Consider the following 57671-nt stretch of genomic DNA (forward strand, 5'->3'; position numbering starts at 1 on the left):
CGCGGACCGCTCGGCGCTCGAGACGATCCGCGACGAGGTCCCCGGCGTGGCGTATTCATGCCGCCAGGGATTCTGCGGCACCTGTCGAACCAGGGTTCTCAGTGGCACCCCTGATCATCGGGACAACCGGCTCACCCCGCAGGAGCAGCAGAACGAGATGCTGATCTGCATCTCGCGTGCCGATGGCGGACGCGTCGTCGTCGATCTGTGAACCGCTAGAACGCGTAGGGACCGAATCGTCCCCACGCGACGAACACTGCGAGAAGAGCAAGCACCACCGGCACGATCGCCCCGCGGTAGTCCTTCAGCCGGGCATGGGCGACGGCCGCTCCGACCAGGACAATCGCCAGGCATACGGCGGACACCGGCACGAGGATCGTGGCGACATCGAACAAGGCCGGCAGAACCAGCCCGAGCGCCCCGAGGATCTCCGCCACAGCGAGGCCCTTGATCGCGACCGGACTGAATGCCTCCAACGCATGCAACCCCGAAGCGACCAGCTTCTCCTTCGGCTGCAGCTTCATGATTCCGACACCAAGGAACACAGCCGCGAGCACACCCGAGGCGATCCACAGGACACCATTCATGGTGATACTCCATCACGCGTCCGACGACCGAGTCCGATTGAGGTAGACAACTACTCGTGCGGGACCACACCCAGGCACCGATGATGGGCAGACCTGACCAACGTCCCGGGAGCGATCTCATGCCTCTGCATGCACACGACATCGACGACGTGCTCGACATCCTCGGCGGAATCGTCGCGGACACAACTCGGGACCGTGATCGCCGGGGCTACTTTGCTGCGATGTACCGCCAGGTCACCCTCGAAGTCCGCAACGGCATTGCGGTGGGACTTTTCGACGACGGCCCGCGGATGAGTGCCTTCGACGCCGCGTTCGCGAACCGCTATCTCACCGCCTACGAATCGAATCCGGCTCCGACGCGATCCTGGCGGGTGAGTTTCGACGCGATCGACAACTCTCCGATGATCGTTCTGCAGAATCTTCTGCTCTGCATCAATGCGCACATCAATCTCGATCTCGCGGTGGTGACCGGCACCCTGTTCCGCGGCGCAGAGCTCGCGGACTTCCGCGACGACTACGATCGGCTCAACGACATTCTCGCCGACCTGATCCCGAAGGTCCGCGACACGATCGGGGACTTCTCGCCACTGCTGGACATGTTGGGTCCGTTCGACGACGGGCTCGATCCGATCCTCGACTTCAGTATCGAAAAAGCCCGCGACAGTGCATGGTCGGCCGCGACACTCATCTCGTTGCAGAACGCGGACGCCCGAGAACTCCTGCTCCGTCACATCGACAAAGGCACCTCGCGCCTCGGCCGGCTGATCGCCCGACCCGTCGAGCCGGCAGCGACCTGGCTTCGGCTGATCCGGCGGACCGAGAGCAGGAACGTGCCCGCGATCATCACCGCGCTCGACGGGATCGTGCAATCCACCCCGATCTGAATCCGGATGGCCTGCCTACGAAGAGGTTTCGCGTAGCTGCCGCCGCAAGATCTTTCCGGTGGCGGCCTTGGGCACCTCGTACGCGGCAAGTCGTTCCTGGGTGAAAGCGATCAATTCGTCGGTGGTGACCGAGACATCGGCACGCAGGCTGACGAAGGCTTTCACGGTCTCCCATCGATACGAATCCGGCACTCCCACAACGGCAGCCCGTTCGACGCCCGTGATCCGAGGACGGCAATTCTCTTGGGCGCCCAGATAAATCAGTTGCGCTCGGATTCATCGTCGCGTTGCATTGCTGATGCCCACACCGATTCCGGGCCCACACCGATCTTCCGAAGGAGGACCCCCATGAAGCTGGCTGAAGCACTGGCCCGTCGCACCGATACGAGTCGGCGTATCGAACAGCTGCGTGCCCGCATCGCCGACAACGCGCGATTCCAGGAGGGTGAGCCACCCTCGGAGAACGCCGCAGACCTTCTGGCCGAGGCCGAGACCGCCCTGGGCGACCTCGAGTTGTTGATTCGAAAGATCAACGCCACCAACTCGGCGACGCCCTTGGGAGACGGCACCATCACCGACGCGCTGGCGCGGCGTGACGTACTGCGCCTGCGTCATGCGCTGATCACCGGTTCGGCGAACGCGGCGGCGGGCAAGAACCAGCAGTCCTACCGGCAACTCCGTTCGGAACTGATGTATGTGTCGGCGCTGACGGTTCGCCCCATGCGAGAGCGGGCAGACAAGCTGGCCAGAGAGCTCCGCGAGGTCGATCTGCAGATCCAGCAGGCCAACTGGACGACGGAACTGATCGACTAGAACCGTTCGACCGGTGCCGAACACCGAATGCAGCAGGTACCCGATGGCAAGGCGAGCACACACCGCGCGACGGCGGATCCGTCGCTTCCGGCGGTGCCGCGGGCGGCGCCGAGGGTTCGATTCCCTCATACACATCGCATGCCCAGCACACCGCACAGGTGAATGTGCAAGGCGCACAATGTATCACCACGTGCTGATTGCCATCGGGGAGGGCAGGGCAAGGGGATCTGCATTCAGGTAAGCGTCGGCGGGCTATCCTTCGACGGAGCGAAGGGAAGAGCATTGAACCTCGAAGATTTCCGACAGACCATTCAGAGTTCTGGGCCCGATGACTGGCGCGTGATCAAGCACCAGGGGCCGAGTTACCAGAACTGGTTCGACGGTTCTCTCACCTCTGACGGCTACCACATCGAGGTCAACAGCCACTACGCAACCGCCTCGTACAAGCCCGATATCGACATCACCATCGCCTGGGGCATGGGCCTGGATTTCGAGCACGTGGGTGACGCGAGCCACGCCCGCCGGTTCGAGTGGTCAAAGGTCTTCTCCGATAAAACAGTCAGGCTCTGTTTCGCCGACTTCTTCTGGCGTGGTGCACTCGTCGACCGGTTCAACTACGTGGTCGCCGACGGCGGCAAAGCCGTGCTGCCCTGGGCCCTGGAGATCCGCGGCCTCGCGACCACCAAACACGAATACGACACCGCCAAACTCATCCACCACCTGGGCGATCACGTCGAGGGTTTCGAGGAGTACTTCCGCCGGGTCGGTTTCACCATCGAGGGCTGCTAGCCCAACGTCTCGGCGAAACCCATCACGTCGATGATCAGGTCGGCGTCGGCCCGCATCGCCCGGATTCGGTCGGCGTTGACCTGATCCGGGCCGGTGGCCCACGCGGTCGCCGCATCTGCGTCCATGCCGAATCTGATGTGCCGGCCGATGATCCGCTCGATCCGGACCTCGGGCGGCGCCTCGACGAACCAGACCTCGTCGAGGATCGACCGAACCTGCGACCAAGGCTGATCGGCATCAAGCAGATAGTTGCCTTCGGTGATGACCACGGACAACTCTGCCGGCACGGGGATGGAGCCGGCGACCGCCTCCTCCATCCCGCGGACGTAATCAGGCGCGTACACAACGCCTTCCCGCCGATCGCGAAGGCGTCGCAGGAGGTGCACGTAACCGTCTGCGTCGAACGTGTCGATCGCACCTTTGCGGCCGGCCCGGCCCAGTCGCGCCAATTCGCGATTGGCCAGGTGAAAACCATCCATCGGCACCACAATCGCCGCCCCGTCCAGACGGTCCGCAAGAGCTGCGGACACCGTGCTCTTCCCGCTCCCCGGCTCCCCCACGATGCCGATGAGGACCCGATCGCCGCCCCGTCGCCGCCGATCTATCCGGTGAACCAGTTCCTCGATGTCCGCGACCGCGTGCACAGTCCTCCCGGCCCCGCTCTTTATCGGCGCCGGGCCAGCACCGGCAGCGCGTCATCTCGCCGCAGCGAGAAGAAGTACGGCGGCGCATCACGTTGATCCATCAGCCCGATGACGACGTCGTCGTTCACCTTCCGGAACACGTCATTGATGGGATGTGCGTCGTAGACCATCGTCGCCGAACCGACACCGCCGTACACGGTTGTTCGCAGCCGGGCCTTGGGCTTCCTGGTCCCCATCACCGGACGCGATGCCGCCACCAACCGGGCCACCGCACCCCCCTTCAGCGGCGGCAATGGCACCCGCATCAGCAGATTGAACGGCAGCCTGCGCGGATCGAGTGCCCACAGCGCCCGCCCGTCCGACGTCGGGAACAACAGCGGATGGACCGTTTCCGCGTCGACGAACTGCTTACCCCACCAACCGCTGGCGGCGAGCATCCCGTCCATTCGATGACCGGTCCGCAGCTCGGCCCGCTGCTCGGCAACGATCTTCTCTGCGATCGACATTCCGCCAATCTATCCAGTGCCCGGCGTATCCGGTACCCGGCCTACCGCCCGGCTTTCCCGGTCTGCTGCGACAGACCGGCAGGTAGGCTGGTTGATGTCCGGTTTGCGAACCCGAAAGGACGATCATGGAGATAGTTCTGGTCATTGCCGTCATCGCTGTTGTCGCCGGCATGATCGCGCTGTCGAGAAACCAGGGCTCCACGCGCCGCCGCCTCGAAGAGACCTCCCTGGCCGACGCGAAAGCCGATGCCCGCCAAGCCATCGAGCGGCTCGGCGGTCAGGTCTACAGCCTCATCGGTTCCAATGAACCGGCGAAATCGGCGATGTCCGACGCGTCCGAACGGTTCACCGCGGCCGGTTCGCAGATCGAACAGGCCACCACACCCAAACAGGCGCAGCTCGCGAAACAAACGGCGCTGGAGGGGCTCTACTACGTCCGCGCCGCGCGTCTGGCGATGGACATGGATCCCGGACCCGAGATCGCCACCCTCGACGGCCAGAAATCGTCCGGCGCCGTCACCGAGGACCGCGACATCGACTTCGAGGGACGCCAGGTCTCAGCATCGCCGAACCCGTCCGACAAGACACCCAACTATTACCCCGGCGGTCGCGTCGCCGGTCGTCCGGTGCCGGCGGGCTGGTACTCCGAACCGTGGTGGAAGCCGGCCCTGGTCGCCGGCGCCTGGGGTATCGGGTCGGTCCTCCTGTTCAACGCCATGTTCACCGGCATGGCCGGCGTCGGCTACGACAGCGCCTCATTCGAGAACGGGTACGGCGACGGCTACCAGGACGGTGTCGACGCCGGCCAGGGCGGGGACCAAGGCGGTGACTTCGGCGGCGATCAGGGCGGCGGAGACTACGGCGGCGGAGACTACGGCGGCGGAGACTACGGTGGCGGAGATTTCGGTGGCGGCGACTTCGGCGGCGGCGACTTCGGCGGGTTCTAGCGTCGGGGCACTATCCGAAGATCGACGTCAGCGCCGGAGCCACATCGTGGTGATCGCGGATCAGGCGGCATCGTCCTCGCCCGATGGTCGCGAGGTCCCGGCCCAGGTCGACGTCGTCCTCACCTGAGGTGTCGAGCAGGACATCCAACCGCGGCAGGCGTGAGGCGATCCCGCGCGGGTCAGGACCCGCATTGTGAACGCAGTCGCTCAGCAGCAGCACCCGCGCGTCGGCCGGTGGTACCCCGGCCAGTTCCCGCGCCGCAACCTCGAGTGCAAAGGCCACATTGGTCAACCCCTGCGTCGGCAACGTCAGCAACTGATCGAGTACCGTCTCGGCGCTGACCCGCTCGCCCAATCGGACCAGGATCGCGGCATCGGACCAAAAGGCCACCACCGCTACGTCATCACGGGCGAGTTCGCCCACCATCGCACCGACCGTGGCCGCCGCGGTACGTACCTGTTCGCCCTTGGTGGAGCCCGAGATGTCGACAACGAGAACGATCGAGCGCCGATTGCGGACCCGTTCCCGGACGAGGATGTCGTCGTCGGTGGGTAGAGGGTTACCCGCGATCGCCACCAGCGTCGCATCCAGGTCGATCTCGTCGGTGCCGCCGCGCCAGCGCATCGTCGTCAGCGTGCCGGTACTGGCCCGCCGTGCCCGGCGCTGTCTCATCGGCTGCGCCAGCGCCAATCGGCGAGCGATCTGTTTGGCGCGCCGCCGGCCGATCTCGTCGACAACGGGCGCCGACTCCGGCTCCACGAGATCCCCCTCGTCGTCGGTGGCACCCGGCGCCGACGATCCCGGCAACTGCATCGGCTTGCCCGGATCTGACCCCTTGGGAATCAACATGAAGCCGCCGCCACCGGCCGAGGGCTTCAACAGCGACGGTTCCTCGTCGAGAACCTTCGGTTTGCGGCGCAACGGCCGCATGTGCGCGCGATCCCGGCCGTGATCACTTTTCGACCGACGCGAGAGCGGGCTGTCGGCCGAGACTGCTCTTCAACCCGGTTCGGCGGCCGCCGGAAGCAGGACGAAGTGGTCCTGCCAGATCTCCTGCAACACCGCTTCGGGTGTCTCGAAAGCGGTGTCGTCCAGGTGAATGCGCCCCGACAACGCGACCAGCATGGCGTCGAGCATCACGTTTGTGTAGTCCTCGGGCAATCCCCGGGGCGGATCGATCGAGTCGACCTCCGGAAGCGTGACTCCCCGCATCTGAGCCAATTCCGACGCCAGCAGCGCAACGTCGATCGCACCGCGGACGCTGCTTCCCTGCCGGATGTCTTCGCGCTCACGGGTGGCCCTGGTGACCGCAACCGCATCGGCCGTCACTCGTGCCGAGTCGATCCCGGTTCGGCGTTTCACGATCTCGCGCTCGGCCGCGGCATCCTGGTAGGTCACCACCAAGCGGCACATCCGGTCGTGCACGGACGTCGACAACCGCGTGGTCCCGATGTTGTCGTACGGGTTCATCGACGCCACCACCCGGAAGGTGGGTAGCGCGGTCACGCTGCCCACCCGGGGAATGGTGATGACCCGTTCCGCCATGGCCGTGAGCAAGGTGTTGAGCGTGTCCTCGGGGGCCCGATTGAACTCTTCGATGTACAGGAATCCGCCGGTGCGCATCGCCTCGATGAGCGGGCCCTCGACGAAGTTGTCCGCCGAGTAGTCCTCGCGCAGCACACGCGCGGGATTGTGATGTCCCACAAGCCGACTCGGAGTCAGATCCGCGTTGCCTTCGACGAACACCAGCGGGATGTCCCACTCGGCGGTGATGGTGCCCAGCAACGTCGATTTCGAGGTTCCCGGGGGACCTTCCAACATCAGGTCGCGGCCGGCCGACACCGCGGCCAGAAGCAAGTCGACCTCTCGCTGCCGACCGACCACGCGGTCGGCGATCCTGGCCCGGATCTGAGCAGTTGCGGCCACATCTACGAGAGCTCTGGTCATGCCAACAATCTAGCCAACAACAAGCGGCGTACGCAGCGGACCGGCATCGCATTGCGCCGGGGTAAGTGACACTATGGCGCACAGCCATACCAATCGGGGGAATGTCATGGATCACGTCACGTTAGACAAGGGCGGTCGGCCCGCCATCACCAGTGCACGCAAACTCGCCGCTTCCGCACACAAACTGTTCATCGCGAAGGGTTTCGAACAAACCAGCGTCGAAGACATCGCCAGCGCTGTCGGGGTCAGTCGTCGAACGTTCTTCCGCTACTTCCCCACCAAGGCCGACGTTGTCTGGTTTGAATGTGATGCCGAGATAGGCCGCCTGAACACCTACCTCGCCGCGGATGAAGGAATCCTCCCCCCGCGGGAGGTCGTCGAGACCGCGATCATCGGGGCGCTGTCCTATCGTCCGGCCGACGAGGCGTGGGCCCGGCACCGTGCGCAGCTCGTTCTCACGGTGCCGGCAGTCCACACCCAGGCCGCCTTGCGCTACCGCAGAATCCACGAGTTCGTGATCGAGTTTCTGGCGCGGCGCGGCATCGTGCCCGAGGACGAAATGTTCGCCCTCACCTTTGCACACGGAACAACCGCCGCCATCATGGCCGCGCACGAACTCTGGATAGCGCATCCGGAAACCACGCTCGCACAATGCCTTCGATGCACGATCCGGCTGCTCGTTCCGGTAGATCCGTCAACAGACCGAACGGTTGCCCCGAGCTTTCCGCCTACCGCGGCGTCAGTCGGGTGAGCGTGCCGACAAAGCTCGTCGCATAGAGCGACGTGGCATCCCAGCCCGGTCCCGCCCCGAACTCGACGGCGGACACCAGCGGCACACCGTCGGCGATCACACACGAGGTGCTTGTGTCGGGGTCGATGCGAACCACGGATCCGGCTGCGTTGAGCGCCAGGTAAACAGCGCCATCCGGACCGACAGTCAGGTCGTCGGCGAGGTTGACCCACCCGATGCCCGGCAGCTCGATGGTCTGCACCGGCTTGCCCGACCGGACGTCGATGGCGACCACCGTGGTGACACTGCTCAATAGCGTTGATGTCCACAACAATTCACGGGTGCTATCCCAGGCGAGACCGTTGGTCGAGGTGACCGATGGGGCGAGGGTCTTTTTCGAGCCGGTGTCCGGATCGATCACGGTCAACGTGGTGGAGGCACCCAGATCGCGGCTGACGACCAGCCGGCCATCCGGCAGTACGGCCAAACCGTTGGGCATGGTCAATCCCTCGACCACGGTGTCCACCTCTCCGGTAGCCGGGTCCAGTGCCTCGATCGTTCCGTCCGCGGTGTCGAACAGCCCTGCTGTGGCGGAGTTTCCGGTGGTGAAGTAACTGACTTCGTCGGTGGCGACGATTCCACCGGGGCTTGTCATGTCGGGCGCCACGACGGATTTGTTGCCGGCCGCACCGAGCTGGTGGATCGCACCCGGCCCGACAAAGCTGCCTTCGGAGAGCAACAGGTTGCCCCGGCCGTCGAAGCCCAGGTTCTCCAGCTGCCCGTAGCCGGAGGCGACAACGGTCTTCGACCACGTGCCACACGAATCCGAGACGGTCGAAGGGCTTCGGACCGACGGCAACGTGTCCGCTGTCGCTGTCGGCGCGACGAAGAACACGCTCCCCACAGCGATCGCGACGGCGGTGACCGTCGGTCCCAGCTGTGACGCCATCGGCTTTGACCTCATCGGTGGAATCATGCCCACGATCGGGCACGCGCGACACCCGTTCGTGACCGGGATCACACACTTTGCATTGCTGATGGGCTGACCTGCCACGGGCCTGCGCACCCCCCGGCGACCCCCCGCTTTTGATCACGGATAGATAACGGATAGTCGAACATCCTCGGGTAGCGTCGGCGCGGACTCGACGGGCGAAGGCCCACACAAAGGAGGTTCGACGCCTTGGGTAAGCACTCGGCACCGAGAAGAAAGTTGCGCTCACCGTACGCTTTGGCCGCACTCGTCCCCGTCGGACTGGTCAGTGCCGTAGCCGCTGCGCACGCAGGTCAGCAACTGACCACGGAACCGACCAAGCAGGTCGCCGAGCCCGCACCCGAGAGCGCGCAGACCCCCGCACCCACCACCCCGGCTGCGACACCCGCGATCACACCCGTCGTCGCGCCCGTCACCGCCGAACCGGCACCGGCGCCTGCCCCGGCACCCGAGGTGCTCCCCGAGAGCGTGACCAGCGGCCAGATTCCCCGGATCAACTACGAGGCGTATTACGCCGCCGGATCCAAGCTCGCCCAGGAACTACCGGGCTGCGGTATCTCGTGGAAGCTGATCGCCGGGATCGGCCGGGTCGAATCGACCCATGCCAACAACGGCAAGGCCGACCCGACGGGCGTCCTCGAAGTACCCATTCTCGGCCCGGTGCTGGACGGCAGCCTGGCCGGAAACAACGTCATCCACGACACCGACGGCGGCGAACTCGACGGGGATCCCCACTTCGACCGCGCGGTGGGGCCGATGCAGTTCCTTCCGGAGACCTGGAAGCACTATGCCGAAGACGGCAACGGCGACGGGGTCACCGACCCGCAGAACCTCTTCGATGCAGCGCTCACCACCGGCCGCTACCTCTGCGACGGCAACCTCGACCTCCGGGATTCTTCCCAGGTGACCAAGGCGGTCCTGCGCTACAACAACTCGATGGACTACGTCTCCAAGGTGCGCGGCTGGGCCGACGGGTACTAGATCCGCGGCACCAGAGTCCCGACGGGCACCAGAGTCACTGGAGTCCCGACGGCGCAGCAGGCGTGGCAGCCGTGCGCGGCAGGGTCATCAGCGTGATGAGGCTGACGACGATGAGCAGGATCGCACCGACAACCAGGAACGTCTTGATCGCGACGCCCGGCAGGAAGAGCACCACGATCCCGGCGATGAGTGAGATGACGCCGGCCACGATGAGGAACCATTTGGGTGCGTAGTGGGCCCCGCTGATGCCGGCGACAATCTCCTGGATTCCCTGGATGATCCACGAGAGACCGATCACGATGGCCAGCAGGACCAGTGATTCGGCCGGGTTGAACAGGCACAGGATGCCGGCGAACAAGATGATTGCGCCCATCACCCCGAGGAAGGCCCGCAGCCCGGTGGGCAACAACTTTGCCGAAAAAGCCATGGTCAGGCGATAGATGCCGGTGAAGATCAGGGTGATTCCGAAGAGCAGGGCCACCACGACCAGCGTCGGCTCCGGCCAGATGAGGGCCACCACACCGATGACGATCCCGATGACCGCGGTGGTGATGAGCCCGGCGCGCACCGCGTTGCGCAGCTGATCGGGAAAAGGCTGAGACACAACATTATTCGTCATGGATGGAACTTACCCTGAGAAACGCCTGGTGGCGTGGCAATTCAGGGCAGCATTTTGCCGTCCGGCCGGAGTCCGGCGAGGAAGATCGTGAGGACTCGCTGGGTCAGCGCCGTCACCGACGTGGTGCCCGCCACCATCGGATCGGCGGCAAGCGCCGGCTGGGGCCGGGAGATCATGGCCAGTCCGGCAAAGAAGTCGAGTGCGGTCAGGTCCTCCCGCACAACACCTTTGGCCTTGGCACGGTCGATGACCTCCCCCACCATCACCAGATTTGCCCGACGCTCGGCGATCAGGTGCTCCGGGAGAACGTCGATGTCGCGCACGATGATCGGAATCAAGGCGCCCAGCCGCAACGACACGAACATCGAGCTGAGCTGCGCCAGCGCATGCCCAGGGTCGGCATCCACCTCGCCCAGGAGCACCTCGAGCGTCCGGCGCGAGCGGGTCAACCCGTCTTCCATCAACGCGACTTTCAGATCTGCTCGCGTGGGGAAGTTCCGGTAGAGCGTTGCGATGCCGACCCCGGCACGTTCGGCAATCGATTCGAGCGGGACGTCATAACCGAGGTCCGCGAACATCTCCCGTCCGGCCTCCAGCAATCTGGTCCGCCGTTCCACCGCATCTGCCCTCATCTGCACGCCCCTCTCGCCGACACCCTTGACAGCGTACCTCCATCCGGAGGATTATCCTCCATATAAGTGGAGGGAAAACCTCCGAATCTATGAGGAGGCCCCCATGAACCGCAAGATCGTAGGTGCGATGATCGGGCTGGCCGGTGTCCTGACACTGGTCTCACTGGCGTTTGTCCTGCCGATGAAACACTCAGGCGCACACGACCTTCCGATCGGCGTCGCCGGCCCTGCCGCAGCAACCGCGCATATCGAGACCCAATTGCGGGCGCAGCCCGAGGACGCGTTCGACTTCCACCGGTACGATTCGGCCGACGACGTGCGCAACGGCATCGAAGAACGAGAGATCGTCGGCGGCATCGCTGTCGAGACCACCGGCCCGACGATGTTTGTGACATCGGCCGGCGGAGCACAGGTCGCCCAGACCCTGCGCGGTGTCGCAACCGCGATGTCGGCGGCGAGCAGCACACCGGTCGCGGTCGAGGACGTGGTGCCCACCACCACCGACGATCCGCAGGGCGCCGGCATCGCCGGGCTCGCACTGCCGCTCGTGCTCGGCGGCATCATTCCCGCCGTCGTCTTCGGCCGACTGCTCCCGGGCAAGTTCCTCCGGCAGGGCGGCGCCGCGGTCGGCATGGCAGTGCTCACCGGATTCGCACTCGGGCTGATCCTGCGGTTCGGCGTCGGCACCATCGACAGCAATGTGATCGCGGTGTCACTCGGAATCGCGCTCGGGATGTCGGCGATCAGCCTGACGCTGCTCGGACTCGCGGGCAATTTCGGGATGATCGGATTCGGCGCCGGTGCGGTCATCATGATGATCGTCGGCAATCCACTCTCCGGCATCGCGACGACCGCCTACTGGCTTCCGTCCGGATGGGCCGAGCTCGGCCAGTTGTTGCCACCGGGCGCTTCCGGAACGCTCCTTCGATCACTCGCGTTCTTCGGCGGGCACGGCGGCGGCAGCGCGTTCATCGTGTTGCTGGTGTGGTCGGTGGCGGGTACGGGCCTGCTGGCCCTGGCACAGAAACGATCCCCAGCCGGCGCCGCCGAGACATCCGGCGTCCGCACCGCGGCCGACGCCTGAGTCTCATCAGAGCCAAGAAAAGCGAGCCGTCGCTCGGTAAAGTTGACCGAAAGGAATCAACCAAGGACAACTGATGCCCGTTCGGCACGATCAACTCACCCAAATCGACAGCGGAACATACGCATTCATGCACCTGCCCGGTGGATGGGGGCAGACCAACACCGGTTTGGTGGTGGGCAACGACGCGTCGATGGTGATCGATACGGTCTGGGATCGGCCGCGGGCACAGGCAAACATCGAAGCGTGGTCCTCGGTCAGTGACGCCCCGATCACCGAAGCGGTGAACACCCACTCTGACGGTGATCACTGGTGGGGCAACAACACACTTCCCGAGTCCGCACGCATCACCACGTCCGCGACCGCGCTGATCGCGATGAAAGAAGACACCCCGCCCGGAGCGGTCGGCGCGTTTGCGGCGATCGGCAGACTTGCCCGGCCGATACCCGGTCCGGCCGGGTATCTCGGCGGCTACATGCATCAGGTGACCGGTGGCGCCGACCTGCCCCGACGACTCCCCCGCCTGCCCGACCACACCTTCGCCGACACCGAGGACATCGAGGTCGGGGGCCGCGTCGCCCGTCTGCGCAACTTCGGACCCGCGCACACACCCGGCGACCTCATCGTTCATGTTCACGACGCCGGTGTCGTCTTCACCGGCGACCTGCTGTTCATCGGAGCCACCCCGGTGATCTGGCATGGGCCGCTGGAGAATTGGATATCCGCGATCGACCATCTTCTGCAACTCGACGCCGGGACCTACGTCCCCGGACACGGCCCGACCTGCGGCCGTGCCGAGATCCAGCTGCTCCGTGACTACTGGGTGTGGTTGTCTCAGGCGGGCCGCGCCCAGCACTCCGCAGGCGTTACCCCACTGGCCGCCGCCCGGACATTGGTCCGGACACCCGAGTTCGCGCCGTTCGCCCAGTGGGGTTCACCCGAACGAATCGTGCTGAATCTCAGCACTCTTTACCGATTGTTCGAGGGCGCGGAGCCAGCACCACCGACCTTCGCCCGCCGGGCCAAGGCCTTCGCCGATGCCGGCAGACTCCAACGCGACATGCTGTCATGAAGATCCGCCGTCTCCCCGACCCCGCCTCGCTGGCCGTCCTGCACGAGCCCTCGAACCAGTGGATCAGTCTGCGCGCCGCCCTGGCCGCCCATCCGAAACTCAAGAGCCTCACCCACCTGCAGTCGAACCTGCTGGCACTACTCGCCGCCGGCGAACAGTCCAGGGCCAAGATCGTCGACGTGGTCGACCAGGCCGCCGGCGAGGGCATCGGCATCGCCACAGATCCACCGCCGGCCATCCCTTATTACCCGAGCTCGCTCCGTTGCTTCCTCGGGTGGGAGGAGCACTGGATCAACGCCGCACACGGTCTCGTCCAGCGTAATCTGCCCATCAGCCGGCCCGTCATCCGCACCTATGAACGCTTGACGCGCAAGGTTTTTCCACTCTTGCGTCCAGGCGCCGCGTTCTACGATCACCCCGTCTACTACACCGGCAACCACCTGACGGTGATCGGAGACGGTGAACCGATGCCCTGGCCCAGTTACACAGGCGAACTCGACTTCGAACTCGAGTTCGGCATGATCATCGCCCACCCCGTTCGCGACGCGACCCCTGAGAAGGCCGCCGCGGCGATCGGCGGATTTGTGGTGTTCAACGACTTCAGCGCCCGCGACGTGCAGTGGGACGAGCAACGTCGCGGGGTGTTCGGGCCGGTGGTGAAGACCAAAACCTTTGGCAGCTCGATCGGTTCGGTGGTGGTGACCGCCGACGAGGTCCTGCCCAAGATCGATCAGCTCACCGCATCGGTTCGCGTCAACGGTGAACTGTGGTCGTCCACCGGGACACACGGTTTGCGCTACCACCCGGGCGAGGTTGTCGCCTACGCCAGCCAGTCGGAGAACCTGCACTCCGGCGAACTGATCACCTCCGGCACCCTACCGTCAGGCTGCGGTCTCGAACTCGACCGCTGGATCCGTCCCGGCGACGAGGTGACGCTGGCGATCGACGGGATCGGATCGGTGACCAACACGGTCGCCGAACCCGGCTGACCGGCACACGAGCTACTCGGGCAGCCAGTGCCGTCCGCGTGACCGAGGTGACTCTTCGATGACCGCGACATCGACAATGTCGTCGGTGTCATCAGCCTCGCCCGCCCCTGGTTTGGTGGACAGCATCACCGCCACCGCGGTGGTCAGCGGCACCGAGAGCGCAATCGCGATACCGCCGACAAAGCTGCGGGCGAGTTCGATCGCGACCAGTTCGGTCGTCATCAACGTCCCGAAGGTCTGACCGGACACCGAGAACAGCAACAGCAGCGGAAGTGTGCTGCCCGCGTACGCGAACACCAGGGTGTACACGGTGCTGGCGATGTGGTCGCGGCCCACGCGCATCGCCGCGGCAAAGGTCTGCAGCCGATTGCCACCATCTGCCGCCGACAGTTCGAACACCGCCGACGCCTGGGTGATGGTCACGTCGTTGAGCACACCGAGCGCTCCGATGATGAATCCCGCCAACAGGATTCCGTTGAGCGAGATCGCGTTGTTGTAGATCTGCAGATTGGTTGTCTGCTCCTGGGAGAAGCCCGTGATGTGCATCGTCTCGATCGCCAGCCACGACAGGAAGCCCGCCAACAGAAGTGACGCCAATGTTCCCAGCAACGCCGCGCTGGTCCGCAGACTCACCCCGTGGGCCAGATAGATGACCACGAACAGGATGGCCGCCGACGACACGATCGCGACAGCAACCGGCGACTGTCCGTCCAGCATCGCAGGCAGCGTGAACCCGAAGAGCATCGCGAACGCGAAGACCAGTCCGATCACCGACCGCAGGCCCCGCCAGGCCGCCACCAGAACGATCGCGACGACAAACACCAACGCCCAGACGATGATCGAGGTCGAACGGCCGTAGTCGAAGAACGAATATGTGTCGGCGCCGTCGACACCGGCCGACCGCGACAGCTTGATGTTGTCGCCGACCTTCAGGTCCGGTTGTCCGGGTAGGGGCTTGGCGAGCTGCTCCGGTGTGAGTTCGTCGCTGCCCGAGTCCTGTTCGATGCCGGCGTCCACCCGGTGGGTGGCGACCTCGATCAACGTGTTCGCGCCCTCGTTGGGACCCGACGTCAGCCCCACTGTGCTCTGGATGCACGGGCCGTCCTTCACCGACTGCACCGCCGCGTCGCCCGCGAACACCTGCCCGGCCTGCTTGTTGAGGCAGGCAGCGGTGGCCTGCGCGACCACCTGTCCGCTCTCGATCTGGATTGAACCGCCGCCGACCGACTGGAAGTTCACCGGGATGCCGTGGTCCCGGTCGCCCGGCCACAAGAGCACCAGCCCGAGTACAACCGCCACAGCGGACGCGACCAACAGTCCGACGACCACCCTCGCGACGTTCGGATGGAGATCCACCGGGCCAAGGTGATGGTGGTGATGCTGATGCGGCTCGTCACGACCGGAGGGAGGGCTCACTCCGCCGACAATATCGTGACCGGGGCGTCGGACGGATATCTGCGATTCGCCACAGTCCGGCATCCGATGCGCGAGAGTGGAAGTTGTGCTCGACGAAATGCAACGAGAAGCCACCGAGCTCTTCGAGGCCGGAGAATACGAACACGCCCTTGCGGAATTCTCGGTTCTGCGAGAAATCCGATGCCGCCGCGAAGGCCCCTATTCACTGAAATGCCTGTCGAACCTCCATGACGTCATCCGATGTCAGGTGCGGCTCGGGCTGTGGGCCGAATGCGAACCACAGTGCCGCGACCTGCTCGCGAAGTACACGTTCACGCACGGCCCGATCGATCCCGACACCCTCGATGTCACCGAACACATGGCTCGAACCCTCGACGCCCTCGGCCGGCCCGATGAAGCCGCCGGGCTGTGCGAACGCGCCGCCGACCTGCTGACGGCCGACGGTCAGCACCGCAAAGCGCTCTCCTTCCGCGACGCCGCGGTCCGCTATCAGGCCGAGATTTCCAAACCCGCCGCTCACTGACCCCGGCACCCCCGCGGGCCGGGCCCTAGACGCCGCCGACCGTGCCCTTCCGACCGCTGACCGTGCCGTTGCCGCGACCGCGACCTGATGACTGTGGCCCGGTCGACGAGTTCCAAGGCCTGGTCGACGGAGTTGGTGCAGGATTGGGATCGGTGCTTAGATACAAGTTGTGTCTAAGCAGTTGTCGGCGTCCGAGCGCGCATACCACCAGGTGAAAGGCCAGATCCTGGCCGGAACCCTGGCCGGCGGCGAGCTGATCAGCGAGGGCGAGATCGCGACGACCCTGGGAACGTCCCGCACTCCGGTCCGCGAAGCGTTCCTGCGCCTCGAGGCGCAGGGCTGGATGAAGCTCTATCCGAAGCGCGGAGCCCTGATCGTGCCGGTCCCGGTGAACGAGGCCGAGCACGTGATCACCGCACGCTTTGTGGTCGAGACCGCCGCCGTGCAGATCCTGACCACGGGCGATCGAAGCGCCCTGGTGGCCGAACTCCGCGCTGCACTCGACCGGCAAAGCACCCACGCCGAGGCCGGTGAGGTCGATGAGTTCACGATCGCCGACGCCGAATTCCATCGCATGTTCGTCGAGGCCGCCGGAAATCCGTTGCTGACCGGCTTCTACGACACACTTCGCGACCGTCAGCTACGCATGACGAGTACCTCCGTGCAACGTGACCGCGCACAGATGCAGCGGATCATATCCCACCACACCGAACTCGCCGATCTGATCGATGCCGGCGACGCACCCGGATTCGCGAAGTCGCTGGCAGGACATCTCGCGGCGGTCCACGACCTCCGGACACCGCTGCCCATCGACGGGTACCCGTCATGAGGGACTGGCACGGCGTCGCCGCTGCGATGTTCGCAATCGCCTGGGGCGGAAACGAATTCACGCCGCTACTGGTCTTCTACAAACACGAGTACGAGATGGCCGGTCCGACGGTCGACGTCCTGCTCTTCGCCTACGTGGTGGGCATGGTGCCCGCGCTGCTGATCGGCGGGCCGCTCTCCGATCGGTTCGGCCGCCGGCCTCTGATGCGGCCGGCCGCGTTTGTCGCCGCTGCCGGATCGATGGTCCTGGCCTGCGCCTCCGACTCGGTGCCACTGCTCACGGTCGGCCGCATCCTCAGTGGCATCGCCATCGGGCTGGCGATGGCGGTCGGCACCAGCTGGATCAAAGAACTCTCCAGCCCGCCCTGGGGGCCCGCCGAGTCCGGCAATGGCGCCCGCCGGGCGGCCATGAGTCTGACCGCCGGTTTCGGTATCGGCGCGGCCTTCGCCGGGACGATGGCCCAGTGGGGCCCGTGGCCACACGCGTCGTCGTACGTGGTGAACACGGTGACCTGCCTGGTCGCCGCGGCCTGGATGTGGTCGGTGCAGGAAACGCGGCGACCCGCAGCAACCAAGACCCGGCTCCTGCACGATCTGCAGATCCCATCGCTGCGCGATCGACGTTTCCTGATGGTGGTGGTCCCGTTGGCGCCCTGGGTGTTCGGTGCTGCCATCGGCTGCCAGGCGATCCTCCCCACCCTGATCGCACCCGAGGTCGACGCCGCTCCGATGGCGTTCGCCGCGCTCATCTCTGCGGTGACGTTGACCTGTGGCTTCACCATCCAGTCGGCCGGGCGGCGGATCGACCGACCCGATTCGGCCCGGGCCAGCCAGGTGGCGCTGTTCCTGATGATCGTCGGGATGGGCGCGGCCGCACTGGCCGCGGCGTTGTTGACCATCTGGGCCGTTCTACTCGCCGCGGTGGTCCTGGGTGCCGGCTACGGCATCGCGCTGGTCGCCGGCCTCTCCGAAGTGCAGCGGATCGCCGGCCCCCGCGACCTCGCCGGACTCACCGCGGTCTACTACGCACTCACCTACCTCGGGTTCGCGATCCCCGCGACCCTCGCCTACCTGCATGAATACATCCCGGCGATGACGTACCCCTGGATGTTCGGATTCGGTGCCGTCGCCGCGGCACTCACCCTGGCGGCGATCACCCGCCAATCGCGCCGGAACCTGCCGGCCTCTCGCCCCGACACCCAGGACGCCGGCGTCACCGCAGGTCTGCCACTATCGAATGGTGTCTGACCTCAGCTACTACACCCAGGGCGCCGACGGCTTCACGCTGATCCCCACCTCGTGGGCGCGCAGCGTCTGGGACCCCAACGCATTGAACGGTCCGGCTGTATGCGCTGCCGCGGCCCACGCTCTCGAACGCGACTTCTCCGACCCCGACTTCGTCCCGTCACGCCTCACGATCGACATGTTCAAGTCGGCACGCAACGCACCCACGGTGATCAATACCCGGAAGGTCAGGTCCGGCCACCGGATCGTCGTCGCCGATGCCGAGGTGATGCAGGACGACACGATGGTCGCCCGCGCATCCATCGTGTTCCTGCGCCGATCGGCACCGCCTCCCGGAAACGAGTGGCGCCCCGAGACAACATTCACCCCACCGGAACATGCTTTCGACAACAAACCTCGCTTTCCGTACATGAACACAGACGGAAACGAGTGGACCCAGAGCATCGGAGGCCACCAGAACGTCGCCCGCAAGCGCGCCTGGAGCACCGGGATGGCAGTGCTTCCCGGTGAACCGTGCTCGCCGTTTGTCCACGCCGTGCAGTCCGCGGAGTCGACCAGCCTGGTCACCAATCTGGGCACCGAGGGCATCGGCTACATCAACTGCGACCTCACCATGGCGTTGTCCCGGATACCCGAGGGCCACGAGCTCGGGATCGAGGCCGACACCCACATCACGGCGGACGGGATCTCCGTCGGAACCGCAACCCTGTATGACCGGAAAGGTCCGTACGGAACCGGTATGGTCACCGCTGTCAGCAATCCGGCGGCGCAGATCGACTTCTCGGCGCGCAAGGGACTGTTGTAAGACGAGAAGGGCGCGCTCGATGGACACGGTGACACTCGAATCCGGTGTTGTCCTGGGCGTGGAACGCGCCGGTGAAGGTCCCACCGTATTGCTCAACGGCGGCCTCGGTATGCCGTCGATGGTATGGGACATCTGCGGTCTCGTCGACTCGCTGGTCGGCGCCGGATTCAGCGTGATCACTTATCACGCACGCGGTCTGGCCCCCTCGGCCGCACCACCGGCGCCGTATTCCATCGCCGACCTCGCCGACGACGCCGCCGGCCTCCTCGACCACTTCGGTGTCGAGGTTGCGACCGTTGTCGGATATTCCATGGGCTGCTACACAACTCAGATGATGTTGCGAACCAGACCCGAATTGGTCAGTGCAGCAGTATTTTTCGCGGGCCTGCAGCCGAGTCCGATCGGCGCACTGGTCGGCGAGATGGAGTTGGCGCTGATCGAGCAGATCGGTGAGATACCGCGTGCAGTACTGGTTTTCGAACAACTCATGACCACCCTGCACACCACCCTGCTGCAAGACCCGAACACGGTCGCCGGATGGCGAGACGTCCTCACCGACTCCGACGGCGGGTGGGCGAGCCCCGAAGGTCTCACCGGACAACTCACGGCCTCATACGGTTGGATCAAAGCCGGGGAACCGACACCCGAACACCTCGCCGAGATCGATGTCCCCACCCTCGTACTCGCATTCGAGCACGATCTGTTCTTCCCGCCGACTCAGAACGCCGCGACGGCGCAACACATCCCGGGATCACAGTTCGCACAGATCGACGGCGCCGGCCACGGCGGGCTGTTCACCGGACCCGGCGACAGCGTCCGTCGCATCACCGAGTTCTGCACCCGCCAGCGCTGAGTCAGTGCACCTGGCCATCCCACTCATGGTCGTGCATGAAACCTTCCGCCAGACCCACCCGGTAACGCATCGAGTTCTGCAAGATGTTTCCCAGGGCGAACGGAATCCCGAGAAAAGGACCTATGTCGTCCCGCCGGGTGATGATCTCGTCGGTCCGCCGAAAGTCCCTCAGAAAACCGCGCAGCGTGTTGCCTTCGAGCGCGGATTTGCGCCAGCCGTACAGCAGCATGCCCGGCCCGACCATCTTCCGGACACCGGCGCTCGGGGTGATGACGTTGTCGTTCTCACCGAAGAACGCGAGGTCGACGCGATTGTGCGGCTCGAACATGAGGATCCCGCTCGTCGACCGCGGGTTGCACTCGATGGTGAACAGTCCGCGCTCGGAATCTTCGATGAAGTCGAAGCCGATTTGGCCCGTGAAGTTTGTTTCTTTCACCCGCTTGGTCACCCATTCGGTGATCCCGGAATGCTCGACGGGCTCAAAAGTGAGACATGATTGCCCATTGATGGCATAACGGACCGGATAAATGGCATGGGCATGAATACGCCCTTCATGACACACCGAATAGGTGCAATATTTGTCGCCTTTGAGCCATTCCTGAGCAAGCCACGGATTATCCGGATCGAATTCGAGACCCTCCGGCATCTGTCCCGGATTCACCTTGTACACCCGCTGAGAACCCCGCGAGTAGACCTGCTTCAACGCGAAGGGTTTGTCGAAATCGAGGGCCGCGAACTCCGCCGCGGACCGCACCTGCGCGTACTTGAGGGTCGGGAGACCGAGGGTGTCGAGCAGGACCTGATACTCAAACTTGTTGTGTAGCCTGTGCTCGGTCTCGAAATCGGAGAGCAACAGGCGACACTCCGGCGGGAACAGATCGCGCGACATCGCCAAGATGTCGGTCTCCTCGTGCACGGGGATGACCATGTCGATGGACTCTGATCGAACCAATCGCGCTATTTCCGCGGCATACTCCCTGGGCTCGAATTTCGGCCGCGGGACCCGAAATACTTTCTGCACGGAATTGGAGAACCGGGTGATGGGAAATGGCACCGAATCGGCGATGAACACGTTGTGCCCACCGGCGTTCATCAACCTCGCCAGGTCCAGCGTGAGAAACGATCGGCCGAATGTAATGAGGACATTTTTGCCGCTACGACCGGACATCACACCTCGCAGAAAGACCAGAATTTGGCTGCACCCGCAGCATGGTAGCTTAAAAAACACTGAGTGACGGTGCGGGTTGTGAGCCGCCACACTGGTGAGGGGAGGTGTCTGAGTGTTTCTGATCGGCGTCCTGTTCGCAAGTGCTGCCGCCATTGCATACGGAGTTTCGACCGTTCTGCGAGCCCTCGGCGCCCGCAAAGCCGCGGTCGCGGCCCGCGACGCGGACAAGCAAGATCAGCTCACCAGCGAGGGCGGCCCGTCGGTCGCCTCCACTGTCGACACCTTCAAGACACGCGAATTCATCATCGGGACGTCGATGGTGGTGATCGGGTTCGGTGCCGGCGCCGTGGCCGCGCGCTTCCTCCCACTGTTCCTGTCCCAGACCATCGTCTCGGCCAACCTGATCGTCACCGCCCTGATCGGTACCGCTGTCCTCGGCATCAAACTCCATGGCCGCGACTGGGTGGCCATGTGTGCGGTCGTCTTCTCGCTGTGCGCCCTGGGCATGGCGTCGTCACATCAGAGCGGCGGCGGCGAAGAGTCCAGCTTCCACTGGGGGTTGCTCGGTGCCACATGTGTCCTCGCGGTGCTGGCCCTGCTGGCTGTCTACCGCCTCGGCAGGCGCGGGGCAATCGTCGGAGGGGCCGCAGCCGGACTCCTCTTCGGGGTGGTGGCCATCTCGGTCCGCATCCTGCGCGGTGTCGACCCCTTCGACCTCGGCACCCTGCTCACCGATCCCGCGGCCTGGACAATCGCGATCGGTGGCGCGATCGGTTTCTACGTCCACACCGTCGCCCTGCAACTCGGTCAGGTCAACGGCGTCACCGCCGTCCTGGTGGTCGGCGAGACCGCAGGCCCGGGAATCATCGGCGTGACGTTCCTGAACGACAGTGCCAAACCGGGACTCGAGTGGCTCGCGCTCATCGGCTTCATCGGCGCGGTCATCGGCGCCGTGCTGGTGGCCCTGTACAGCACCGTCGACGCGGACCACTTCGGCGAGGCGGAACCGGCCAAGGGTGGCTGGAGTCTGCGACGGCCGAAGACGATCACGCCGGACAACACCGCCGACACCGAGAACGACGGTCACGACACCCCGGACAACACTCCGACCCGGGCGAACACCCCCCGGGGACCGGATCATTCGTAGTCGGCGAACCGACTACACGTTCGATGTTTCACATGCCTCCTCGTCGGCCTCAGGGCCCTTCTCACCGGCTCTGCCGCGGCGCGCCTTCAGATACTTGGCGCACCGGTTCACCGTCACGATCGCGAACCCGGCCAACATCCAGCCGAGCAGGATGTCGAGCACAAAATGCTCCGCCGTGTACACAAGCGTGAACGCCATCGCGCAGGCATAGCCCAGGAACAGCACCCGGCCCAGCGCACCCACTCGCGGCCACATGAACATGGCGAGGAACATCGTCAGCCCGGCGTGCAGTGACGGGATGGCCGCCACCAGATTCGCTTTCGCCTGACCGAGCCGGACCAGCCCCGACGCCGCGTGGATGTCGAGCACATCCCAGCCGCGGGCCGAGATCCGTTCGACGTACGGCTGCGCGCCCTCGTGCTCGGGCACCACATCGCCCAACATGCCGCCGCCCTCGTACGGGGCGCGGTCCATACAGTCCGGGTGTCTCGGATGATCGGTCACCTCGGCGGCCGAGCACTGGGCTGCGGCCCACGGCGGCGCGGCGGGCACCAACGTGTACCCGACCAGCGCCAGGAACGTCGTCAGCAGGAATCCCGCCGCGTACCGCCTCCAGGCGTTGCGATCCCGGAGCCACAGCACCGCGGCCGCCGCGTACGGGACGATGAAATACGACATGTAGACAACGCTGGTGATCACCTCCCACCACGGCGGCTCGGCCTGCTTGAGGTGGCTCTGCAGAAACACCGTCGGGTTGACCCCGAACATCCAGTGATCGAAGTCGACGGCCAGCGCCCACTGGGTGGGCATGTCGAGCCACTGGGCGATGTTGCGGGTGAAATCGTAGGCCAGCAGGATCAACGCGAACGGCAGCCAATCGATCACCACGGTGATCACCCGCCGGCGGCCGATGCTGGCCGCGGCCAGCCCGGCACACAGCAGCAGCAACAGGCGGGTCCGGTCGAAGGCCAGTCCGAGGTAGGCGAGGTGCGCGATCACCAACGCAAGCCAGGCGGCGATCGCGATCGCACGCCACAGTTTCAGGTTGCTCAGCGACGCACCCCAATTGGAAGTGCTCAGGCGCGTACGCCATGGTCGATCGACGACGTGCCCCCCGGGGATCGCCGCATCGGACCGGTCGGCCTCCTGCGTGCTCATGAAGCCACGTAATCACTGGACACCTGTCGTTGGCTCAGAATTCGCCAAAACGTTCCCGCCTGGAAACAGACGGCGCGGCTCGGATCAAACCGGTCATCACCTCAAGTGGCGTCAGTCACACTTGAACACACGCAACCGATCCGACTCCGGAGGCAACGTGCCCAACAAGTATCTGCGATATGGCGACCGGCGGTACATCATCAACAACGAAGCCGAAGCGCGCCTCAACCGAACCCTGGAAGCCGTGTACGCAGATGGCAGCCGGGGCCATCAGTGGCTGAGCCTGTATCGCGATTCCGAGGCGCCCTGCCGGCTGCTCATCGCGACCGGTGTACCCATCACGATCGAAACCGAACTCTGCATGGACGACTGACCGAGTCGGCAGAGCGCGGCGGCGGAGTCCTGTTCGGTGAGCAAACCGATCTCGATACGCTCTGCAGTTGTGGACACGGCCGAGGTGGCAGATGAGGACGCCGACTACCGCACGTCACAGCTGATCACCTACATCGGCAACAAACGCCAGTTGCTCGGCCTCATCGACGAGGCGCTGGCCACGGTGCAACAGCGGGTGGGGCGCCGGCTCGTCACGCTCGATGCGTTCTCCGGAAGTGGTGTGGTCTCCCGGTTGGCGAAGTCGCGGTCGGAGCTGGTGATCGCCAACGACCTCGAGAGCTACGCGCGGGTGGTCAGCGACTGTTACCTGACCAATTCCGACGAGATCGACCGCGCGGTGCTCGGGCAGACCGTGGACGAGATCAATCAGGTCGTCGAATCCGGCTACCGGACAGACGGATTCATCGCCGAGCACTACGCGCCGTCCGACGACAACCAGATCGCACCAGGTGAACGCGTCTTCTACACCAGCGAGAACGCACGCCGCCTCGACGCGTACATCCACCTCATCCACGGACTCGACGAGCCTCTACGCACATTGCTGCTCGGACCACTGTTGTCGGCGGCGTCCGTCCACGCCAACACCGCGGGAGTGTTCAAGGGTTTCTACAAGGATCGCGAGACCGGTCTCGGCCGGTTCGGCGGTAGCGGCGCCGATGCCCTGAGCCGCATCACCGGGGCCATCACCGCGCGTCCACCGGTCCTGAGCCGTCATCGCTCCGAGCGCCGGGTGCTGCAGACCGACGCCGGAGCGTTGCCCACACTGGTCCGGGGCATCGACGTCGCGTACCTCGACCCGCCTTACAACCAGCACCCGTACGGCTCGAATTACTTCATGCTCAACCTGATCGCCGACAACCGCGTACCCACCGCGATGAGCAAGGTTTCGGGTATACCCAACGACTGGAACCGGTCGGGTTACAACGTGCGGTCCAGCGCCGCGCCGCTGTTGCGGTCGCTCATCGAAGATCTCGACTCGAAGTTCCTGTTGATCTCATTCAACGACGACGGATACATCACCCCCGAACAGATGCGCGACATGCTCGAACCCATCGGCACCGTCACCGAGTTCACGCAGCGCTACAACACCTTTCGCGGCAGCCGCAATCTCAAGGGCAGGAGCGTGCACGTCACCGAGCACCTCTACCTCGTGGAACGGTTCTGACCTGCTCGCCAGATCTGGCCTACAGGCCTACAGGGGGTACCGCGCCCGGTACACGGCGTGGTCCCGACGGGCCTGCATCGCCTTCGTGTGCGCATCGGAGATGTGCGGAATCGCTCGGAGGGAGACGATCGACAGCGTGATGAGGACCACCGCGCAGATACCCGCGACGGCACCTTCGACATAGTGCTCGCTGGCCGTCGCGATGAGTGTCAGCGCCACCGACGCGGCCCCGGCTACACCTGCGAAGTAGGCAAGCCACCCGGCCGGCCACACCGCGAGCCTGCGGAGATGTAGCGACGTTCCTGAGTGCATGATGACTCCATTCCTATGTGATACACATCACTATTCTCTGATCTTACGCCGGGCTCACGAGGGGCGGCAGAGCAAAATCCCACGTAACGTCGAGCAGATGAAAAGCGCTCTGGTCCGAGCTCGCGATGTGGCACTGCGACGAATCGATCGGGTCATCGAGCCCTACCCCGTCCGCGACCTCCCCGATGGCCACATGGTGTATCTGCCGGGACGGGGTTCGACGTATGTCACCGACTCGGGCCCGAAGGACAAACCGGCGATCTTCCTCCTGCATTCAGTCCTCACCAACGGGTTGCTGTGCTGGTACCCGCTGATCCCGGCCCTCAACAAGCATTTCCGGGTCATCACCCTCGACCAGCGGTGGCACGGACGCGGCCTCCGCAACCGGCCGTTCGACCTCGACGACTGCGCCGACGACGTCGCTGCGCTCGCCGACGCCCTGGGCATCGACACCTTCACCGCTGCCGGGTTCTCGATGGGTGGCGGTGTCGCCCAATTGACCTGGCGCCGTCATCGCAGCCGTGTCAACGGATTGATCCTGTGCTCCACCGGGCCCTACTTCGGCAGCAACGACCCCAAACGCCAGACCAGCATGTCCAACATCGGACGCGTCATGAAGGTCATTCATCCGCCCCACGTGCAGCCGAACGCCGCCAAACTCGACGATCGAACAGTCCCGGATTCCGTCTGGGCGCTGCGGCAGTTCCTGTCGACCCCGGTCTCCCGCCTCGGGTCACTCGGCGACGGTATGGGCCGGTTCGATTCGCGGCCCTGGCTTTCCGAGATCGACGTACCCACCGCGGTCCTTATCTCGACCAGGGATCGGGTGATCCCACCGGCGCGTCAGCACCTGCTCTCCGACAACATCCCTGGCAGCAAGGCATTCGAGGTCGACGGCGGGCACGCCTGCTGCGTGCTCGAGGCCGACCGCTTCATCCCGGTCTTCTGCGAAGCCGCGCGGCACGCCACCTCCGCCCCCGCCCCCGCACTCCGATGATGTGCCCTTTTGGCGAACAAAATCCCAGGTCGGCACCGCCAAAACAGCACATCATCGGTGTGCGGTGACGGTGATGACAACCCAGCCTGCCGCGCGCAGCCGGTTCCATCGCTCGAGATCCCGCGCGTGCTGCTCGGCACCGCGGTGGTGTTCACCGTCGTACTCGGCCGCAATCTTCAGATGCGGCCAGGCCGCATCAAGCCGATACCGACCGCCCATCACCCGATGCTGGAGTACGAATCCGTGGAATCCCTCGTCGACGAAGACAAGTCTCAGCAGGGTTTCCCACGGCGACTCCGACAACGGATCGACCAACTTGAGCGCCGTGATCGCCTTACCGATTCCCCAATGACGTTCCCACTTCCGGAGCGCCGATCGAACGTCTTCGAGCAATCCCGGATGCCGACGGACCATCGAGTCCAGGGCTGCCACCGCGTCGTCGCGTGCATTGAAGCGCCCCAGGTCGATTGCAGTCCGGGCCAAGGTGGTCACGAGCGTTCCGCCGAGCACGGTGTATTCGTCGTCGTCGATCTGTAGTCGTCGCACACGCAAGCCGCGGAACTCGCGGCCGTTGATGGGCACGATCAACTCCGGCTGCGCATCTTCAGGCCGATACAGGTTGCCCCACTGATCAGCTGCCGACCATCCGCACAGGATGCCCGGTAGATCCTTGTCGCTACCCGGATAGGCCAGACTCGCGGCGACACCGAGCATCGTGAAATCGACAACCTGATCACGGCGAATCCACACGCCCCGAAACAGGATCCGATAATTCTCCCGCAGCTGATACCGCGACATCAGCGCAAGGAGATCTTCTACCCGCCTCGGGCCCGTGGGAAGTTCCATACGGACACAGAAACCACCCGGACCGACCGAAACCCGCCGCCACCACGGAGTTATCCACAGCCCGAACCCCGATGATGTGCCCTTTTGGCGAACAAAACGCCAGGTCGGCACCGCCAAAACAGCACATCATCGGGTTCAGGGGGCCGGGTTACGGGCAGGACTTGAGAAGCACCTTCACCTCGTCTTCGAAGGCCTGCATCAGCGGCCACGGATCAGGGACGTGTTCTTTGCAGGCGATGACGCCGATGTTGAGCTGGCCGTTCTGGGAGAACACGGTGATGTTCATGCCGGCCCCGTGGAACACCGGACCGAGCGGGTACATCGCCTCGATCTTCGCGCCGAGGTAGTACAGCGGGAAGTCGGGACCGGGGACGTTCGAGATCACCAGGTTGTAGATCACCGGATGCCGCTCGGCCAGTTCCTGCGACGCGTACAGCCGCATCGCCACGCCCATCGTGGCCGGTGGCACGAACTGCGCCCAGCCCCGAAGGAGGTTCGAGTCCATCGAGCCGTGGTGTTCCTTGGATTTGCGGACCTGCTCGCCCACGGTTGTGATTCGCTGCACCGGGTCTTCGATGTCGGTGGCCAGTTTGGTGAACATGCCCGTCACCTTGTTCGTGCCCTGAGTCACCAGGTCGTCGTCGTTGTCCCCGTGCACCGAGACCGGGACCATCGCGACCAACGGCTGGTCGGGAAGCTCGCCCAGTTCATCGAGGTAGTCGCGCAGTGCCCCGGCGCAGACGCTCAGTACGACGTCGTTGATCTTGACGCCGAAGTGGTCCTTGATGCGTTTGACGTCGGCGAGCGACACCTGCGTGTACGCCAGGCTCCGATGCCCGGTGATCGACTTGTTGAACGGGGTCCGCGGTGCGCGGAACGGCAACGGCATCGCCTCGTTCCGGATCGCCCGGGCAACCCAGTCGAACGGCACCTGCGCCGTCTTGGGAAGCAGGCGCGCGAAACTCATCGGCCGCCTGGCAACCTGGAGCGCGCCATCGACCGCGAGCCCGACCAGCGAGGCGTCCCCGGCCGAATGGGCGAGGGAATCCTCGTCGAGTTCGGGCTCGTCGGGACTGAACGTGCACAGTTTCGCCAGCAGATCCGAGGCCGTCACACCATCGACGCCGGCGTGGTGCATACGTAGCAACACCGCGATCTTCCTGTCGGCGAGCCCCTCGATCACCCACATCTCCCACAGCGGTTTGCTGCGGTCGAGCGGCACCCCGGCGATGTGGGCACAGAAGTCGGCGAGTTCGGTGCGCCCACCCGGGGCGGGCACCGCCACCCGGTGCACGTGCCGCTCGATGTCGAACTGCCGATCCTCGACCCACACCGGATGGTCGAGGTTCAGGATCGAGTCCCTGAGCTTTCGCCGGAATGTCGGAAGTCCGGCGATCCGCCGCTGGAGTACGTCGCGCATCTTCTCGAACGAATAGCCGCCGTCGACCGTATCCGGGTCGAGTTCGATCAGGCCGACGATGTGCATCAGTTGCGATCGGGATTCGAGATACAGAAATGAGGCGTCCAGACCACTCAAACGTTCCACGTTCACTCCCCCAGGCAATTCGTCCGACAGTGGCACCCAGCTATTCACTGTGCTCCACTTCGCCACCGAATACCTGGAGATCGCGCAGGAGAAACGTCCGTTGTGACCAGAGCCTCCTAAGCTGTGGTCATGCGCACAGGTGCCCACGTACGACAAGACAGCGATCCCATCGGCCGCGCCGAGGAACTCGGCGCCGAATTGCTCCAGATGTTTGTGACAGATCCACAGGGTTGGGAAAAGCCGAAACCCCACCCTCTCGCCGAGCAGATCCGCAACTCCCCGATCGATGTGGTGGTGCACAGCTCGTACCGAATCAACGTGGCCAGCCTCAACAACCGGTTGCGGATGCCGTCGCGCCAGGCGGTGATAAACCAGGCCGCCGCGGCCGCCGAACTCGGAGCCTTCGGCCTCGTGGTGCACGGCGGCCACCTGCGCGACGACGAGGATGCGAAAGACGGCTACGAGAACTGGCGCAAGCTCTTCGAGCGGGCGAACGACAAGGGCGGCTTCGGAGTCCCGATCCTGATCGAGAACACCGCAGGTGGCGACCACGCGATGGCCCGCAGCCTGGAGAACATCGAACGGCTGTGGGACGCGGTCGGCGAGTTCGACAACGCCGGCTTCTGCCTCGACACCTGCCACGCGTGGGCGGGCGGCGAGGATCTTGTCGACATCGTCGAGCGGGTGAAGGCGATCACCGGACGCATCGACCTGATCCACCTGAACAACTCACGCGACGAGTTCGATTCCGGTCGCGACCGGCACGCCAACCTCACCGACGGTCACATCGACCCCGATGTCCTGGTCGCGGTGGTGAAGGCCGCCGACGCCCCGGTGATCCTCGAGACGCCGGAGGAAGGTCTTGCCGACGATCTGACCTATCTGCGTGAGGCGCTCGCCTGAATCGTTCTCAGGAGCGGAGATTGCCGCTGCCGTGGATCTCTCGCCGGATCGCCTGCATCCTCTCGTCGAGGGTGTTGGCGGTCTCGGCGGCCACGGTCAGTTCGTCGAGCAGGTGCGCGGGCACCGTGCGGTCGTATTTGTAATAGATCTTGTGCTCGAGGCTGGCCCAGAAGTCCATCGCGATGGTGCGGACCTGCAGTTCCACCTTCACCGGCAGCTGACCGCTGCTGAGATTGACCGGCGTCTCGACGATCGTGTGCAGCCCGCGGTATCCGTTGGGCTTCGGGTTGGCGATGTAGTCCTTGGTCTGCAGTGTCTTCACGTCGGGCTGGGCGCAGAGCAGTTCGGTCAGGCGGTAGGCGTCGGTGATGAACGTGCACGTCACCCGGACACCGGCGATGTCGTCGATCTTGTCCTGCAGGGCGGTGGGGTCCATGGGGATGTCACGGCGGTAGGCCTTGGCCAGCAGACTCTCCGGGCTCTTCACCCGTGAGGTGATGTGTTCGATGGGGTTGTAGTCGTTGAGGTAGGCGAACTCGTCACGCAAGATCTCCAGCTTCGTGACGATCTCCTTGTTCGCGAACTGGAACGGCAGCATGAACTTCTGAAGGCCGTGCCCGATCTCGATGAGATCGGCGGGTTCGAGATCACGGTCCCCGTCGGCGGTGCTCAGCCATCTGCGCAGGGGGCGGGACCCTTCGCTGTGCAGACCGTCGCCACTCGCCATCACTTCAGACATGTCCTCCATCGTGCCCGAACAGTCGGATGCACTCGGGCCAGGACGCATGGACGTTCTTTGATGTGTCACACATCATATTTGTCAATGCGCAGCGCGTTTGTGCGTCGTGGTAAGCGGATGTAATATTGAGTTGTTACTGGCGAGTAACTTACCGCGCAGTCCACCTACCGGGTACTCGTCACAATCAGAGCAGTTCGAACGATTGCAAAGGATTCTGCAATGGGGCATTACAAGAGCAATCTCCGCGACCTCCAGTTCAACCTCTTCGAGTTGTACAAGCTCGAAGAAGTTCTCGGCAGCGGAGACTTCGGCGACCTCGACAAAGAGACCGCCATCGACATGCTGCGTGAGGTCAACAGCCTCGCTCAGGGCCCGCTGGCGGAATCCTTCGCCGACGCCGACCGCAACCCGCCGGTCTTCGATCCGGAGACCCACAGCGTCACCGTGCCCGAGTCGTTCAAGAAGTCGTACAAGACCATGATCGACGGCGGCTGGGACAAGCTGGGTATCGAAGAAGAACTGGGTGGCTTGCCCGTGCCCCGCTCGCTGTACTGGGCGATCGGCGAGCTGCTCCTCGGCGCCAACCCGGCCGCGTTCATGTACGCCGCCGGCGCCGGATTCTCGAACATCTTCTTCAACAACGGCACCGACGAACAGAAGAAGTGGGCCGTCATCAGCGCCGAACGCGGCTGGGGCGCCACCATGGTGCTGACCGAGCCCGACGCCGGTTCCGATGTGGGCGCCGCCCGCACCAAGGCCATTCAGCAGGAGGACGGCACCTGGCACATCGACGGTGTCAAGCGCTTCATCACCTCGGCCGATCAGGACATGACCGAGAACATCATCCACCTGGTGCTGGCCCGCCCCGAGGGCGCGCGTCCGGGCACCAAGGGCCTGTCGCTGTTCTTCGTACCGAAGTTCCACTTCGACCACGAGACCGGCGAACTCGGTGAGCGCAACGGCGCCTTCGTCACCAACGTCGAGCACAAGATGGGCCTCAAGGTCTCGTCCACCTGTGAGCTGACCTTCGGCCAGCACGGTGTCCCGGCCAAGGGCTGGCTCGTCGGCGAGGTCCACGACGGCATCGCGCAGATGTTCGACGTCATCGAGCACGCTCGAATGATGGTGGGCACCAAGGCCATCGCCACACTGTCGACCGGATACCTCAACGCCCTCGAATACGCCAAGGAGCGTGTGCAGGGTGCCGACATGACCCAGATGACCGACAAGGCCGCACCCCGCGTCGCCATCACCCACCACCCGGACGTGCGTCGTTCGCTGATGACCCAGAAGGCGTACACCGAGGGTCTGCGCGCGGTCTACCTCTACACCGCTTCACACCAGGACGGCGCGGCCGCTCAGATCGTCTCCGGCGCCGACAAGGAGATGGCCTACCGCGTCAACGATCTGTTGCTGCCGATCGTCAAGGGTGTGGGTTCCGAGCGTGCGTACCAGAACCTGACCGAATCGCTGCAGACCCTGGGCGGCTCCGGCTTCCTGCAGGACTACCCGATCGAGCAGTACATCCGCGACGCAAAGATCGACTCGCTGTACGAAGGCACCACCGCCATCCAGGCGCAGGACTTCTTCTTCCGCAAGATCATCCGCGACAAGGGCCAGGCCCTGGCTCACGTGGCCGGACAGATCAGCAGCTTCATCGAGTCCGATTCCGGCGACGGCCGCCTCAAAGCCGAGAAGGCCCTCCTGGCGACCGCCCTCGAGGATGTCCAGGGCATGGCCGCCACCCTCACCGGTTTCCTGATGAACGCCCAGGAGCAGCCGACGGAGCTGTACAAGGTGGGTCTGGGCAGCGTCCGCTTCCTGATGAGCGTGGGCGACCTGCTCATCGGCTGGCTGCTGCTGCGTCAGGCCGAGGTGGCCCTGAACGCACTCGATGCCGGTGCGAGCGACGCCGATACCGCGTTCTACAACGGCAAGGTGGCCGTGGCGACGTTCTTCGCGAAGAACATGCTGCCCGAGCTGACCGCCGTCCGCGGCATCGTCGAGAAGGTCGACAACGACATCATGGAACTGGACGTGGCCTCGTTCTAGTCCGTCCCTGAACACGGGCGCGCAAGTCCCACACTGAAAGTCCGAGAAAAGGTCCGCTCCACCTCGCGCGAGGTGGAGCGGACCTTTTTGGCGGTGGGCAGCCGGTAGGGTCACGTGAATGGACATGGCGACGTTGCGTCGGCACCCCGACGTCGAGGGACAAGGGCTGGTCGCGGTCGATGCCGCGGATCGGCTGATCCTCGACGAGGCCGCCGATCTCGTCACCGGCGCGGGCGCACATGCCGTTGTTGTCATCGACGACGCCTACGGCGCACTGACCTTGGGGGCGATGGATGCCGGTGCCGCGCAGGTGCGCACCCACCAGGATCTGGTTACCGGGCGGCGCGCCCTGGTCGCCAACGCTGATCGCCTGGGACTCAACGATTTCGATCAGATCTCCTTGTCCGCCGACGCCGTCGCCGACGCGCGGGTGGTGTTACTGCGGTTGCCGCGCTCACTCGAACGGCTGGCCGAGGTGGCCGCGCTCGTCGCCGCGCACGCCAACCCGGACGTCGTGGTGGTCGCCGGCGGCCGGATCAAACACATGTCCCGGCAGATGAACGACGTCTTGGGCGCGGTGTTCGAGCAGGTGGATGTATCCCATGCCCGCCAGAAGTCGCGGGTTCTGTTCGCCCGCAAGCCCCGACGAGACGCCGCCGGACGTGCCCTGGCGTCGTGGCCGCGACGGGACCGGCACGACGACGTGGGCCTCGATGTGGTGGCGCATGGCGGTGTGTTCGCCGGAACCAAGATCGACATCGGCACCCGACTATTGCTCAACAGCCTTGCCAACGCCCCGATCGAAGCCCACACGGCCGTCGACTTGGCCTGCGGCAGCGGCATTGTCGGATCCTGGCTGGCACTGCACCGACCGGACTTGAGGGTGACCGCCACCGATCGGTCGGCCATCGCGGTCGCCTCGGCGCGCGCCACCGCAGCTGCGAATGGTCTCACCGACCGCGTCGACGTGGTGCAGGCCGATGGACTGGAGACCCTGCCGGACGGCTCGCAGGAACTGATCGTTCTCAATCCGCCGTTCCACACCGATGCCGCACTCTCGGTCGGCATCGCCGAGCACCTCTTCATCGATGCCGCGCGCACCTTGGCCGGCGGCGGCGAGCTGTGGTGTGTGTGGAACTCCCATCTGCGGTATCGCCCCGCACTCGAACGCATCGTCGGGCCAACCCGGCAGATCGCCCGGAACACCAAGTTCACCGTCACCGCCTCCACCCGCCGAACGTAGGCACCCAGAAACCAAGAATTCGCTCCGCGTACCTCCGTTCGCTCCGGTTGCAACCGGCGCGAACGCGAGAACGTGGAGCGAATTTGGTTGCGGCGGAGACTACTTCGGTGGCATCCGGATTCCGCCGTCGACGCGGACGACCTCACCGTTCATGTAGGAGTTGGTGATCAGTTCGATGACCATCGACGCGAGCTCGTCGGGGGTGCCGAGTCGGCGCGGGTACAGCACGCTCTCACCGAGCTTGGCCTTGAACGCCTCCGACTCGGGACCTGTTCCGTAGATCGGGGTCTCGATGAGTCCGGGGGCGACGGTGTTGTTGCGGATGCCGGCGGCCGCGAGGTCGCGCGCGACGGTCAGGGTCAGGCTGACGATGCCGCCCTTGGACGCCGAGTACGCGGCCTGGCCGATCTGCCCGTCGAAGGCGGCCACACTGGCCAGCGACACGATCGCGCCCTTCTCGCCGGACTCGGTGGGCTCCGCACGGCTCATCGCCGTGGCGGCGAGGCGGGTCGCATCGAAGCTGCCGATCAGGTTGATGTTGATGACCTTGCGGAAGGCGTCGATGTCGTGTGCGGACGAGAACTCCCCGTCGCGGCCGATGGTGCGCTGCGCCGAGCCGATTCCGGCCGAGTTCACCAGTGCCCGCAGCGGTCCGAGTTCAAGAGCCTTGTTGACCGCGGCCTCGATCTGCTCGGTCTTGGTGACGTCGACGCTGACAAACGTCCCACCGATCTCCTTGGCCAGGGCTTCACCCTTGTCGGCCTGCAGGTCGGCCACGACCACCTTGGCCCCCAGTGCGGCGAGTTGCCGCGCCACTGCAGCACCGATACCCGATGCCCCACCCGTCACAATTGCGCTTGCTCCATTGATTTCCATCCTCGCACCCTATGACCGAGCGCTTGTTCGGTTCAAGTAGACCCCGGCAAACGCGCGCGGGCTCTAATACAGGTGTGAGCGGTACTCCTCTTGTCGCCGCGGCTCATCCGACGGCACGGTGAGCGAGTGCTGTTCGGCGACGATGTCCCGGACGGCAGGCACCACATCGGGATCGGCGAACCGCTCCGGGTTCCACAGGTCGGACCGCAGGATCGCCCGGGCACAGTGGACGTAGACCTCGTCGACCTCGACGACCACTGCCAGCGTCGCGGGCTTGCCCTTGATCGCCATGGCGTCGAGCAACTCCGGGTCGGTGCGCAGGGTCGCGCGACCGTTGACCCGCAGGACCTCGTCGATCCCCGGGACCAGGAACATCACCCCGACGTGTGGGTTGGAGAGAATGTTGCGGTACGAGTCGACCCGGCGGTTGCCCGGGCGGTCCGGCAGCACAAGCGTGCCCGCATCCTTGACGAAGACCGCGGAATCGACGTCTCCGCGCGGCGAGCAGTCACAGTTTCCGTCGGCGTCCGCCGTGGCCAACACGAAAAACCTTGCGTGCTTGATGTACTCGGCCATGAGTGGGGTCATGGACCCCGTGTGCTTGTTCAGGACGGATTCGCTGGGCACGCCGAGTACCCGTTCGAGGTCCGCCTTTGTGGTGATCGCGTGGGCGTCTTCTGGAGCATCGATATCGGTCGTCACCTCTCAAATCTGACACCACCGACGGATCCGGCCGCAGCCGCCCCTGGCGATCTACAGCGGACGTTCTCCCAAACCGACGTCCGGGCTGTCCAGCGCCGCCATCGCGGAGGAGCACCTGACTCCGAAATGCCGTGATCGGATTCATCGGATTCATCCCACCAACGTCACGATCAACAGCACTGGCAGTAGCACTGGCAGTAGCACAGCAAATGCAGCCGCCCGTATGACACCAGCACCATCGAAAACCTAGCCTACCCAAACTCGACCCTCAGGGGTGGCAGACAATCCGATTGAACACTTCGTTCAATGGTAGCCTTCAGCCACAGCTACAAACTAATAGGCTATTTTGAGTAGGTGGCATTCATGACCGAGTTCATGGTCCACAGCGACCTCACCAACGGATTCGCCCGGCATCCCGAGCCTGTGGCCGACCGCTACCGCGACCTGGGATTGTGGCACGACACCCCCTTGTGGAGCGTGCTCTGGGATCAGGCGTCCGCCACCCCGGACGCCAGAGCGGTTACCGACGACGGTGTCGCACTCACCTACGCCGAACTCGCCGCCGCGGCAGCTGCACGGGCCACCGGATTTATCAAGGCCGGCCTACGCCCCGGCGACCGCGTCGTGATGCAGAACCAGAACTCGGTAGCGTTTGCCGTCAACTTCTTCGGCCTGCTGCGCGCCGGCGTTGCTCCCGTGATGGCACTGCCCGCGCATCGCATCTCCGAGATCGCGCACCTGGCCAGAACCTCCACCGCAGTCGGGTACATCTGCCACGATGTGGCCGGCGGATTCGATTACCGAACTCTTGCAACAGATCTGGTGGATCGAGTACCGAGCGTGACCCACGTGTTCGTCGATGGAGACCCAGGGCCCTTCTCCCCCCTGCCCACCGGCGATGCCACCTCGGCGGTTCCATCCGACTGCGACCCGGAATCCCCCGCATTGTTCCTCGTCTCGGGTGGGACCACTGGGCTACCCAAGCTGATTGCCCGCAGCCACAACGACTACCGGTTCAACGCCGAGAGTAGCGCCACCATCGCCGAGCTCGGTTCGACGGATACCTATCTGGTGACATTGCCTGCAGCACATAACTTTCCACTGGCATGCCCAGGACTCCTGGGTATCCTGTCGGTCGGTGGACATGCGGTATTCACAACTGATCCGGCCCCGGACAACACCTTTGACCTGATTGAGAAATACCGTGTCACAGCCGTGGCACTGGTGCCGGCCCTGGCCCAGGTGTGGACCGCGGCCACCGAGTGGGAACCGGCCGACGTGTCGTCGCTGAGGCTCGTCCAGGTCGGTGGCGCCAAACTCGCCGAAGCCGATGCCATCGCCGCGAATGAGGCCTTTGGCGGAGCTGTGCAGCAGGTGTTCGGGATGGCCGAAGGACTTATCTGCTACACCCGCGCCGGGGATGATCCACAGACCGTCACGCAAACCCAGGGCAGGCCGATGAGCGACCTCGACCAGTTGCGGGTGGTGGACGACAACGGCGACGACGTTCCCGACCACATCGAAGGCGAGCTCCTGGTCAAGGGGCCGTATACGATTCGCGGCTACTACCGGGCCGACGAGCACAATGCCCGGTCCTTCACCGCCGACGGCTACTACCGCAGTGGCGACCGGGTCCGCCGTCTCCCATCCGGACATCTCATGGTCACCGGCCGGATCAAAGACACCATCGTGCGCGGTGGAGAGAACGTTGCCGCCGATGATGTCGAAGAGAACCTGTTGGCGCATCCCGACATTCGGCAGGCCGCGGTGGTCGGACTCCCTGACGAGAATCTGGGCGAGAAGATCTGTGCCGCAATCGTCGTCACCGGGACCGCGCCAGACCTTCCCACCGTCCGGACGTTCTTGGCAGACCGTGGTCTGGCCACTTTCAAGCAACCGGATCAGCTCCGCGTTGTCGAGTCCCTGCCGGTCACCGCCGTCGGCAAGATCGACAAGCGCGCCCTACGCGCCCGGCTCACATAGACAGGCGGGTCGACGCGGCAATCTACCGCCGAACCAGCGGGATCACCAGTGGGGTCAGCGATTCGGGATCCTCGATGATCCGGCACGGCAAACCGAACACTTCGTGCACGAGGTCGGCGGTGATGACATCGGCGGGCCGTCCCTGCGTGACGATGTCGCCGTCTTTCATCGCGATGATGTGGTCGGCGTACCGGCAGGCGTGGTTGAGATCGTGCAGCACCGCGACCAGGGTGCGGCCCTTGACCTTGTTGAGTTCGGAACACAGTTCGAGCAGGTCGATCTGGTATGCGATGTCGAGGAAGGTCGTCGGTTCGTCAAGCAGCATCAGCGGAGTCTCCTGCGCCAGCACCATGGCCACCCAGACCCGCTGGCGCTGACCACCGGACAGCTCGTCCACCAACCGTCCCGACAACTCGGTGACGCCGGTGGCCTCCATCGCCTCCACGACGGCACTCTCGTCGTCTTTCGACCACTGCCGGATCAGTTTCTGATGCGGGTAGCGCCCTCGGGCCACCAGGTCTGCCACCCGGATGCCGTCCGGCGCGATCGACGACTGAGGGAGCAAACCCAGCCTGCGGGCCACCTCTTTGGCCGGGTAGGAGGTGATCGCCTTGCCGTCGAGTAACACCGTCCCGGAGTTCGGGGTCAGCAACCGCGACAGCGCCCGCAGCAGCGTCGACTTCCCGCATGCGTTGGGGCCCACGATGACCGTGAACGCACCGTCTGGGATGTCGACGCTCAGCGATTCGCTGATGACTCGCTTGTCGTAGCCGATGGTGATGTCGCGCGCCTGCAACCGGGCCGCGGTCGTGGCCGCCGGTGTCTCGCCGTCCGACTCGGTCACATCGGTCTTGTTCACATTTACTCCCAGCATGTTCTCGGTGCTCATTGTCGGCGCGCCTCCCGGGCGAGCAGCCAGATCAGGTACAACCCGCCCACCGAGACGGTGACCACACCCACCGGCAACTGCGTCGGCGCGAAGGCGCGCTGCGCGATCAGGTCACTGCAGATCAGCAGCAATGCTCCCATCGCCGCCGAGGGCAGCAGTGCCACCCCTGCGGTGCGAGTGAGTCTGCGGGCAACCTGGGGGGCTGCCAGGGACACGAATGCGATCGGACCCGCTGCGGCAGTTGCCACGGCGGTCAGCGCCACGCCGACGATGATCAGTCCCAGACGCGTCGGTTCGGCCCTGATACCCAGCGCTTTGGCTGCATCGTCACCCAGATCGAGCATCGGCATCCGGCGCGAGACCACTATCACGAACGGCACGAGGACCGCGAGGACGATCATCACCGGCTTCGCCTGTGACCACCCCAATCCGTTGAGCGACCCGGCACCCCACACCGCCGCCGACATGGCTTCTTCCAGATCGGCCTCGAGGATGAGCCAGGTGTTCACCGACGCCAGGACGGCGCTGATCGCGATACCGACGATGATGAACCGGAAGCCCTGCACACCACGCTTGAAGGCCAGCAGATAGACGACGAGCGCGGTGGCGATGCCGCCGATCAACGCCCCGATCGCCGTGCCGTAGTAGCCGCTGTCGCCACCGATCACCAGCAGGACCACCAACGCACCGGTGTAGGCACCGGTGTTGAAACCGATGACGTCCGGGCTGCCGAGCGGGTTACGGGTGATCGATTGGAATATGGCTCCGCTGACGCCCAAAGCCGCGCCTAGGACCAGCGCCAGCAGTACCCGCGGCATCCGCCACTGGGTCACCACCAACTCCTCGATACGGGTGCCCGTCCCGAAGATGGCGTTGAGCACCCGGTCCGGGGCGACCGGATAATCCCCGATCCCGAGTGCGATCACCGCGACCACCAGCGACAGGACCACCAGCACCGCGATCACCACAACGGCACGGATGTCGATCCGGCCCGACGGCGTACCGCCAGGCGACCGAAGAATCGCGACCCGGCGGCCGAAATCGATGCCCGACGATCCGCCGGTCTTCTTCATCTCGATGGTCACAGCCCACTCGCCTTACCGCGACGCACCAAGAATATGAGTACGGGCGCACCCACAAATGCGGTCACGACGCCGACGGGCATCTCGCCGGGCCGGACGATCACCCGGCCGATCACGTCAGACAACAGCAGCAGGATGGGTGCACCCACCAGGGTGTACGCCATGATCCACCGTTGGTCCGGTCCCACAATCCACCGGGCGACGTGCGGCACCATCAGACCGACAAATGCGATCGGACCAGCCGCAGCCGTAGCCGCGCCGCAGAGCAGCATGACCGCGATGAAACCGAGAACCCGGGTGCGAGCGATGTTCGCACCCAACGATCGGGCCAGATCGTCGCCCATCGCCACCGCGTTGAGCGGCCGTGCAATCGAGAACGCGAGCACCAGACCGACGACCACAAACGGCGCGATGGCACCAGAGACCTCGAGACCGCGGCCTGCGATTGTGCCCGCATACCAGTTCCGCATCTGGTCGAAGGCCCGAGGGTCCACCAAGATCAAGCCCGTGGTGATCCCGGTGAGGAACGCCCCGACCGCCACGCCCGACAACGTCAGCCGGATCGGGGTGGCACCGCCGCGGCCCACGGACCCCAGCGCGTAGACCACGATCATCGCCACGACGGTCCCCGCGAACGCGAACCAGATGTACGCCCAGATGCCACCGACCCCGAGGATTCCGACCGCCAGCGCCACGGCAAACGCGGCACCCTGGTTGATTCCGAGGATTCCTGGATCGGCCAGCGGATTCCGTGTCATTGCCTGGATCACCGCGCCGCCGATTCCGAGCGCCATCCCGACGATGAGACCCAAGACGGTTCGCGGGATCCTCAAGTCACGGATGATGATGTGGTCATTCGAGTTGTCGTACGTCCAGAGGGCGTCCCACACGGTTCCCAATGGGATGTCCTTGGCCCCGATCGCGATGCTGAGCAGGCACGCCAGCGCGAGGACGGCCAGACCTACCAGGAAGCCCAGCATACGACGGGTGTTGGTCTGCGCGAGCCCGGCAGACGTACGACGACCTGCAGGCTCGACACCTTCGACAGGACCGGCCGGTTGCCGTGCGCGTGCGCCGACGCTCACGTTGAGTACCCGCATGTGTTGGGCCGCATGTTCACCTTGCTGTCGCTATCACCACCATCGACCAGAGACGTTGCCGGTCGCACGCCACGGTCGTGGCCAAGAGTTCCTATTGGCAATGCTTACCTTAGTCTCTGTGCGTCGACAACCAACACCACAGGGCCCGGTGAACGGCCGGCGTTCGATGACGATTGCTAGCCTGGAATCGGTCCTCCCTGGACAACCGACCACGTGTCAAACGGTCCACCGCTACCAACTGAACATGCCGATCGACGAAGTGTTAGGTTAGGCTATGTTAGCCGACTACTTCGGAAGGTTACCGGAAATGTCCACCTCATCGACCGAGACCAGACGCGCCGCCGAAGCACCAGGTACCGACAATCGGCCCAGCGCACCGACCTTCGCCTTATCACGACCGACGTACCATGTGCTCGCGTACGGAACATCCGCCCAGTTCGATTCCGTCGATACCGCACGGGCGGCGCTGGCCGCAGGCACCCACGCCCAGATCGTCGGCGCGCTTCCGTTCGATCCCCGGGAGCCTGCCGCGCTCACCGCACCCGCGCGGCTGCACCGAATGCCGCACCGCCTGAGCTCGGTTCAACCCGCCTTGCCGCCGGTCGAGGTCACCGCCACCGAGCCCGAACCAAGCGAGCACGTGCGCAGAATCGCTGACGCAATCAACGTCCTTTCGGACCATCGGACCCCACTCGACAAAGTAGTCTTGGCGCGTACCGTCCACCTGCGCGCCGGCGATCTGATCGATCCCTCCGATCTGCTCGCGCGGCTGATCGCCGCAGACCGGAACAGCAACGGAATGCTCGCTGACCTCACCCCAGCCGGGCCGTCGTATCGCGGGCACACCCTGATCGGGTCGAGCCCCGAAGTGCTTGTGCGCAAGGCGGGTTCGACGGTCACCTGCCATCCTCTCGCCGGATCCGCACCGCGCCTGGCCGACCCGGACGCGGACCGCGACAACGGCCGGATGCTGGTCGAATCGGCAAAAGATCAGTATGAGCACGCTTTTGTGGTCACCGCGATCGCCGCGGCGCTGGGACCGCTGTGCAGTCGACTCGACGTACCGTCGACACCGACACTCACCCAGACACCCGATCTGTGGCATCTGGGAACCCGCATCGAGGGGACGGTTCGCGACGAGACCACCACCGCACTCGACCTCGCGGTGGCACTGCACCCCACACCCGCCATCTGCGGCACTCCCACCGCCGAAGCCAGCCAGTACATCCTCGCCACGGAGGCCGATCGCGGTTTCTACGCCGGCACCGTGGGCTGGTGCGAGAGCTCCGGCGACGGTGAGTGGATGGTCAGCATCCGGTGCGCCGAGCTCGCCGCCGACCATCGGACACTGCGGGCCTCCGCGGGCGGTGGCATCGTCGCCGGATCCGATCCCGAACTCGAATACGCCGAGACCACGACCAAACTCCGCACGATCCTCACCGCACTGGGCGTCGGGGGCGAGATCTCCGGCCACCGCTCCTGAGTCCGGCCACTCTGCCGTGGCCGCGGCGACGGGCCCGCCAGAACGCAAGACCGTTTCTACGGATAGGCTAGGGTTCTGACAGATCGTTGATCAGGATCGGCCGATGATCCCAGCCCGGGTGCCCGATCCGCGCACCGAAAGGCTCGCCCATGCCGGACTCGCAGACGGCGATACCCGCGGCCCAGAATCTGTCGAAGACCCCATGGACGATGCTCCTGCCCTGGCTCGACGGGTACCGGTCCGGCCCGCCGATCCTGTCCGCCGACGAGCTGATCCCCAATGCCTGGCTCGACTCCAGCCCTGCCGACAACCTGAACACCACGAACTTCGACCGGTTCTGTGAGCGGGTCGCGTCCCGCCACCTCGAGGATCGAGCGGACAAGACGCTCGCCGACGACTTTCCGACACTGTCCGCGACAACTCCGGTGGCCTCGATCGGCGTCGACCGGCACACCGAAAAGGTCCTGCAGGACAACAACATCACGACATGTGGAGATGTTCTGGCGCTGTCCGCGGGCCGTATGCTCCACTTGCCGAACGTGGGCCGTGCCACGGTCGCCGGAGTCATCACCGCTCTGGTCGCCGAGGCCACCCGAACCCCTCAGGGTGGTGGAGGTGGCAGCACCCGGGTCCTGGCCGATCCGGGCCTCATCGATTTCGTCGGGTCCATCGATGAGCGTGACCAGGTCATCCTTCGGGAGCGGATCTTCGCGACCCGGCCGCGGACGCAGGCCGAACTCGCCAAATCGCTCGGTCTGTCCCGTGAGCGGGTGAACCAACTCGACAGGCACTTGCGGTTGCGGCTTTCCGAGACGGTCGGCAATTCGGTCGATCTTCGACGGCTACTCGCCGAGACCGTCGCCGTGGCCGATCCGGTTGCCGACGCCGGCCGCGTGACCGAATCGCTACCTCTGTTCGCGACAGAGATTCCCGCTCTGGGGATTTCGGTCGGTCAGCTGCTCATTGCCGGTTCGGATGAGCTGAGCAGTGTCGACGGCTGGATCATCAGTCGCAGTACTGCCCAGATCGCCGACCTCGTCGGTGACATCCTCGACGCGAACACCGGCGCCGAGTCCCTGGTGCCGGTGCGGGTCGTGGCCTCGGCGCTGCATCTGTCGGAGCCCGAGGCCACCCGCTGGTTGAGCCTGGGTGGTTTCGCGGTACTCGGCGAGTATGTGATCAACGGCCCCACTTCTACCGGTGACCTGATCTGTGCAGTTCTCTCGATAGCCAACAGGCCCTGCACATTCGACGAGATCCTGATCGGTCTGGCCAGTGAACCGCGGTCGCGGTCCAGTGTCCGGAACGCGCTCGTGACCGACGACCGTATCGTCAAGACCGATCGCACCACCTATGGCCTGCGGCGCTGGGGTGGAGAACAATACCTGCCGGTCCACCGCCAGATCGGTCAGCTCCTGGACGCTGCCGGCGGACGCGTCGGGATCGAGGATCTCATCGCGCAGATCAGCGAGAAATACGATGTCACCGAATCGAGCATTCGGGCCTACGCCGGCGCCGGAGAGTTCGTGACGCGCGACGACGTGGTCACCCGCCGGAGCGACCGGTATGTCCACCGCAAATCGCCGGCCAAGACCCGTTTCCTTTATCGCGACGGGGACACGATCCGCTGGGCGACGACCGTCGGCGGGGCCCATATGAAGGGCTCGGCATTCAACATCCCTTCGGCGCTGGCCGGCCTGATCGGTGTCGGTCCGGGTAATCCCGTCCAATTGCCTTCTCGACTGGGTCCGCAATCACTGATGTGGGTGTCGGTGCAGGCCCGGGTCGGAACAATCAAGAGGTTTGTGACGGATCTCGGATTGGCACAGAATGATCCGATATTTCTCGAGTTCACTCCCGACAGTTTCGATATCACACGCCGGCTGTCAGTCAATACTTCAGACCCGGTTGATCAAATATTTGCACTGATGGGCCGTACATCGCAGCGGCCCGACAACAGACAAGAGCTTCTCGTGGAATTGTCCACCGCATTGTTCTTGCCCGATGATTCCGCCGTCGACGCCATTCTGGACACGCTGCGGCACCGAAAAGAAATGGAGCTCGCAGATCTTGTGGCCACCGTGTTCACGACACAGTGAGAAGTGCCCTGGATCCGCATTCGCACGACCTGGTCGCATCACTTGATCCGTCGTGCAGGATGGCGCGTGGGTCGAACTCGTAGACCGCGGGTTCATCCGGCGTGTGCCGAATCAGTCCCGCGCGCCGCTGGACAATCGCCGGCAACACCTCCCCGTAGGGCAGCACCATACGCGGCAGAGCCGCCACCGACCCGGCCGCGTTCGCGCCTCGGACCACGTCATGCATCAGCGCGGGTCCCGCGAAGACCACCGAGACATCGTCGCCCGCCACCGCTTCAAGAACCGTCGCACCGCCACCGGACTCCGGGATCACCTGCACACAGGAACCCGAGGCGGCACATGCCAGCACGAGCAATGCCGCGCACGGACTGCTCCAGGGTTCACACACCACCGCCCGAGCATCAGCGTCCAGGTCGAGCCTGCCCCGGAGTCCGTCCACGTGCTCTGCCACCTGTGATGATGACCAGAACCGGTAACCGTCGTCGTTCAGGATGAGGCCGGCGCTGCGCTGCAGCGGCGAATTCTCGGACACGACAATCAGTGTGAACTCACCGGCCACGTCGAACATCGGGCACATCCGCCGGCCGGATACCAGTTCTACGGTCTCTTCGACGAGTGTGTCGAACCCACGATGCGACACGACGTGATGGAGGTCGAGGCCTTTGGCACTGCTCAAGGTTGTCACGTCGAACGGATCCATCGGCACCACCACGGCGTCCAGGCGGATCAGCGCGTGGAAGGCGAGCAGGAACTCCAGGCCGCCACTGATGCACAATCCAACACGCTGCCTGGTCTGCACTCCCTGTGCCATCAGGTCACCGACGAGCCACTCCACCGATTCCTCAAAACGCTCAAAATCTGTCTCATGTCCATCACAGGCCACCGCCGGACGAGATGAATGCCGGTCGACGGGATCGTCCAGCACCTCGTTCAGAACGAATACACCCATTTGCAACCCCCGTATTTCGTTGACATGCCGGTTCGAATGATCATTCGAATTGCGCAATCTACAACTCTTACGTCGCCGGGCACGACATTTCTGCCCTGCACAACCTGCCGAGGCAAGGCTAGCCTTAGATGAGTAGAAAATCCAGGGCAAAGTTCATCGTGATTAATGCCTGGCCCACAAATTCCGGCAAAAGGGTCGACTATTCAGAAGGCACCAAACCATAAAGCGTGTTACCCCAGCCGATTGTCTGCACCGTTTCCACGTTCAGGCCGGCTCCGGCAAACACCGCACGCAGTTCGGGATCGTCGCGGTGTCCCGACCCATGAAGCGTGAGATGCAGCAGATCGTATTCGGCGGCATGCTCGTCCAGTGTCTCGGTGTCGAAGGGGTCCTCCAGCACAAGAATCCGGCCACCGGGTTCGAGACTGGCTGCTGCAGAACGCAACAACCGGATCGCGTCGGCGTCGGTGAACTGGTCGAGCCATCGCACGATCATGGTGGTGTCCGACGGGGGAAGACTCTCGTCGAGGTCCTGTTCCTGAAGGGCGATCCGATTCAGCTGCTCCGGGGTGTCCACTGATCGGGGAAGATCCTCCTTGAGGTAGGCGATCTGCGCCTGCAGCCCCACTATGGTCACCCGACAATCGGGATATACGCTGGTCAAAGCCTGAGCGATGGGTCCGGCACCGTCGGAACGCACCACCACGTGCCGCATCCCGCCCGAAAGATCGGCTGCGGCAAGGGGTTGCGCGATGAACTTGGCGAAATCAGCGATGCTGTCCAGCAGTTTCGATTCGAACCACTGCTCCTGCCGAAGCTCTGAATACTCCTGCCCGGTGACTGCCGCATACGATGCCCGCCCGGTCTTGACCGCGTCGAATATCCCGAAGAATCCCAGTTCCTGACGACCGATCGGACCGTCGCGGTGCAAGATGTCGACCACAAAATCGGTGGTCAGGATCTCTCCCATGTCGCTGAGCCGATAGTGGCCGGGCTCGCTCGCCGGCTCGACGATCTCGATGGACTGCAGGTACCGCAGGAGCTTGCCCATGGCAACGGGATCCGCGGACGTCGCCTGCGCCAGGTCCGCAACACCCGTGACACCCCGCGAGATGGCATCCGGCAATCCAAGACTCACTGCGGCTCGAATCGCCAACGGCGGCAGGAGTTCTGCCAGTTCGTGCAGCTTCTCGAACGCCTCTTCGTTCTGGGCGGGATCGGGTACCGTCGGGTCCTCGGCCAGAGTCACCACTTCGGAATGCCGCCAGTACCCGGTGAACTCGATGTATTCCTTGCTCACACCGCGCTTCTCGACGAGGTGGCGACGGATCTTCTTCGTGACCGTGGCCTCTCCGGCGATCCATGCATACACAGAGCCGTCCCACCACTGCGCGTTCTCCACCGCACCCGAGAGCAGATCGGTGGTTCCCGCCGTCGCCCCGTTCCGGTGCAGCCAAGTGAATTGGACGTTCGGCAGAACGGGCAGGTCGACTTCATGGGCGGGTTCGGCGATCTCGACAAAGACCTGTGCACGCGTGTCGACCGGCATTTCTTCCAGCCATCGCGCGATGGCCGGAAGTGCGGTCTCGTCGCCCGCTATCAGCAGCCAGTCGATGCCGGCCGGCGGTTGCCTCATGGCTGCCGGACCCGTGATGTGGACGGTGTCACCGATTTGAGCCCGGTACGCCCACGTGGTCGCCATCCCGGACCCGTGTTTGACGAACTCGATATCCAGCTCGGCCGTGTCCGGGTCCCACCGCCGAATCGTGTATGCCCGCCAGATGGGCCGACGATCCTTGGGCATCGCGAACGTCCCGTCGAGCTGCACCGGCAACACCGGGGCCTCTTCACCCGGGTACGGCAGTATCAGGCGGATGTCATCGTCGAACCCCTCGGACCGCAGCGGCGGTTGCGCAAAACCGTTCGCCGAGGTGAATGCGCCCAATTGCGCTCCCGTCAGGGTGATCCTCCGCAATCCCGGGGTCACGTCCTTGATCCGCAGAACCTGCAGTTCGCGGATGGAGATCGGATATACGACCGGTTCGCGAATGGTCTTGGGCATGCGGCTCCTGACAAGCTCGGTGATGACATCGCGGGCGCGTGAGTTTCCCACGGATAAGGTCAGTCGAACCTAACATCGGATTTCGGCCATGGCCACAAGCGGCGACCCACAGTTGACCCACGTGCAAGCACACCGCAATGTGTAGGCTATCTTTTGATTTCACCACAGCGTTAGGTTGTTGATGCCGATCAACCGGATCTTCCTCGATGTCAGTCCGTTGCGGGAGAGTCGCGCGTTCCGCAACATCGTCATCGCCAGGGCCATCACCGTTTTCGGCATCGGCATGCTCATGGTCGCGGTCCCGATCCAGATGTACACGCTCACCGGATCGAGTACCCAGGTGGGAGCGGTGGCAACGACCACCGGCGTGGCCACTTTCGCCGGGTCGCTGATCGGTGGAGTGCTCGCGGATCGCTACGACCGCCGAACGCTGATCCTCTGGAGCCGGTGTCTGTGCGGACTGGCCTTTGCCGGACTCGCGGCCAACGCGATGTTCGACGACCCCAGCGTGCTCGCCATCTATGTTCTCGGCGCTCTCGACGGTGGCCTGGGAGCGATCAGTTTCACCGCGCTGCTCGCGGCGACTCCGGCGCTGATACCTCCGGACAAATTCTCTGCGGCCGCGGCCATCAACGGCCTGACGGCAGAAGTGGGGATGATGACCGCCCCGGCAATCGGTGGTCTGGTCATCGCAGCCGGCGGAGTGACGTGGAACTACGGCGCCGCGGCGCTGGGCACATTCGCGACACTCCCGTTGCTGTCGAGCGTTCCGCCTCTCCGGCCCGAAGACGCCGAGCCCACGCACCCGATGCGATCACTGATCGAAGGCCTGCACTTCGCCTGGACGAGGCCGGTGATCCGCTCCGTCTTGTTCGTCGGCGTCATCGCGCTCCTCGGCGCCGGGATCACGGTTCTGATCCCGGCACTCGTCGACCATCATTTCGACAACGATCCCCGGGCCGCGGGCCTGCTCTACTCGGGTATCGCACTCGGGGCGGGTATCGGATCGCTGACCAGTGGCTGGGTGGCAGCTTTCGAACGAAAGGGCCTGCTCATCCTGGTGGTCACATTCGTGGGCCTGGGACTCATGTCGCTGGTCGGTACGACCCCGTGGCTTGCGGCGACATTCCTGCTCCTCGTGGCGGCCGGCCTCGCCGTCGGTCTGCGGGCAATACTCGAGTTCACCCTGCTGCAACGCGATACACCGGATCGGCTCCGCGGTCGGATCAACAGTGTCTGGAGCGCCTTGATCGTGCTCGGCGGCGCACTGGGCTCCATGCTCGCCGGGGCGATCGGATCCGCATTGGAGCCACCGGTCGCCATCGCCGTCTACTGCGGAACCCTGACCCTCGTCGCGCTCACCGGACTTGCCGGATTCGGCCATCTGCGGGCCTGGCGCGACATTCCGGAACCGGCGACAGAACCTCACTGACTCGCCCAAACCCCCTACCTACCGCGACTGCACAAAAGCGTATAGGCTAACCTAGGTCTTGGTGGGTTGCCCTGACGCGAGTACGAGGCGCGGCCCGCCTCCATTCACGCTGGAGAGGGGTACCACTCGGTGCTGGATACGGATCTATTGCCGGCAACCGCCTCGACACGATCACTGCGGGCGGTCACCGACATGGCCCGGTCGGGTGCGTACAGCACCTATGTGTTCTACGAACATCGCGGCCACTGGACGGTGGCGGTCGGAGCACTCGGAACCGTCGAGCTGAAGAACAACACCACCCGAACCCGCTGGGGCACACAGCCGCCGCGAGTGGCCCGCTGGTCGGGAGATCCGGCCGCGGCCCTGCGCGATGCGCTCGGATCACTGCCGGTGACCGACTGGGAGGTGTTCGGCTGGGTGGGTTTCGATTTCGCCCGCACCGTCCACGGCCTCGAGACCTCGGACGATCCTCACGACCCGAGTCTTGCGCACCTGGTGGTTCCCGAGATGGTGGCGAGATTCGATTCGGTCGACGGACCGATCACCTTCAGCGGAGGAACACCCGCGGAGCGAGCGCAGTTCACAGAACTCCTCACCGCGCCGCAGGCGCATGATCTGCCGATACCCGAGGCGATCGACATACGCACCGACCACGACGACTTTCGCGGACGGGCCGCCCAGGCGATCGAAGAGATCAATTCGGATCGCTACAGCAAGGTGATCCTCTCGCGCAAGGTTCCTGTCCCGTTTCCGGTGGATCTCCCGCATACCTATCGGCTCGGACGCTCCGGCAACAGTCCGCAGCGATCGTTCCTGATCAAACTGGGAGACCTGTCCGCCGCCGGCTTCAGTCCCGAACTCGTTGTCTCGGTGGATCTTTCACGCACGGTGACGACAACCCCACTGGCTGGGACCCGGTCCCTGGGAAACGGGGAGCACGCCGACCGCACCGCCCGGGACGAGCTGGAGAACGATCCGAAGGAGATCTCGGAACACGCGGTGTCGGTACGCACGGCATTCCGTGAGATCGAGGCGATATCCGATGCCGGAACCGCCAAGGTCCTCGACTTCATGGCCGTGTCGGAGCGCGGCAGCGTGCAGCATCTGGCCTCGACGGTATCGGGGCAATTACGAGAGGACCTCACCCCGTGGGATGCGCTCTCTGCGGTCTTCCCGGCCGTGACTGCATCCGGAATCCCCAAACGCGCTGCCGTAGAGGCCATCTACCGTCTCGATGAACAGCCGCGAGGACTCTACTCGGGCGCGATACTCACCGCCTCATCCGATGGAACCCTCGAGGCCGCGCTGGCACTGCGCACGGTGATCGAGCAGGACGGGCGTGCCTGGCTACGCGCCGGTGCCGGGATCGTCGAACAGTCCACTCCGGAAAGGGAGTTCGAGGAGACCTGCGAAAAGCTCGGCAGTGTCGCGCCCTACCTGGTCCGCCGAGATGGATGAGGCCCGAGCCACCGGACATGACGACACGACAGACCTAGAAGACGCGGAGAAGACATGCACGTAAGCGGAGACGGCCCGCTGAGCGAACACGAGGTTCGTCGAAGTGTGGCCGAAAAATTGGGAATCGCAGCCGATTCGATCGACGATCACGTCAATCTGATCTCGATGGGCCTCGACTCGGTGACGATGATGAAACTGTCCGGTCAATGGCGCCGACGTGGCAAGGACATCAAGTTCGCACGGCTGGCCCAGGAACCCACACTTGCTGCCTGGTTCGGAATGCTCGATTGTGTACCCGCTGCCGGTGAACATCAGGGGGCGGCCCAGGCGGTGCGTGCCGACGCGCCGAGCCACGACCCCGCCGACGATGACGGCACACCGTTTGCGTTGGCCTCGATGCAGCACGCGTACTGGGTGGGGAGGCAGGACGGTCAGACGCTCGGCGGTGTCGCCGCCCATCTGTATGTCGAGTTCGATGGCCGGGACGTCGATCCGCAGCGATTGGAGCACGCCTGTTCGGCACTGGTGGCGAGGCATCAGATGTTGCGCACGAAGTTTCTCGACGACGGTCTCCAGCAGGTGTTGCCCAGCCCCGAAGTACACGTCGTCTCCGTGCGGGACCTGACCCGCCTCGACCAGGACGTTGTCGACGGTCAGCTCCGAGACATCCGGAACGCCAAGACCCACCAGCGGATGGATGTCGCTGCCGGACAAGGTCTCGACATAACGCTGTCCCTTCTGCCCGGGAGCAAGACCCGCCTGCACATCGACGTCGACATGCTCGTGGCCGATGCGATGAGCTACCGCACACTGATGGCGGACCTGGCGACCCTGTACCGGAATCCCGGTGCCGACCTCGGACAACTCGACTACACCTATCGGCAATACCTCGACGAACACCATGGGTCGACGTCGGGTGATCAGGACAAGCTCTGGTGGGCCGAACGTGTTCCGGGCCTTCCTGATCCACCACAACTTCCGGTGATCCCCTCCGAGCAGCGCACGGGTTCAGCAGACTCCGTCCGCTACGCACATTGGCTGTCGCCACGCGACGCCGATCAGTTGTTCACGCGCGCAAGGGAACATTCGGTCACACCGGCCATGGTCTTGGCCGCGGTGTTCGCCGAGGTCGTCGGACGATGGTCGACCAGTTCGAACTTCCTGCTGAATCTCCCGCTGTTCGATCGCGAGCCCTACCATCGCGACGTCGACAAGCTTGTCGGCGATTTCACGAACTCGCTGATGCTCGAGGTCGATCTGCGCAGCACCGGCTCGTTCCTCCAGTCGGTCACCGCGCTCCAGGAAACCACCCATGACAGTGCGATGCACTCTGCATACTCGGGACTGAACATCTTGCGTGACCTCGGCCGTCACCGTGGGGAGCCCGTGATCGCGCCGGTCGTCTATACCAGCGGACTCAATCTGGGTGAGCTGTTCGCCGACATCGTCGAATCGGAGTTCGGGCAACCGGAGTGGATCATCTCGCAGGGGCCGCAGGTTGTGCTCGATGCGCAGGTCGCCGAGTTGCACGGCGGTGTCCTGCTGAATTGGGACGTTCGCCGGGATGCGATTCTTCCCGGGGTCTCCGACGCCATGTTCGACCACTATCGCTCGATGATCGAAGCACTTGTCGACGGCGAAACAGACTGGACCACTGCTGATTTCTCCCGACTTCCGCCGGAGCAGGCGTCGGTCCGCGAGGATGTCAACGCCACCGCGGCGGATCTGCCACCGCGGACGTTGCATCATGGCTTCTTTGCCCGGGCAGCGGCCGGCGCCGATCAGCCGGCCGTGCTGTGGGGTGAAGGAGACCGGTTGCTGCACCCCGAACTCGCCAGGCAGTCACTCGCCGTGGCCGGAGCCCTGTGCGCCAGCGGAATCGGCCGCGGAGACACCGTCGCCGTCCGCGTCGGCAAAGGCCACACACAGGTGGTGGCGGTCCTCGGAGTCCTCGCCGCCGGGGCCACATACCTGCCGATCGGTGTCGATCAGCCGGTTGCTCGACAGCAGATGATCTTCGATCAGGGCGAGGTCCGGCTGGCGTTGGTCGATGGCACCGGTCCAGCGGCTGCGGCGCAGGTCGACGAACTCATGATCGGTGATGCGATCCGGTTCGACCGCCCTCTGGCCGAACCGATGCCATCGGAACCGACCGACGTTGCCTACGTGCTCTTCACGTCCGGATCCACCGGAAGGCCCAAGGGCGTCGAGGTCACCCATGCCGCGGCGGCGAACACCATCGACGGGATCATCCATCACTTCGGTCTCGGTGCCGACGACCGGACACTGGCGCTGTCCGCGCTCGAGTTCGACCTGTCCGTCTTCGACATCTTCGCCCCGCTGCACCTCGGTGGTGCTGTGGTGTCGGTGGATGCAGGTCAGGTCAATGATGCTGCGGCATGGGCCGATACCATTCGCCGATTCGACGTCACGGTCCTGAACTGCGCTCCCGGACTCCTCGACATGCTTCTCTCCATCGGGACCGGGTCCCAGCTCGAAGGTCTTCGGACCGTTGTCCTCGGCGGCGACTGGGTGACCGTCGATCTACCGGGCCGTCTGCACGAGCTGGCGCCGGCAGCCCGGTTCGCGGGCCTCGGTGGTGCGACCGAGACCGCGATCCACTCCACTGTCTGCGAGGTCAACGGGCCGATTCCACAGGACTGGAAGGCTGTTCCGTACGGCCGGCCGTTACCGAACGTGCAGTGCCGGGTGGTGGACGACCGCGGACTCGACTGCCCGGACCAGGTGACGGGCGAACTGTGGATCGGTGGTGCGTCGGTGGCAGCCGGGTACCGCGGTGACCCCGAACGCACCCGCGACCGATTCGTCGAACATCAAGGCGTGCAGTGGTATCGCACGGGGGATCTGGCTCGCTACCAGAGCGTCGGCACCCTGGAGTTCCTGGGCCGCGGCGATCACCAGGTCAAGATCCGCGGCTACCGGGTCGAACTCGGAGAGGTCGAGGCCGCGCTACGGACCATCGACGGCGTGACACATGCCGTTGCGGCGGTTGTCGGTGGTGGACCCTCGAAACGACTGGCAGCAGTGGCCGCGGTCCCCACCGTGGCGCCCGGTCCCGAGTTCCTCCGGCACCAGATCGCACAGCGAGTGCCCGGCTACATGGTCCCGGAGACTGTGACGGTGATCGATGCGATGCCGTTGACGCCCAACGGAAAGATCGATCGCAAGAAAGTCATCGCATTGGTCGATCTGGGCACCGGAGGCGACGGCTATGCCGAACCGACAACGGATCTCGAAGCCGCACTGGTGCACATCGTCGAAGCCGTACTCGAGAAGGACGAGGTCGGGATCGATGACGACTTCTTCGCTTCCGGAGGAGACTCCATCTTGGCGACAACCGTGATCGCCCGGATCCGGGGGCTGTTGTCGGTCGGCAATGCGAACATCACCGATGTCTTCGCGGCCCGCTCGATTCGTGTACTCGCCACCCGTCTCATCGGCAAACAGACCACACCTGGGCGCCTCGAGCAGATCGCCGCGATCTATCTCGACATCGCCGGTCTGCCTTCGCCGGAGGGCATACCCGCGGCCTCGGTCAGCTGAACCGGAGTTCGCGCCCGAATCAGCATCGAATCAACTCGATCCGATTCCGATCTACTCCTTTCGACCAATTGTGAGGTTCAAGCGTGACGTCTTTGGATGATCTACAGGCACTGATGTCGGCACGGATCGAAGCCGCGGGCCTCGAGGACACGAGCGCACAGATCCCGCAGCGGGCCGACCGGCACCGAGCAGAACTGTCGTTCGCGCAGCGCCGGATCTGGATGCACCAGCAGTTGTATCCCGACAGCATCGCCTACAACGTGTGCTTGTGCCTGCACTTCACGGGAAAGGTCGACGACGATGCGCTCGTGCGTGCGTTCGAAGATCTGGCGCGTCACAACGAATCACTTCGAACCACCTTCCACGACGACGGTGGCAGCCTCTATCAGCGAATTCACGAGGCGATGCCGCTGGTCGTCGATCGACACGACCTGACACATCTGGGTGCGGAGGCGGCCGCCGACGCGGTGCAGACCCTGGCGCTCACAGACTCGCGCACGCCCTTCGACCTGTCCCGCGAAGGACCGATGCGAGTCACCTTCGTCCGAACCACCGGCAACGCTGTGACAGTTGTCCTGACAGTTCAGCACATCGCCTGGGATGGAATGACATTCGCTGCGCTGGCGAGAAGTGTCGAGCGTACCTACCGACAGCTGATCTCCGAAGACGCCGCCGGCGAACGCCGCACACCACGGACGCAGGTCGCGGACTACGCAGACTGGGAGCAGGCACGCTTCCGCGATCTCGACGACACCGAACAGCTCAGGTTCTGGAAGGGTCAGCTCGAGCCCTCACCCCCGCCGCTGGCGTTGCCGACCGACAAGCCGGCCCCTCCGGTCCTGTCCGAGCGCGGATCCCGCGTGGATCGCCGGATGGATCCCCGCTGCGCGCACAATCTCATCACCGTCTCCAAGCAATTGGGGACGACCCCCTACACCGTCTTCCTGACGGCCTATTATCTTCTGCTGGCCCGGTTCTCGGATTCCACCGACGTCACGGTCGGTACCGCGGTCGCGAACCGCGACGACCCAGGGCTCGAAGAACTCATCGGGAACTTCGGCAACACACTGGCACTGCGCGCCCGGTTGCGGATGGACTGCTCGTTCGCGCAGACCGTGCAGCAGGTCCGGACGATCACCGAAGAAGCGTTCGCCCATCAGGATTACCCTTTCGACCGGATCGTCGAGCAACTCAACCCACCTCGCGCCCTGGGCCGGCCCATCTTCTTCCAGGCGATGCTGCTGTTCCTGACGCAGGACATCGAGGGTCCGGCCCTTCCGGGCTGCTCCACCGGATGGACGCGCGTCGACAATCACAGCGCGCAACTCCCGCTGGCCCTCGAGGTCTTCCTCCGTGGTGAACGGATGGACGTCGAGGCCACCTATGCCACAGACCTTTTCGAAGCGCGGACCATCACCAGGATGCTCGACTACCTCGAAGAACTCCTGGTCACCATCGGTGACAGACCTCAGGCCCCGATCCGGGAACTCATGGCCCTGACCGCCGGTGATCGTGCACTGATCGATCGGTGGTCTCGGGGGGATCACGCGACCGGGTCAACGATTCCGGCGAACGCTCATGTCGGAGAGCTCCTCACCGCACAGGCCCGCACCGCACCCGACCGCATCGCCGTCCGGTTCGGTGAGAACTCGCTGACCTACCGCGAATTCGATGCCCGGGTGAACCAGATGGCGCGGCACCTGCTCGGAATGGGAACCCGGGTCGGGGACCGTGTTGTCGTCATGATGTCGCGGGACGAGACGCTCCCGGTCACCCTGGCGGCAGTGATTCGGGCCGGCGCCGCGTATGTTCCCGTCGACATCACGTACCCGGCAGAGCGCGTTGCCCACCTGATCGCGGATTCTGATCCCGTCATCGTGCTCACCGACTCGCAGGCCCGCGAGCAGCATTCGGCCGCCCTGCAGGCGGCTCACGACGGCGGACGACGGGTGATCGAGGTCGACGATCCCGGCACGCGAACGGCCCTTCGCGATCGCGATGACAGCGTGCTGGCGAGCTCGGAGCGGGATCGCGGCATCCATGCCGATGACCCCGCACTCATGATCTACACCTCTGGATCCACCGGTCGGCCCAAAGGCGTACTCATCTCCCAGTCGGCGATCGCCGCCCGCCTGCGATGGCAGGCCCGCGAGTCCGGGACCGGCGGGGTGTTCATGGCAAAATCGGCGATCGGATTCATCGACGCCAGTACCGAACTCCTGGCCGCGTTGATCCGCGGCGGCACTGTAGTTGTCGCAGACGCCGACACCGCCCATGATCCCGGCCTGTTGATCGAGCAGATCAGCAGACACCAGGTCACCGATCTGGTCACCGTTCCGGCGCTCGCACACGCCCTCGCGACCGCACCGGCCGCCCGAGAACACCTGTCGAGCATTCGGCGATGGATCTGTTCCGGCGAAACACTCACCAACACAACGCTGGCCACCCTGCGCCGCACAGTTCCCGGCGCCCAGATCCTCAATTTCTACGGCTCGACCGAGGTCACCGGAGACGCCACCGCACAGAGTGCCACCGACCTGACTGCGGACACCGAATCCGCCTCCGGCACAGTCCCGATCGGGTCACCGGTCGCCGATACCTCGGTCTACGTCCTCGATCAGTTCCTTCGCCCCACTCCCCCGGGGGTCACCGGCGAACTCTATGTGGCCGGCGTGCAGGTGGCCACCGGGTATCACGATCGGCCGGCCCGCACCGCCGAGCGGTTCGTCGCCAACCCGCTGCGCACCGGGTCGGACGACCTCCGCGATTCGGGCCGGCTCTACCGGACCGGAGACCTGGCCCGATGGAATCACCTCGGTCAGCTCGAATACCTCGGACGCGCCGATCAGCAGGTCAAGCTCCGCGGATTCCGGATCGAACTGGGCGAGGTGCGCGTCGCGCTCGAAGCACACCCCGCCGTCGAATCCGCTGTTGCCGTCACGTTCAGGCGTGATCCCGATGATGAGATGACCACCTATCTGGCCGCGTTCTACACACTCGCCACGGGCGCCCCAGCAGAGTCACACGTCGCCGCTGAGCAACTCCGAGAGCACATGGCCCGGCACCTGCCGCAATACATGATCCCGTCGGAGTTCGTCCCACTCGAGAGTCTTCCGGTCAACGCGCACGGCAAGATCGACACCAAGGCACTGCTGCCGCCCGATCTCACCGTCGAGCGTCACGGTGAGCAGCGACCGTTGTCCGACACCGAACGGCATGTCGCCGCCGCATTCCGTGATGTCCTCGCGCTCCCGGCGGCGCGCCCGGTCGATGGTGACGACAACTTCTTTCACCTCGGTGGCCATTCGCTGTCGGCAACCCGGCTCGTCGCCCACCTGAACGCGGCTCTCGAATCAGGTGTGACGATGAGATCCGTCTTCGAGGCCCCGACGGTTGCGCTGCTGTCAGCCGAGATCGAGCGCCTCTCGACGGTGCGCGCACGGGACGTGGTGTCGGGCCCATCGCCCGCCGAGATCGTCGCCGAGCCCCGTCCTGAGCACCTGGCGCTGTCGGCAGCGCAAGAGCGACTCTGGTTCTTCTATCAGGTCGCCGGGCCATCGCCGGTCTACAACATCGCCCTGGCGTTCCGAATCCACGGTCCTGTCGATTCAGCGGCCATGGCAGCAGCACTGACCGATCTCGCTGCCCGACACGAGGTACTCCGGACCCGGTTCGAAGACACCGAGCACAGCGGCGTCATCCAGATCGTGGAACCGGCCGACGACATCGATGTGCACTTCTCGCAGACGTCGGAGTCCGATGTCTCGGTGCAGGACTTCCTGACCGAACAGTCGAACCATCGCTTTGAACTCGATCGAGAGCACCCGATCCGGGCCGCTCTACTACGACTTCACACGGGTGAGCACATTCTCTCGATCACCGTGCACCACATCGCATTCGACCAGTGGTCCGGACCGATCCTCTTCTCCGACCTCGAGCAGGCGTACCGAGTCCGGGCCACCGGCATGGCCCCGAACCAGGACCCGCTGCCGATTCAGTATGCGGATTATGCCGCCTGGCAGAGGCTTTCGACGGGAACCACGGCGTCGACGACCACCGTCGCAGAGCGGCAACTGAACTACTGGCAGGAGAAGCTGACCGGCATACCGGAAGAAGTCCCGCTACCGACCGACAGGACGCGGCCGGCGATCCCTGATCACATCGGGGCCTCGATAACACGGACCTTCCCCTCGTCGGCGTTGACGACTCTCAAGGACACCTGCCGCAGACTTCAGGTGACCGAATACATGGCAGCCAACGCGGCGGTGGCAATTGCTCTGCATCTCAACGGAAGTGGTCTCGACATACCTGTCGGCACCCCGATCTCCGGCCGGGGCCACCCGGACCTGGGTGACCTGATCGGTTTTTTCGTCAACACACTGGTGATACGGAACGATCTACATGGGGATCCGTCTCTCGCCGAGATGCTGTCCCGGGTTC

At 64.7% G+C, this 57671-nt stretch carries 51 protein-coding genes and 1 pseudogene (1 of these 52 running past the window's edge); 29 read left to right on the forward strand and 23 right to left on the reverse strand.

The features are described from left to right. Window positions 1–211 (forward strand): 2Fe-2S iron-sulfur cluster binding domain-containing protein (locus VIQ49_RS22730; protein ID WP_331888860.1); only part of this gene is annotated, 211 nt, incomplete at its 5' end. Window positions 212–215: 4 nt separating this feature from the next. Here VIQ49_RS22730 and VIQ49_RS22735 read toward each other — a convergent pair. Beyond that, a complete protein-coding gene (locus VIQ49_RS22735) occupies window positions 216–587 on the reverse strand; it encodes a DoxX family protein (RefSeq protein ID WP_331888861.1) in 372 nt (123 codons plus the stop codon). Between the two features lie 119 nt (window positions 588–706). On the opposite strand from VIQ49_RS22735, the gene VIQ49_RS22740 reads away from it, so the two are divergent. Continuing rightward, the gene (locus VIQ49_RS22740; protein ID WP_331888862.1) at window positions 707–1471 is read left to right on the forward strand and encodes a DUF5995 family protein; all 765 of its coding nucleotides are present in this window, start codon (window positions 707–709) and stop codon (window positions 1469–1471) included. 15 nt (window positions 1472–1486) lie between these two features. Here the strand turns inward: VIQ49_RS22740 and VIQ49_RS22745 are convergent. Next, a pseudogene (locus VIQ49_RS22745) lies at window positions 1487–1687 on the reverse strand (AMP-binding enzyme); the annotation flags it as partial. A gap of 132 nt (window positions 1688–1819) precedes the next feature. On the opposite strand from VIQ49_RS22745, the gene VIQ49_RS22750 reads away from it, so the two are divergent. Together VIQ49_RS22750 and VIQ49_RS22755 are read left to right on the forward strand one after the other, a co-directional pair. Next, the gene (locus tag VIQ49_RS22750; protein ID WP_331888863.1) at window positions 1820–2284 is read left to right on the forward strand and encodes a DIP1984 family protein; all 465 of its coding nucleotides are present in this window, start codon (window positions 1820–1822) and stop codon (window positions 2282–2284) included. Window positions 2285–2623: 339 nt separating this feature from the next. Further along, window positions 2624–3073 (forward strand): hypothetical protein, encoded by a 450-nt coding sequence (locus tag VIQ49_RS22755; RefSeq protein WP_331888864.1) that lies wholly within the window; start codon window positions 2624–2626, stop codon window positions 3071–3073. Here VIQ49_RS22755 and VIQ49_RS22760 read toward each other — a convergent pair. Both VIQ49_RS22760 and VIQ49_RS22765 read right to left on the reverse strand, forming a co-directional pair. Then, a complete protein-coding gene (locus VIQ49_RS22760; protein WP_331888865.1) occupies window positions 3070–3717 on the reverse strand; it encodes a nucleoside/nucleotide kinase family protein in 648 nt (215 codons plus the stop codon). The genes VIQ49_RS22755 and VIQ49_RS22760 overlap by 4 nt on opposite strands. 20 nt (window positions 3718–3737) lie before the next feature. Continuing rightward, entirely contained in the window at window positions 3738–4223 is a 486-nt protein-coding gene (locus VIQ49_RS22765) for a DUF4334 domain-containing protein (protein ID WP_331888866.1), read from the reverse strand. Between the two features lie 125 nt (window positions 4224–4348). Between VIQ49_RS22765 and VIQ49_RS22770 the strand changes: the two genes are divergently transcribed. Continuing rightward, window positions 4349–5170: a DUF1542 domain-containing protein gene (locus tag VIQ49_RS22770; RefSeq protein ID WP_331888867.1), complete on the forward strand. Its 822-nt coding sequence runs from the start codon at window positions 4349–4351 to the stop codon at window positions 5168–5170. A gap of 10 nt (window positions 5171–5180) precedes the next feature. On the opposite strand, the gene VIQ49_RS22775 is transcribed toward VIQ49_RS22770, so the two are convergent. Continuing rightward, a complete protein-coding gene (locus VIQ49_RS22775) occupies window positions 5181–6101 on the reverse strand; it encodes a vWA domain-containing protein (RefSeq protein WP_331888868.1) in 921 nt (306 codons plus the stop codon). Between the two features lie 69 nt (window positions 6102–6170). Continuing rightward, window positions 6171–7118, reverse strand: a complete 948-nt coding sequence (locus VIQ49_RS22780) for a MoxR family ATPase (protein ID WP_331888869.1) — start codon at window positions 7116–7118, stop codon at window positions 6171–6173. A gap of 106 nt (window positions 7119–7224) precedes the next feature. Here VIQ49_RS22780 and VIQ49_RS22785 point away from each other — a divergent pair, with 106 nt between their 5' ends. Next, on the forward strand, window positions 7225–7869 hold the full coding sequence (locus VIQ49_RS22785; protein WP_331888870.1) for a TetR family transcriptional regulator: 645 nt from the start codon (window positions 7225–7227) through the stop codon (window positions 7867–7869). Here VIQ49_RS22785 and VIQ49_RS22790 read toward each other — a convergent pair. Beyond that, window positions 7847–8812 carry an SMP-30/gluconolactonase/LRE family protein gene (locus VIQ49_RS22790; RefSeq protein WP_331888871.1) on the reverse strand — a complete coding sequence of 322 codons (966 nt, stop codon included), beginning with the start codon at window positions 8810–8812 and terminating at the stop codon, window positions 7847–7849. The genes VIQ49_RS22785 and VIQ49_RS22790 overlap by 23 nt on opposite strands. A gap of 216 nt (window positions 8813–9028) precedes the next feature. Between VIQ49_RS22790 and VIQ49_RS22795 the strand changes: the two genes are divergently transcribed. Further along, a complete protein-coding gene (locus VIQ49_RS22795) occupies window positions 9029–9820 on the forward strand; it encodes a lytic transglycosylase domain-containing protein (protein WP_331888872.1) in 792 nt (263 codons plus the stop codon). A gap of 34 nt (window positions 9821–9854) precedes the next feature. Here VIQ49_RS22795 and VIQ49_RS22800 read toward each other — a convergent pair whose 3' ends face one another. Then, on the reverse strand, window positions 9855–10439 hold the full coding sequence (locus VIQ49_RS22800) for an HdeD family acid-resistance protein (RefSeq protein ID WP_331888873.1): 585 nt from the start codon (window positions 10437–10439) through the stop codon (window positions 9855–9857). Window positions 10440–10480: 41 nt separating this feature from the next. Then, on the reverse strand, window positions 10481–11071 hold the full coding sequence (locus VIQ49_RS22805) for a TetR/AcrR family transcriptional regulator (protein ID WP_331888874.1): 591 nt from the start codon (window positions 11069–11071) through the stop codon (window positions 10481–10483). A 103-nt stretch (window positions 11072–11174) separates the two neighbouring features. On the opposite strand from VIQ49_RS22805, the gene VIQ49_RS22810 reads away from it, so the two are divergent. The 3 genes from VIQ49_RS22810 (at window position 11175) to VIQ49_RS22820 (ending at window position 14213) form a co-directional block, all read left to right on the forward strand. Beyond that, entirely contained in the window at window positions 11175–12155 is a 981-nt protein-coding gene (locus VIQ49_RS22810; RefSeq protein WP_331888875.1) for an ABC transporter permease, read from the forward strand. A 73-nt stretch (window positions 12156–12228) separates the two neighbouring features. After that, complete coding sequence (locus VIQ49_RS22815; RefSeq protein ID WP_331888876.1) at window positions 12229–13224, forward strand: MBL fold metallo-hydrolase; 996 nt, start codon at window positions 12229–12231, stop codon at window positions 13222–13224. Beyond that, complete coding sequence (locus tag VIQ49_RS22820; protein WP_331888877.1) at window positions 13221–14213, forward strand: fumarylacetoacetate hydrolase family protein; 993 nt, start codon at window positions 13221–13223, stop codon at window positions 14211–14213. Before VIQ49_RS22815 ends, VIQ49_RS22820 begins: the two co-directional genes overlap by 4 nt. A 12-nt stretch (window positions 14214–14225) precedes the next feature. Here VIQ49_RS22820 and VIQ49_RS22825 read toward each other — a convergent pair whose 3' ends face one another. After that, window positions 14226–15629: a YibE/F family protein gene (locus tag VIQ49_RS22825; RefSeq protein WP_414731694.1), complete on the reverse strand. Its 1404-nt coding sequence runs from the start codon at window positions 15627–15629 to the stop codon at window positions 14226–14228. An 85-nt stretch (window positions 15630–15714) separates the two neighbouring features. Between VIQ49_RS22825 and VIQ49_RS22830 the strand changes: the two genes are divergently transcribed. From VIQ49_RS22830 to VIQ49_RS22850, 5 genes are all read left to right on the forward strand, one after another. Beyond that, a complete protein-coding gene (locus VIQ49_RS22830; RefSeq protein WP_331888878.1) occupies window positions 15715–16152 on the forward strand; it encodes a hypothetical protein in 438 nt (145 codons plus the stop codon). Between the two features lie 169 nt (window positions 16153–16321). Next, entirely contained in the window at window positions 16322–16981 is a 660-nt protein-coding gene (locus VIQ49_RS22835; protein ID WP_331888879.1) for a GntR family transcriptional regulator, read from the forward strand. Continuing rightward, window positions 16978–18228 (forward strand): MFS transporter, encoded by a 1251-nt coding sequence (locus VIQ49_RS22840; RefSeq protein WP_331888880.1) that lies wholly within the window; start codon window positions 16978–16980, stop codon window positions 18226–18228. Before VIQ49_RS22835 ends, VIQ49_RS22840 begins: the two co-directional genes overlap by 4 nt. After that, on the forward strand, window positions 18218–19030 hold the full coding sequence (locus VIQ49_RS22845) for an acyl-CoA thioesterase domain-containing protein (protein WP_414731695.1): 813 nt from the start codon (window positions 18218–18220) through the stop codon (window positions 19028–19030). The genes VIQ49_RS22840 and VIQ49_RS22845 overlap by 11 nt, the downstream gene beginning before the upstream one ends. Window positions 19031–19049: 19 nt before the next feature. Beyond that, window positions 19050–19883 (forward strand): alpha/beta fold hydrolase, encoded by an 834-nt coding sequence (locus VIQ49_RS22850; protein WP_331888882.1) that lies wholly within the window; start codon window positions 19050–19052, stop codon window positions 19881–19883. Between the two features lies 1 nt (window position 19884). On the opposite strand, the gene VIQ49_RS22855 is transcribed toward VIQ49_RS22850, so the two are convergent. Further along, window positions 19885–21051, reverse strand: coding sequence for a carboxylate--amine ligase (locus VIQ49_RS22855; RefSeq protein ID WP_414731696.1), 1167 nt, complete (start codon window positions 21049–21051; stop codon window positions 19885–19887). A 112-nt stretch (window positions 21052–21163) separates the two neighbouring features. Between VIQ49_RS22855 and VIQ49_RS22860 the strand changes: the two genes are divergently transcribed. Next, complete coding sequence (locus VIQ49_RS22860; RefSeq protein WP_331888883.1) at window positions 21164–22198, forward strand: EamA/RhaT family transporter; 1035 nt, start codon at window positions 21164–21166, stop codon at window positions 22196–22198. 12 nt (window positions 22199–22210) lie between these two features. Here VIQ49_RS22860 and VIQ49_RS22865 read toward each other — a convergent pair whose 3' ends face one another. Continuing rightward, window positions 22211–23356: a phosphatase PAP2 family protein gene (locus VIQ49_RS22865; RefSeq protein ID WP_331888884.1), complete on the reverse strand. Its 1146-nt coding sequence runs from the start codon at window positions 23354–23356 to the stop codon at window positions 22211–22213. Between the two features lie 157 nt (window positions 23357–23513). Between VIQ49_RS22865 and VIQ49_RS22870 the strand changes: the two genes are divergently transcribed. Next, entirely contained in the window at window positions 23514–23729 is a 216-nt protein-coding gene (locus VIQ49_RS22870) for a hypothetical protein (RefSeq protein WP_331888885.1), read from the forward strand. Between the two features lie 69 nt (window positions 23730–23798). After that, window positions 23799–24914: a DNA adenine methylase gene (locus VIQ49_RS22875; RefSeq protein WP_331888886.1), complete on the forward strand. Its 1116-nt coding sequence runs from the start codon at window positions 23799–23801 to the stop codon at window positions 24912–24914. A gap of 27 nt (window positions 24915–24941) precedes the next feature. Here the strand turns inward: VIQ49_RS22875 and VIQ49_RS22880 are convergent, their stop codons facing one another. Continuing rightward, complete coding sequence (locus VIQ49_RS22880) at window positions 24942–25226, reverse strand: hypothetical protein (RefSeq protein ID WP_331888887.1); 285 nt, start codon at window positions 25224–25226, stop codon at window positions 24942–24944. A 97-nt stretch (window positions 25227–25323) separates the two neighbouring features. On the opposite strand from VIQ49_RS22880, the gene VIQ49_RS22885 reads away from it, so the two are divergent. Next, a complete protein-coding gene (locus tag VIQ49_RS22885; protein WP_331888888.1) occupies window positions 25324–26223 on the forward strand; it encodes an alpha/beta fold hydrolase in 900 nt (299 codons plus the stop codon). 51 nt (window positions 26224–26274) lie between these two features. Here the strand turns inward: VIQ49_RS22885 and VIQ49_RS22890 are convergent, their stop codons facing one another. Together VIQ49_RS22890 and VIQ49_RS22895 are read right to left on the reverse strand one after the other, a co-directional pair. Continuing rightward, a complete protein-coding gene (locus VIQ49_RS22890; protein WP_331888889.1) occupies window positions 26275–27069 on the reverse strand; it encodes an endonuclease domain-containing protein in 795 nt (264 codons plus the stop codon). 148 nt (window positions 27070–27217) lie between these two features. After that, the gene (locus VIQ49_RS22895; protein WP_331888890.1) at window positions 27218–28615 is read right to left on the reverse strand and encodes a wax ester/triacylglycerol synthase family O-acyltransferase; all 1398 of its coding nucleotides are present in this window, start codon (window positions 28613–28615) and stop codon (window positions 27218–27220) included. A 129-nt stretch (window positions 28616–28744) separates the two neighbouring features. Between VIQ49_RS22895 and VIQ49_RS22900 the strand changes: the two genes are divergently transcribed. Further along, window positions 28745–29518: a deoxyribonuclease IV gene (locus VIQ49_RS22900; protein ID WP_331888891.1), complete on the forward strand. Its 774-nt coding sequence runs from the start codon at window positions 28745–28747 to the stop codon at window positions 29516–29518. Window positions 29519–29525: 7 nt separating this feature from the next. On the opposite strand, the gene VIQ49_RS22905 is transcribed toward VIQ49_RS22900, so the two are convergent. After that, the gene (locus VIQ49_RS22905; RefSeq protein ID WP_331888892.1) at window positions 29526–30257 is read right to left on the reverse strand and encodes a GTP pyrophosphokinase family protein; all 732 of its coding nucleotides are present in this window, start codon (window positions 30255–30257) and stop codon (window positions 29526–29528) included. Between the two features lie 219 nt (window positions 30258–30476). Here VIQ49_RS22905 and VIQ49_RS22910 point away from each other — a divergent pair, with 219 nt between their 5' ends. Both VIQ49_RS22910 and VIQ49_RS22915 read left to right on the forward strand, forming a co-directional pair. Then, a complete protein-coding gene (locus VIQ49_RS22910) occupies window positions 30477–32309 on the forward strand; it encodes an acyl-CoA dehydrogenase (protein WP_331888893.1) in 1833 nt (610 codons plus the stop codon). Between the two features lie 118 nt (window positions 32310–32427). After that, a complete protein-coding gene (locus tag VIQ49_RS22915; RefSeq protein WP_331888894.1) occupies window positions 32428–33552 on the forward strand; it encodes a class I SAM-dependent methyltransferase in 1125 nt (374 codons plus the stop codon). A 99-nt stretch (window positions 33553–33651) separates the two neighbouring features. Here VIQ49_RS22915 and VIQ49_RS22920 read toward each other — a convergent pair whose 3' ends face one another. Together VIQ49_RS22920 and VIQ49_RS22925 are read right to left on the reverse strand one after the other, a co-directional pair. Further along, window positions 33652–34428 carry an SDR family NAD(P)-dependent oxidoreductase gene (locus tag VIQ49_RS22920; protein ID WP_331888895.1) on the reverse strand — a complete coding sequence of 259 codons (777 nt, stop codon included), beginning with the start codon at window positions 34426–34428 and terminating at the stop codon, window positions 33652–33654. Between the two features lie 63 nt (window positions 34429–34491). Further along, window positions 34492–35130: an MSMEG_1061 family FMN-dependent PPOX-type flavoprotein gene (locus VIQ49_RS22925; RefSeq protein WP_331888896.1), complete on the reverse strand. Its 639-nt coding sequence runs from the start codon at window positions 35128–35130 to the stop codon at window positions 34492–34494. A gap of 363 nt (window positions 35131–35493) precedes the next feature. Here VIQ49_RS22925 and VIQ49_RS22930 point away from each other — a divergent pair, with 363 nt between their 5' ends. Beyond that, window positions 35494–37113 (forward strand): (2,3-dihydroxybenzoyl)adenylate synthase, encoded by a 1620-nt coding sequence (locus VIQ49_RS22930; protein ID WP_331888897.1) that lies wholly within the window; start codon window positions 35494–35496, stop codon window positions 37111–37113. Window positions 37114–37135: 22 nt separating this feature from the next. Here VIQ49_RS22930 and VIQ49_RS22935 read toward each other — a convergent pair whose 3' ends face one another. Genes VIQ49_RS22935 through VIQ49_RS22945 form a run of 3 tightly spaced genes read right to left on the reverse strand, consistent with a single transcriptional unit; the run spans window position 37136 to window position 40064 of the window. Next, window positions 37136–38002, reverse strand: a complete 867-nt coding sequence (locus tag VIQ49_RS22935) for an ABC transporter ATP-binding protein (RefSeq protein WP_331888898.1) — start codon at window positions 38000–38002, stop codon at window positions 37136–37138. Further along, the gene (locus VIQ49_RS22940) at window positions 37999–39075 is read right to left on the reverse strand and encodes a FecCD family ABC transporter permease (protein WP_331888912.1); all 1077 of its coding nucleotides are present in this window, start codon (window positions 39073–39075) and stop codon (window positions 37999–38001) included. Before VIQ49_RS22940 ends, VIQ49_RS22935 begins: the two co-directional genes overlap by 4 nt. A gap of 8 nt (window positions 39076–39083) precedes the next feature. After that, window positions 39084–40064 (reverse strand): FecCD family ABC transporter permease, encoded by a 981-nt coding sequence (locus VIQ49_RS22945; RefSeq protein ID WP_331888913.1) that lies wholly within the window; start codon window positions 40062–40064, stop codon window positions 39084–39086. Window positions 40065–40491: 427 nt separating this feature from the next. Between VIQ49_RS22945 and VIQ49_RS22950 the strand changes: the two genes are divergently transcribed. Together VIQ49_RS22950 and VIQ49_RS22955 are read left to right on the forward strand one after the other, a co-directional pair. After that, window positions 40492–41667, forward strand: coding sequence for an isochorismate synthase (locus VIQ49_RS22950; RefSeq protein ID WP_331888899.1), 1176 nt, complete (start codon window positions 40492–40494; stop codon window positions 41665–41667). A 149-nt stretch (window positions 41668–41816) separates the two neighbouring features. Then, window positions 41817–43766 carry a sigma factor-like helix-turn-helix DNA-binding protein gene (locus tag VIQ49_RS22955; protein ID WP_331888900.1) on the forward strand — a complete coding sequence of 650 codons (1950 nt, stop codon included), beginning with the start codon at window positions 41817–41819 and terminating at the stop codon, window positions 43764–43766. Here VIQ49_RS22955 and VIQ49_RS22960 read toward each other — a convergent pair. Further along, a complete protein-coding gene (locus VIQ49_RS22960; protein WP_331888901.1) occupies window positions 43753–44715 on the reverse strand; it encodes an AMP-binding protein in 963 nt (320 codons plus the stop codon). The two genes, VIQ49_RS22955 and VIQ49_RS22960, sit on opposite strands and share 14 nt — an antisense overlap. 199 nt (window positions 44716–44914) lie before the next feature. Next, window positions 44915–46777: a siderophore-interacting protein gene (locus tag VIQ49_RS22965; protein WP_331888902.1), complete on the reverse strand. Its 1863-nt coding sequence runs from the start codon at window positions 46775–46777 to the stop codon at window positions 44915–44917. A gap of 181 nt (window positions 46778–46958) precedes the next feature. On the opposite strand from VIQ49_RS22965, the gene entS reads away from it, so the two are divergent. From entS to VIQ49_RS22985, 4 genes are all read left to right on the forward strand, one after another. Continuing rightward, entirely contained in the window at window positions 46959–48209 is a 1251-nt protein-coding gene (gene entS / locus VIQ49_RS22970; protein ID WP_331888903.1) for an enterobactin transporter EntS, read from the forward strand. 129 nt (window positions 48210–48338) lie between these two features. Continuing rightward, entirely contained in the window at window positions 48339–49667 is a 1329-nt protein-coding gene (locus VIQ49_RS22975; RefSeq protein WP_331888904.1) for a salicylate synthase, read from the forward strand. A 54-nt stretch (window positions 49668–49721) separates the two neighbouring features. Next, window positions 49722–53231 carry an amino acid adenylation domain-containing protein gene (locus VIQ49_RS22980; RefSeq protein ID WP_331888905.1) on the forward strand — a complete coding sequence of 1170 codons (3510 nt, stop codon included), beginning with the start codon at window positions 49722–49724 and terminating at the stop codon, window positions 53229–53231. An 83-nt stretch (window positions 53232–53314) separates the two neighbouring features. Next, window positions 53315–57671 carry the 5' end (the start) of an amino acid adenylation domain-containing protein gene (locus VIQ49_RS22985; protein WP_331888906.1) on the forward strand. The gene runs 4811 nt beyond the window's last position, so 4357 of the gene's 9168 nt are visible here — the first part of the coding sequence; its start codon is at window positions 53315–53317; its stop codon lies off the right edge, out of view.

Source organism: Williamsia sp. (genome assembly GCF_036566845.1).
GTDB lineage: Bacteria > Actinomycetota > Actinomycetes > Mycobacteriales > Mycobacteriaceae > Williamsia.

Bases quoted from the DNA above. Each gene is read 5' to 3' on its own strand.
- VIQ49_RS22735 (WP_331888861.1), bottom strand. From the start codon at position 587: ATGAATGGTGTCCTGTGGATCGCCTCGGGTGTGCTCGCGGCTGTGTTC.
- VIQ49_RS22740 (WP_331888862.1), top strand. From the start codon at position 707: ATGCCTCTGCATGCACACGACATCGACGACGTGCTCGACATCCTCGGC.
- VIQ49_RS22750 (WP_331888863.1), top strand. From the start codon at position 1,820: ATGAAGCTGGCTGAAGCACTGGCCCGTCGCACCGATACGAGTCGGCGT.
- VIQ49_RS22765 (WP_331888866.1), bottom strand. From the start codon at position 4,223: ATGTCGATCGCAGAGAAGATCGTTGCCGAGCAGCGGGCCGAGCTGCGG.
- VIQ49_RS22770 (WP_331888867.1), top strand. From the start codon at position 4,349: ATGGAGATAGTTCTGGTCATTGCCGTCATCGCTGTTGTCGCCGGCATG.
- VIQ49_RS22775 (WP_331888868.1), bottom strand. From the start codon at position 6,101: ATGCGGCCGTTGCGCCGCAAACCGAAGGTTCTCGACGAGGAACCGTCG.
- VIQ49_RS22780 (WP_331888869.1), bottom strand. From the start codon at position 7,118: ATGACCAGAGCTCTCGTAGATGTGGCCGCAACTGCTCAGATCCGGGCC.
- VIQ49_RS22785 (WP_331888870.1), top strand. From the start codon at position 7,225: ATGGATCACGTCACGTTAGACAAGGGCGGTCGGCCCGCCATCACCAGT.
- VIQ49_RS22790 (WP_331888871.1), bottom strand. From the start codon at position 8,812: ATGAGGTCAAAGCCGATGGCGTCACAGCTGGGACCGACGGTCACCGCC.
- VIQ49_RS22800 (WP_331888873.1), bottom strand. From the start codon at position 10,439: ATGACGAATAATGTTGTGTCTCAGCCTTTTCCCGATCAGCTGCGCAAC.
- VIQ49_RS22805 (WP_331888874.1), bottom strand. From the start codon at position 11,071: ATGAGGGCAGATGCGGTGGAACGGCGGACCAGATTGCTGGAGGCCGGA.
- VIQ49_RS22810 (WP_331888875.1), top strand. From the start codon at position 11,175: ATGAACCGCAAGATCGTAGGTGCGATGATCGGGCTGGCCGGTGTCCTG.
- VIQ49_RS22815 (WP_331888876.1), top strand. From the start codon at position 12,229: ATGCCCGTTCGGCACGATCAACTCACCCAAATCGACAGCGGAACATAC.
- VIQ49_RS22820 (WP_331888877.1), top strand. From the start codon at position 13,221: ATGAAGATCCGCCGTCTCCCCGACCCCGCCTCGCTGGCCGTCCTGCAC.
- VIQ49_RS22840 (WP_331888880.1), top strand. From the start codon at position 16,978: ATGAGGGACTGGCACGGCGTCGCCGCTGCGATGTTCGCAATCGCCTGG.
- VIQ49_RS22845 (WP_414731695.1), top strand. From the start codon at position 18,218: ATGGTGTCTGACCTCAGCTACTACACCCAGGGCGCCGACGGCTTCACG.
- VIQ49_RS22850 (WP_331888882.1), top strand. From the start codon at position 19,050: ATGGACACGGTGACACTCGAATCCGGTGTTGTCCTGGGCGTGGAACGC.
- VIQ49_RS22855 (WP_414731696.1), bottom strand. From the start codon at position 21,051: ATGTCCGGTCGTAGCGGCAAAAATGTCCTCATTACATTCGGCCGATCG.
- VIQ49_RS22865 (WP_331888884.1), bottom strand. From the start codon at position 23,356: ATGAGCACGCAGGAGGCCGACCGGTCCGATGCGGCGATCCCCGGGGGG.
- VIQ49_RS22880 (WP_331888887.1), bottom strand. From the start codon at position 25,226: ATGCACTCAGGAACGTCGCTACATCTCCGCAGGCTCGCGGTGTGGCCG.
- VIQ49_RS22885 (WP_331888888.1), top strand. From the start codon at position 25,324: ATGAAAAGCGCTCTGGTCCGAGCTCGCGATGTGGCACTGCGACGAATC.
- VIQ49_RS22890 (WP_331888889.1), bottom strand. From the start codon at position 27,069: ATGGAACTTCCCACGGGCCCGAGGCGGGTAGAAGATCTCCTTGCGCTG.
- VIQ49_RS22900 (WP_331888891.1), top strand. From the start codon at position 28,745: ATGCGCACAGGTGCCCACGTACGACAAGACAGCGATCCCATCGGCCGC.
- VIQ49_RS22905 (WP_331888892.1), bottom strand. From the start codon at position 30,257: ATGTCTGAAGTGATGGCGAGTGGCGACGGTCTGCACAGCGAAGGGTCC.
- VIQ49_RS22910 (WP_331888893.1), top strand. From the start codon at position 30,477: ATGGGGCATTACAAGAGCAATCTCCGCGACCTCCAGTTCAACCTCTTC.
- VIQ49_RS22915 (WP_331888894.1), top strand. From the start codon at position 32,428: ATGGACATGGCGACGTTGCGTCGGCACCCCGACGTCGAGGGACAAGGG.
- VIQ49_RS22920 (WP_331888895.1), bottom strand. From the start codon at position 34,428: ATGGAAATCAATGGAGCAAGCGCAATTGTGACGGGTGGGGCATCGGGT.
- VIQ49_RS22930 (WP_331888897.1), top strand. From the start codon at position 35,494: ATGACCGAGTTCATGGTCCACAGCGACCTCACCAACGGATTCGCCCGG.
- VIQ49_RS22935 (WP_331888898.1), bottom strand. From the start codon at position 38,002: ATGAGCACCGAGAACATGCTGGGAGTAAATGTGAACAAGACCGATGTG.
- VIQ49_RS22940 (WP_331888912.1), bottom strand. From the start codon at position 39,075: ATGAAGAAGACCGGCGGATCGTCGGGCATCGATTTCGGCCGCCGGGTC.
- VIQ49_RS22945 (WP_331888913.1), bottom strand. From the start codon at position 40,064: ATGCTGGGCTTCCTGGTAGGTCTGGCCGTCCTCGCGCTGGCGTGCCTG.
- VIQ49_RS22950 (WP_331888899.1), top strand. From the start codon at position 40,492: ATGTCCACCTCATCGACCGAGACCAGACGCGCCGCCGAAGCACCAGGT.
- VIQ49_RS22955 (WP_331888900.1), top strand. From the start codon at position 41,817: ATGCCGGACTCGCAGACGGCGATACCCGCGGCCCAGAATCTGTCGAAG.
- VIQ49_RS22960 (WP_331888901.1), bottom strand. From the start codon at position 44,715: ATGGGTGTATTCGTTCTGAACGAGGTGCTGGACGATCCCGTCGACCGG.
- VIQ49_RS22965 (WP_331888902.1), bottom strand. From the start codon at position 46,777: ATGCCCAAGACCATTCGCGAACCGGTCGTATATCCGATCTCCATCCGC.
- entS (WP_331888903.1), top strand. From the start codon at position 46,959: ATGCCGATCAACCGGATCTTCCTCGATGTCAGTCCGTTGCGGGAGAGT.
- VIQ49_RS22980 (WP_331888905.1), top strand. From the start codon at position 49,722: ATGCACGTAAGCGGAGACGGCCCGCTGAGCGAACACGAGGTTCGTCGA.